This window comes from Arthrobacter sp. M4, assembly GCF_020251205.1.
Classification (GTDB): domain Bacteria; phylum Actinomycetota; class Actinomycetes; order Actinomycetales; family Micrococcaceae; genus Arthrobacter.
This window is the reverse complement of the sequence record NZ_JAIWYX010000002.1, coordinates 459290-516960: the sequence shown is the minus strand read 5'-3', so window position 1 is coordinate 516960 and position 57671 is coordinate 459290. Positions and strand designations below refer to the sequence as shown.

The following is a 57671-nucleotide window of genomic DNA, read 5'->3' as shown; positions in this document are numbered from 1 at the left end:
GCCAGCGCACAGGCAAGGTTGACGGTCACGGAAGACTTTCCGACGCCGCCCTTACCACTTGCCACGGCATAGACCTTGGTCAGGGAGCCCGGCTCATTGAAGGGAATGCCACGGGCGCCTCCGGGACCGCGGAGCTGCTCTTTGAGGGCGTCGCGCTGCTCCTGCGTCATGACCTTGAGTTGGACGTCGACGGCGGTGACGCCCTCCACGTCGGCGAGGGCCGCCGTCGCGTCCTGGGTTATGGTGCCGCGAAGCGGACACCCCGCGATCGTGAGGAGGACCGTGACGGTGACGGTTCCATCCGGCGCGGCTTCGACCGAATCGAGCATGCCGAGTTCGGTGATGGGGCGGCGAAGCTCAGGGTCGATAACGGTAGCCAGGGCAGAACGAAGGGCTTCGGGGCTCGGGGTGGTCATAACTTGGTGGATTCAGCTTTCGGGGGGTGTGGTGCTTTTGACCTTGGGGATCTGCTGCGTGCGGGGGCTGCGCTTGTCCCTGCGCTCCTTGAGCTTCTCCTTGACCCGCTCATGGGGCGTTTCCCCGGCCTCTGATCGGGAAGCTTCGCTGGCGCGGAGTTCTTCCTGTGCTTCAAGGAGGTCTTCCAGCAGCGTTCGGATTTCGGCGCGAACGTAGTCGCGGGTTGCCACTTCGCGGAGCGCGATCCGCAGGGCCGCCAGTTCGCGGGTCAGGTATTCCGTGTCGGACAGATTGCGTTCGGCGCGTTGCCGGTCCTGTTCCAGCGACACCCGGTCACGGTCGTCCTGCCGGTTCTGCGCCAGCAGCAGCAGAGGGGCCGCGTAGGAGGCTTGAAGCGAAAGCATCAGCGTAAGCAGCGTGAATCCCAGGTCTTGGGAGTCGAACTGCCATTCCTTAGGGGCGATCGAATTCCAGCCTAGCCAGAACAAGCAGAAGATGGTCATATAGACGAGGAACTGCGGCGTGCCCATAAAGCGCGCAAAGGCTTCCGTTGCATTCCCAAACGCGTCTGGGTTGGGAGTCAGCTTAGGGATCAGCCGTTTGCGGGCGATGAGGGGTGTGTCGAGGCCGCTGAAACTGCCGCGGGACGCTGAATGCCGCTTCTTCGACGGAGTGTCGTCAGCCAATCCTGCCTCCCAGCTTCTTTACAGGGGCATTGTCCTCGTGGACACGCCAGTCATCCGGCAACAGGTGATCCAGCACGTCATCAACAGTCACCGCCCCCACCAGGCGGCCCGCGTCGTCGACGACGGGAAGCGAGTTGAGGTTGTACGTGGCCAATGCCCTGGCTACGTCGCTGATATGGGCGTGGTCCGACATAGGCTCAAGGTTCTTGTCCACGAGGTTGCCCAGGGCCTCGGGCGGCGGGTAACGCAGCAGTTGCTGGAGATGCACCACGCCCAGGAATCGTCCAGTGGGGGTTTCCAGGGGTGGTCGGGCGATGAAGATCGACGAGGCCAGCGCAGGGGAAAGCTCCTCACGGCGCACATGGGCCAGGGCTTCGGCGACGGTGGCTTCCGGCGGGAGGATTACGGGAACCGGCGTCATGAGGCCGCCGGCCGTGTCCTCGTCGTATTCAAGCAGGCGCCGGACGTCCTCGGCCTCGTCGGGCTCCATCAGTTGGAGGAGTTCTTCAGCCTGTGCGGAGGGAAGCTCAGCGAGGAGGTCGGCGGCGTCGTCCGGGTCCATTTCTTCGAGGACGTCGGCAGCACGTTCGACGTCGAGGGCGGACAGAATCTCCACCTGGTCGTCCTCCGGAAGTTCCTGGAGGACGTCCGCCAGGCGCTCATCCTGCAGTTCGCTGGCGACTTCGAGACGGCGCTTGTCGCTCATCTCCTGGAGGGCTTCCGCGAAGTCCGCGGGCTTGAGGTCCTCATGCGTTGCCAGGAACTGCGTAGCTGCCTGCGGTTCCGTACGGGGTCCCTGCAGGGCCTCGGACCAGTCGATGATCATGGTCTCGTTGCGGCGAAGCCGGCTGAGCGGGGACATCGAATGACCGCGCCGGACGAAGAGCTTGCTGACAAACCAATCCTTGGAGCGGTGCTGGTCTATGGCGATGTCCTCGATGGTGGCATCGCCGCTGCCGTCGGCCAGGGTGACGCGGCGGTCGAACATCTCTGCCACCACCAGGGTTTCCGCTCCCCGCTGCTGGAATCGGCGGAGGTTCACGAGCCCGGTGCAGATGACCTGCGTCTGATCGATCGACGTAATGCGAGTCATGGGGACGAAGACGCGCTTCTTGCCGGGGACCTCAACCACAATGCCCACAACATGTGGAGCACGCACGCCGCGGGAGAGGACCACTACGTCACGCAGCCGACCCAGCCTGTCGCCCAAAGGGTCGAAGACATCCAGGCCCAGCAGGCGCGCAACGAAGACGCGGGTTGGATTGGTGCTCACCACTACAGGCTACCGAGTCTGCTCTCTTTTAGCTGAATTTCAGGCGGTTCACATGACCATGGGTGAGAATGAGAATATGTCGAACATTTTTGGTGCCCCCAAGGCTTTGGAAGAGTCACGGAGCGTCCCCACGGGCGACACCGTTGGCTCTTACACCTCGTACCTGGATGCCCAGAAGGCGGTGGACTACCTGGCGGACCAGCAGTTCCCTGTTCAGTTGGTATCCATTGTGGGCAACGACCTAAAGATGGTGGAAAGGGTCACGGGCCGCCTGAGCTACCCCCGCGTGGCTCTCTCCGGCGCGCTCAGCGGTATGTGGTTCGGCCTGTTCGTCGGTGTGATGCTCTCCTTCTTCTCGCCCACAGGAGGCTATTTTTCCATCGTCACCTCGGTGTTGATGGGCGCCGCGTTCTTTATGTTGTTCGGCATCGTGACCTACGCGACGCAGCGGGGCAAGCGCGACTTCACGTCCACCAGCCAGGTAGTGGCAACCAACTATGACGTCATCGTCGCCTTCGAAGCGGCGCAGGAGGCGCGGAGGTTGCTCCATCAGCTCCCCATGACGCCGGCAGACGCATCGTCCGGTCCGGGCGGCTACACCCAGCAGGATCATCGGCAGGGTCCCTTCCAGCAGCCGGGCCCGGGTCCTGAGAACGGTCCGGAGCGTCCGTCCGGCTGGAGCGATCCGTACGGGCAGCGCCAGCAGGCGGGTGGCCCGGGCTACCAGGCCGGCCAAGCGCCGTCGCGTCCAACCCCGTCCAGCCGCTACCCGGACCTCCCGGATGGGCGGCCGCAGTACGGCCTCCGGGTCGAGGACCAGGCCCAAGCGCCCGGCCAGGCTGAGCCGGGCCATCCTGCGCCGGGCCACCCTGCGCCAGGCAACGCTTTGCCGCACGCCCAGGCGACGTCCGGTGAAGGGGGTTCCGAGAATGCCCACAGCGACAACGCCCACGACGCGGTTAACGGCGATGGACATTCCGAGGAGGGACGCGGGCAGGGGCGCCAGTAACAGCGGCAACACAGCAGGCATTAAAACGAGTGCGGCGGGCCAGATGGCCCGCCGCACTTCGTATTAAGCACCGTTCGGGGGCAACGCAGCCTCGTCAGGCGTGCGGAATACGTTCCTCTTCCTGATAGATGCCCGCCATCCATGCCTCGACGTCGTCGGCCTTGCGCGGCAGGGCGGCGCTAAGGTTGACCGGCCCGCCCGCAGTCATCAGTATGTCGTCCTCGATTCGGACACCGATGCCCCTGTACTCCTCCGGAATGGCAAGGTCCTCTGCCTTGAAATACAGCCCGGGTTCGATGGTGAACACCATTCCCGGGGTCAGGATCCCGTCCAGGTAGAGCTCCCTCTTGGCTTGGGCACAGTCGTGCACATCGAGGCCAAGGTGGTGGCTGGTGCCGTGCGGCATCCATCGCCGGTGCTGCTGGCCTTCGGGGCTGATGGCTTCCTCCACGCTCACAGGCAGCAGGCCCCACTCTGCCAGCCGCTCCGCCAACACGGCCGTGGCCGCGGCGTGGACGTCCCGGAACTTTGCGCCGGGCTGCGCGGCGGCGAAGCCGGCGTCCGCGGCGTCAAGCACTGCTTCGTAAACCTTGCGCTGCACATCAGTGAACTTGCCGTTGGCCGGCATGGTGCGCGTGATGTCGGCCGTGTACAAGGAATCCGCCTCAACCCCGGCGTCTACGAGCAGCAGCTCACCGGCGTTGATGCGGCCGGTGTTCCGCGTCCAATGAAGAACTGTGGCGTTGTTGCCGGCGGCGGCGATGGTGTCGTAGCCAAGCTCGTTGCCTTCCTCCCGCGCGCGGGCGAAGAAGGCCCCTTCAACAACGCGTTCGCCACGGTGATGGGTCAATGCCCGGGGGAGTGCGCGGACCACGTCGCCAAAGCCTTCCACCGTTGCCGCGACGGCGAGTTTCAGCTGCTCAACCTCCCAATCGTCTTTGAGCAGACGCAGTTCTGACAGGGCCTCGCTGAGCTTCTCGTCGAGGGTGTCCAGTTCGCTGAGGTCGAGGTTCTCCGGGTCCCTGGCTGTGTTGTAGCGGGCGGTGTCTACCAACGCGTCGATGTTTTCGTCGACCTTGCGGACGAGACGGATGGAGATCCCGCCGATCTCCGGGGCACCTACGCCCTTGGTGACAGCCGTCTCCAATTCGTCGATGTGGGCGGTCTCAAGCCCTAGGCGCGCCTGGAACTCGGCGAGCGTAGGCCGCGCACCAATCCAGAACTCTCCGGAGCGGGCGTCGGCGTAGAACTGTTCCGTGTCCCGGCCCGCCAGCGGGCGGAAGTACAGGGTCGCCCGGTGGTTCCCGCCGTCGTCGCCCGTTCCTTCCTCGACCGGTTCCAAGATAAGCACGGCGTCGGGCTCGTGGTCCAAACCCAGGCCAGTGAGGTGCGCGAATCCGGAGTGCGGCCGGAACCTGTAGTCGCAGTCGTTGGAACGCACCTTGAGCGGCCCCGCCGGAATCACCAGCCGCTCGCCTGGAAATTGTCCTGAGATCGCCCGACGGCGGGTGGCGGCGTGGTCTGCCACGGCATCCCTGGCAGGGGTCACCTGCGGGGCGGGAGCCCAATGACTGGCCATAAATGCCTTGAATGCGTCCGAAGTGGGCCGCTGGGAACGGTTGTTGACGCGCTCGGCCAGTGGCTGGGCAGAGGAGTGGTTGCTGTTGTCTGCATGGTTCACCGTCCCATGCTCTCACCCGCACCCGTCGCAGGCCACAGTCAGGCGTCCGGGCTCCCATGGACCGGAGGGCTTGGGGACTAGGCTTGATACGTGAGGATTGACCTGCATACGCACTCCAACGTCTCCGATGGCACGGAGTCGCCCGCGGCGGTGATAGCGGCCGCAGCGAAAGCAGGCCTGGACGCCGTCGCCCTGACCGACCATGACTCCACCGATGGCTGGGCGGAAGCCGCCGACGCAGCGCGAAGCCTTGGCATCGCGTTCATTCCCGGCATCGAGATCTCATGCCGTACCCGTGAAGGCATCAGTGTCCATCTGCTCAGCTACCTCCACGACCCGGCCCATCCCGGCCTGCTCGAGGAAATCACCAAAGCCCGGGATGCCCGCAGGGTCCGCGCAGAGCGAATGGTCACGCTCCTGGCCGAGGACTATCCCCTGAGCTGGGACGATGTGATTCACCACGTGGCGCCCGGGGCTACCGTTGGCAGGCCGCACATCGCCGATGCGCTGGTGGCCGCCGGCGTTGTGTCGGACCGCTCGGAGGCGTTCTCTTCCATGCTTGCCTCGCGGTCCCGCTATTTTGTCCAGCATTACGCGCCGGATCCTGTGCACGCGGTAGCCCTGGTGCGGGCCGCGGGCGGCGTTCCCGTGTTCGCCCATCCTGTGGCCTCCTCACGGGGCCGGGTGGTGGGCGAGGAAACCTACCAGGACATGATCAACGCCGGCCTGCTGGGACTGGAAGTCGAACATCGGGACAATCCGGAGCCCGGCAGGGAATTTCTCCGCGGTCTCGCCGCCCGGAACGGACTGTTGGTGACAGGGTCCTCCGACTACCACGGCACAGGAAAGCCCAACGTGCTGGGCGAAAACACCACTGCCCCTGAGGTCTTTGCGAGGATCGAGGAGCTGGGCACCGGCTCCCCGGTGGTGCGCGCCTGAGCTTCGCCGTCGAACCTTTATGGGTTCGACGGCTCCGCCGCATTGACTTGTTTCTACGCAGGAGTAATCTGTCGTTTGCTGGGGGAGCGGCTCTTCAGCCGCGCCAGCCAACGGTCTCGTCGAATGCTGTACGAACTACTGTCGACGGAGAAGCCATGTTCAAGAAATCACTTGCCGCTGCCGGATTGGCTGCGGCTTTTATGTTCATCCCGGCGGCCGCGAACGCGCTTGACTGCGGGAACGTCAGCAGGGCACCGGAGCCCTGTGGAGCCGTCTGTCCCGGCGGTCCCATCATCAAGGGAAACTGGGTCTGGCTGCCCAGTGTGTTCCCGGGCGCGGCCGAACAATGGGCGTTCGTTCCGCCTGGAACGCTGCAGCAGTTTGATCCCACGTTCCCTATCGGCCAGAAGGGTAACTATCAGAACGGTGCGGGCTTTGCGCTCCTGTTCAACGCGATTTGCGATTCCAACGGGCAGGTCCTGGTGGCGCGGCAAACCGACCACGGAATCCAGCTGCGGGATGCCTGCGCCGTTCCTTTCTGACCGTCCTCACTGTTGAGCCGCGACGGCGGAGCCTTCCTCCGCCGTCGCCAGCCTCACAAAGGCGGCCTTTTCCCCGAGCCGCTTCTGCATGACGTCCACAGCTGGCTGGTTGCTGTCAACGCAGACGAAACGGCGGCCGAGCTTGCCCGCCACCGCCCCGAGCGTTCCTGAACCGGCAAAGAAGTCGAGGCACCAGTCGCCGGGCCGGCTTGATGCCGCGACGATTCTCCGTATCAGCCCCTCAGGCTTTTGTGTGGGGTAGCCCGTCTTTTCCTTGCCCGTGGGCGAGACGATGGTGTGCCACCACACGTCTGTGGGAAGCTTGCCAAGTTCCCGCTTGGCCGGCGTGACGAGCCCGGGCGCCATGTAGGGTTCCCTGTCCACCTCGGCGTTGTCGAAGTGGTACCGGGCCGGATTCTTCACGTACACCAGGATGTTGTCGTGCTTGGTGGGCCAGCGGTTGCGGGCACGGGCCCCATAGTCGTACGCCCAAATGATCTCGTTGAGGAAGCAGTCCCTGCCGAAGATCGCGTCCAGCATGACCTTGGCGTAGTGGACCTCACGGTAATCGAGGTGCAGGTAGAGCGTGCCGTCGTCGGCCAGGAGGCGCCACGCCTCCAGGAGACGCGGCTCCAGGAAGGACCAGTAGTCGCTGAAGGCATCGTCGTAGCTGTGCAGCGAACCCTTGATGGTGTCGTAGGACCTGCCCTTGAAGCCGACGCGGTCGCCTTCTCCGCCGGCGTTGAACACCATTCGGGTTTCCTGCCGACGCTGCACCCTGCCCGTGTTGAAGGGCGGATCAACGTAGATGAGCGTGAAGGCACCGTCCGGCAACAGGGGGAGGAACTGTGCGTTGTCCGCATGAACCACCAGGTTGTTGCCGTCCGGCGCCCAGACAGAATCAGCCATGGAGGCCGTTATGCCTCAGGGTTTCCCGTGGGCGCGGCCGACTGCGTCGAAACAACTTCGCCGTTGCGGCGGCGCGTACGGGTACGCGTGCGGCGTGAGCGGGCCGGTTGCTCCGAGGCTGTCTCCGCTGCCGCTGCTTCTGGTGCGGCGGCCTCGGGTGAGGATGCCTCCGACTCGGAAGTACGACGTCGGCGCGTGCGTGTGCGGCTTGATTCGCTCTTCGGGGCCTCGCCTGAGCGGGCTTCGGCGGATCCGCCGCGACCGCGGCCCGAGCGCTTTTTCTTGCCTGTCTCGCCGAGGTCTTCCATCACTTCAGCGTCCACGCCAGCCAGCGTGCGACGCGCCTTGGGAAGCCGCCCCTTGGTGCCCTCCGGAATGTCCAGGTCGGTGTAGAGGTGGGGCGAGGAGGAGTACGTCTCTACGGGTTCAGGAACGTTCAGCCCCAGGGCCTTGTTGATGAGTGACCAGCGGGGGACGTCCTCCCAGTCCACGAAGGTGACCGCGGTGCCCTTGTTGCCGGCGCGGCCGGTGCGGCCTACACGGTGCAGGTAGGCTTTCTCATCCTCAGTGCACTGGAAGTTGATGACGTGGGTGACGTCGTCGACGTCGATTCCGCGCGCCGCCACGTCGGTGGCCACCAAAACATCGATTTTGTTGTTCCGGAAAGCTCGGAGCGCCTGCTCGCGCGCCCCCTGGCCCAGATCTCCATGGATTGCTGCAGAAGCGAAGCCACGGCCCACCAGTTCATCACTCAGCTTGGCGGCGGTGCGCTTGGTCTTCGTAAAGATGATCGTCTTGCCGCGTCCGCGGGCCTGGAGGATCCGTGCAACCACTTCGTCCTTGTCCAGGCTGTGGGCTCGGTAGATGAGCTGCCTGATGTCCTTCTTGGTGATGGATGCGTCGTCTGGGTCCGCCGCCCGGATGTGCGTCGGCTGTGTCATGTAGCGGCGCGCCATGGCAATGACAGGACCGGGCATCGTGGCAGAGAACAGCAGGGTCTGGCGAACCGGCGGGGTGGCGGCCATCAGCGTCTCGACGTCAGGCAGGAAGCCGAGGTCCAACATTTCATCCGCCTCGTCAAGGACAACGATGCGGACGTTCTTCAGGCTGAGGTGGCGTTGCTTGTAGAGGTCGATGAGGCGCCCAGGCGTGCCCACCACTACTTCGACGCCCTTTTGGAGGGCCTCGATCTGCGGCTCGTAGGCCCTGCCGCCGTAGATCGTGGCGATGCGTGCGTTGCGCTTCCGGGACGCGGACTGAAGGTCGTTGGCCACCTGAACGGCAAGCTCACGCGTCGGAACGATCACAAGTGCCTGCGGTGCGCCCGGAGTTGCCAGCTTGGCATACTCGGGGTCGTCCTGGCCGATGACCCGCTGCAGCGCAGGGATGCCAAAGCCAAGCGTCTTACCGGTGCCGGTCTTCGCCTGGCCAATGATGTCGTGGCCGCCCAAGGCAACGGGCAGGGTCATGGCCTGGATGGGGAAGGGGTGGGTGATGCCGGCATCCGCCAGCGACTCCACGATGTCGGCCCGGACGTTGTAGTCCGCGAAGGTCTTTTCCTCGATCTCGTGGGGCCGCTCGTCCGAGGTAATGGTCTCTTCAGGCTCGATCGACTCAGTGCCTGTTTCGTCGCTGAGCACTTCATGGGTGTGAAATTCACTCACAGGGAGTTTCCTTATTCATTTGGGCATTGGCGCCGCGTCCTCGACGGAGAGGCCTGGACCCGTCCGGAGGACGAAGGGACGCACAAGCTGTCCAGTGGAAGCCGATCGCGGGCTATCTAGAACTGGCACTGGTGACCAGCGGGCATTTCTCAAGATCGCGTAGGTGCGGGCTTGTTGACTTCGAAAATGAATTAATCAACGACCGGGCATCCATAACTACAGGACCAGTCTAGCCGGAGCGTGCCAAAAACCTCGGATTGTGGCTTATCCAAGGAGTTCGAAGGCTACATCCCTCGTGGCAATGTCCGCGCGCAGCAGGCGTACGCGAACCTTGGTTCCGGGCTCCAATTCACCCTCGCAGCGCGCTGTTACGGCCGGATCGGCGATCTGGATGACCCCGTACGGCACTTTTCCGTTTCCGTTGCCGTTGGTGCCGCCGGAGCCGTTGGCTTTTGAGGCCGAGATGACCACGGCGTCAAACTCCTGTCCAATGTGGTTGACCAGGAGCGCCGCCTCCACCGTGTCCAACGCCAGACGCTCCATCCTGGCCGCGAGTTGGTCCGACGCCGCCATGATCTCCGGCAGCGAGTGCAGCCCCTCCCGGGCCCAGTCCGGGATAGGGGTGTCGTTGCTCAGCGCCTCGCAGATCACCAGGACAAAACGGTCCACCAAGCGGCGTAGAGGCGCCGTCGTGTGGGCGTAAGGAGCACCGATGGCGGATTGGTCGACGTCGGCGGGCAGCTCGCCGTCGAACGGCGTGTACGAGGCACCTCGGAAGAGCATGCCGGCAGCGTGGAGGATGGCCAGTTGACGCGGATTCGTGGCGTCCAGGGTCCGCAGGTAGCCACCGTAGCTGATCTGCCCGTCCCACGGCTTGCCCAAGGCATCCGTCTGCCTCTTGAAATGCAGCAGGGACCGCTCATCGGGTGCCGGCATGGTGCGAAGGATGCCTACCCTGCCAGCCAGCATCAGCCGCGCCGCCTCCATTCCGGTAAGCAGCGAAATCTGCGCGTTCCAGTCCTCCACCGGAAGCGGCGGCGCCGCGACGATCCGGTACCCGCCGCCGTCGGGAAGCTGCACGATTTCCTGGTCCGGCATGTTCAGGCTGGCGCCCCCGCGGCGACGCTCAAGTTCCACGCGCTTGAGGCCCACCTCCCTGAGGAGCTGAATCACCGGGGGCGCGATGCCGGCATCCAGTTGGGCCTGGACGGACCTGTAGTTAAGCTTTGCCCGGCTCCGGACGATGCCGCGGCTCACGGTTGCGGACAACGCCTCGGCATCCGGGCCAAGCTCGAATTCCCAAAGGAAGGCGGCACATTCCTGGTTTGCCAGGAGGCTCCCGGCCTGCTCGCTGATGACTTCGGGATGCAGCGGTATGCGTCCGTCCGGAGCGTAGTAGGTCTGGCCACGCCGCCGCGTCTCCGCATCCAATGGACCGCCAGGCATCACAAAGGAGGGGACATCTGAGATCGCGTAGTAGACCTTGTATCCGTGATTGAGGCGCTCGATGTGCAGTGCCTGGTCCAGATCCGTGGACGACGCGGGGTCAATCGTGACGAAGGGGATGTGGGTGAAATCCTTACCCGGGAGTTCGTGCCCGCGGACCGCCGCCTCCGCGTCCCGGACAGCCGCCTCCGGGTAGTCCCCGGGTAGCTCCAACTCCGTCCGCAGGGCGGCCAGCGCCTGCGTGAGCTGGTTGCTCTGTTCGCTGACGTTGGGAGCTATCCGATGATGTGGCACGAAGTCAGGTTAGTCCGATTTCCGTGGTTAGTCTTGGTCTATGGGCACAACGCCAAGTGGTACTGCACAGGACAACATGTTCGTCGGGGCCTTGCTCGGCGCGATGGCATACGGTGAATTGTCCGCATTCGAACGGCTATCCGCAGACGCCAGGTATTCGCCCACCCTGCACGACAGGGCCGTTCTGTCCGGCATCGCGGTGGCCAAGTTCCGCCACTATGAAATGGTCAGCGGGCGGCTGGCTGAACTGGGCATCGACGTGGAGGACGCCATGCAGCCGTTCCAGGCCTCGGTTGACCATTTCCATCAGCGCACGCGGCCGGGGGATTGGTACGAGTCATTGACCAAGGCTTACGTCGTGGACATGGTTGCCGCAGACTTCTACGCCGGGGTTTCGGCCATGCTCGACGGCGGCACCAGGGAATTGCTGTCGGCCATCCGCAAGTCCGACGAGGCGACCCCGGTTCTCCGCCAGCTCCTCAAAAAGGCCCTTTCCGACGACCCCCGACTTGCGTCCCGGCTGTCCCTGTGGAGCCGCCGCCTGCTCGGGGAGGCCCTGACACAGGCGCAGCGCGTCGGCTTCGACAAGGACGTTCCGGCGTCGCTGACTACAGCGCTCGCCGAGCAACACGCCAAGCGGATGTCCGAACTGGGGCTCACCGCCTGAACTGCTTCAGGTATGTCCGACGGCGGACGCGATGCAGCGTTAGGCCGACGCCGGCCCCAGCGCCGCCAGCAGCTTTTCCGCAGCCTCCGTGGGGTCGTCGGCTTCCGTGATTGCCCGCACCACAACGACCCGGCTGGCACCGGCCTCCACTACCTGCTCCACGTTGCTGAGATCGATGCCGCCGATGGCGAACCACGGCAGCAGGACGCCGCCCACCATCTCCTCATCCGCTTTTTTGACCGCCCGGGCGGCGTAACGCACCAGATCAAGCCCGACGGCGGCCCTGCCGGGCTTGGTGGGCGTGGCCCACAACGGGCCAACACAGAAGTAGTCGAGTCCGCTGCGCGTTGGCGATGCGGCTATGGCGGCGTCCACCTGTTCGGGGGAGTGCGTGGAAAGACCAATCACAGTCTGGTCATGCAGCAGATGGCGGGCATGCCGAAGAGGCAAGTCCTTCTGGCCGATGTGGAAGACCGGGGCTCCCGAGATCGCGGCAATGTCAGCCCGGTCGTTGACCGCCCAGAGACGGCCGTGGCGGCGGGCCACGGCGTGCAGCACCTCAAGCAGTTCCAATTCCTCGGCTGCTTCGAGGCTTTTGTCGCGCAGTTGGATGATGTCCACGCCGCCGGCAAAGGCCGCATCGACGAAGTCCTCGAAATCGCCTTGCTCCCTGCGCGCGTCGGTGCACAGGTAGAGGCGGGCCGTGGTGTGGATCTCGTGCGGGGTCATGGACCAAGACTATGTCCTCTAAACTGGGGAGGTACCGCGGGAGCCCGGCAGGCGTAACAAAGCCGGGCTGAGAGGGCGTCAGAGCCGACCGCTTGACCTGATCCGGTTAGTACCGGCGTAGGGAAGGAAACCCATGACAGAATCCCGCACCGTGGACGGCTCCATGCCGGCACCGGGGATTCCGCTCCACGCAGACGTCGCAGTGATTGGTGGCGGAATTATTGGCCTTGGAATCGCCTGGGAGCTTCGGCGTTCTGGACGTTCGGTCGCCCTGATTGACCCGGCCCCGGGCGAAGGTGCCACGTACGCGGCCGCCGGAATGCTGGCGCCCGTCAGCGAACTCCACTACCAGGAGGAAGACCTCCTGGAACTCATGCTGGAGTCCTCGTCCCTGTGGCCGGAATTTGCCAGACGTTTGGAAGAAGCCACGGCAGAGGGCACTGGTTACAAGGCAACGTCCACCCTGGCCGTTGGCGCGGATGCCGCAGACCGGCGGGCACTCGCGGACCTGCGGGACGTTCAGCTAGCTAACGGCCTCCGGGTGGATCCCGTGATGGTCCGCGACGCCAGGACGCGCGAACCTCTGCTCAGCCCGCAGATCTCCTGCGCTTTTGAAATCCCCGCAGATCACCAAGTGGATCCGCGCCGTTCCGCCCGTGCGCTGATGGTTGCCCTGGCCGACCACTCACCCTCAGGGCGATCCTGGGTGAAGGGCGCGGTGTCAGGCTATGCCGTGCGGGAGAACGCTGAAGGCCTGCTGTGGCAGGACGGTGCTGTTCAGGGCGTTCGGCTTGCCTCCGGCGGGACGGTCCTCGCAACGGAAACCGTCGTGGCCAGCGGCCTGGGTGCGGCCGGGCTATCCGGCCTGCCTGCCGGCCGGCAGCTTCCCCTGCGACCCGTTTATGGCGACATTCTCCGCCTGCGGGTGCCCGACCATCTCCAGCCCCTGGTCACATCCACCATCCGAGGGCTGGTTCGCGGCTTCCCCGTGTACATCGTGCCGCGCGACAACGGAACCGTGGTGATCGGTGCCACACAACGGGAAGATGAGTTGTCGGCGTCGGGTTCTGCGGTCTCAGCGGGCGGCGTCTACCAGCTTCTCCGCGACGCCCAGACGCTGGTGCCCGCGGTCGCTGAACTGGAACTTATGGAAGCGACCGCCAGGGCCCGGCCCGGTACGCCGGACAACGCCCCCCTCCTAGGCCGGATGGCTGATTCGTCCGGTCGCGACATACCCGGCCTTGTGGTGGCTACCGGATTCTTCCGCCACGGTGTACTGCTCACGCCGGCTGCAGCGTCCATCTGCAGGCAATTGCTCGACGGAACCGTCGATCCGCGCTGGGAGAAATTCCGTCCAGACCGCTTCACCACCGCCCAAGACAACGCCTCAACTTTCCTTTCCGCAGTCAAGGACTTGGCATGAACACCACACAAGGATTAGCCATCAACGTCACCGTCAACGGTGAACGGCACGCCTTCGACGACGGCGCCTCCGTCACCACGCTTGTCACCCGTGTCACCGGCCGGGAACTCGAGGCCAGCGGCCAGGCGTCCGATGGCCGCAAGCTAGGTGTCGCCGTCGCGCTTAATTCAGAAGTGGTGCCGCGGAGCCTGTGGGCGACCACAGCGCTCGCCGACGGCGACCAGCTCGAACTCGTTACCGCAGTCCAGGGAGGCTGAACCATGACAACCACACGATCAGAAGCAGCAGCGCCGGAAATTGCGGACACGCTTGAAATCGACGGCGTGCAGTTAAACTCCCGCCTCATCATGGGCACGGGCGGCGCGCCGAGCCTTGATGGACTGGGCGCCGCGCTGGTGGCATCGGGTACGGAGCTCACCACAGTGGCCATGCGGCGCTACTCCACCGAGGAGACCGGCTCGCTTTTCCAGCTGCTGGTTGACCACAACATTCGCGTCCTCCCTAACACTGCCGGCTGTTTCACGGCGAGGGACGCAGTGCTGACGGCCGAACTGGCCCGCGAGGCCTTGGAGACCAACTGGGTCAAACTGGAAGTCATTGCCGATGAGCACACGTTGCTGCCCGATCCGGTGGAACTTGTGGACGCGACGGAACAGCTGGTCAACCGCGGCTTCACTGTATTCGCTTATACCAACGACGATCCCGTCCTTGCCCTGCGCCTGGAAAACCTCGGTGCCGCCGCAGTGATGCCGCTGGGCGCGCCCATCGGAACGGGCCTCGGCATCCTGAACCCGCACAACATCCAGGTCATCGTCTCCCGCGCCTCGGTGCCGGTAGTTCTCGACGCCGGCATCGGCACCGCCTCCGACGCCGCCCTCGCGATGGAGCTGGGGTGCGATGCCGTGCTGCTCGCCACGGCAGTGACCAGGGCCCAGGACCCGGTGCGCATGGCACAGGCCTTCAAACACGCAGTGGCCGCCGGTAGGCTTGCTAAGCAGGCTGGCCGCATCCCGCGCCGCGAGCACGCCTTGGCGTCCTCCGCAATGGAAGGCCGGGCCGAGTTTCTCTGACGCTTGACCGCATGCTCAACCAGGGGAGGCCCTTGTGGACGGCACCGAAGACATCCTGTCCCGGCAGGAAATCGACCAGGCGCTCCTGAAACTGTCGGATTGGCACTACCAACTGGGCGGACTCGTCACGGTCTACAAAGCGCCCACGTCCGTCGCCGCGCTTGAGCTGATGGCAGCGGTTGGACGCATTGCTGAGGAACGAAACCACCACCCGGACCTTGATTGGCGCTACAACCGCGTTTTTGTCCGCTTCACTTCGCATGATGCCGGTACCGCGGTGACCGCACGTGACACCGACGCGGCTGCGGCCACGAGCGTCGTGGCCGCATCGGTGGGCGCGTCGGCGGAACCCGGCCTGTACCGCACAGTCCGACTTGTTATCGAATCAACGGCTCCGGGAGTGATCGAGGAGGCCTGGAAGGCTGCCTTGGGTTACAGGCGCAGCGGAGAAGCATCGCTCGTGGACGCCCACGGCCGGGGGCCCGCCATCGAGCTGGTTTCGGGCGCGCAGGACGTGCCCGGAAGCGTGACAGTCGAAGTCCACCGGGGAGCGGACGAATCTGCAAAGGCCTTGCAGAAGGCCCTGGCGGCAGGAGGGTCAGTGGTCGCTGCTGATGGGCCAGGACCGGAGCCGGGAACCGAAGGGGAGCCTGCGCCCCTGAACTCGCCGGGCATGGATATGCTTCTCGACGACGGCCAGGGGCATCGGATCCATCTCTGTTCGTGATGCTCCAGGGGGTGGGCGCCGACGGCGGTGCGTCTTTGCCGCACGAATGTTCCGCTACAGCTTCAGGGCAGCCGTCAGCTTGGCGACGTCCGACTTGTGGCGCCGCCGTCCGAGCAGCATAGCCGCGCCGAAGGCAGCTGCAGACCCCAGGACAATGGGCAGGATCCAGGGAATCCAGCTCAATCCTGGGCGGTAGCCCAAGCCAGCCAGGATAAGTATCGTCCAGCTGATGGCCGTCACAGCCGAGCCAAGGCACGCCGGAAGCGCCACACCGTATGTAGTGTGGCGCTTATCGTTGGCCCATACGAGCATTCCGAGGGCAATGGTCGCAAGGACGGCGACTACAAGCGAGAGCATCGAGTCTCCTGAAACGGACGCGGCCCGGACCGTTTACTGGGCGCCGAAGCCCACGCGGCGGACTTCCTCGACCCCGATTTCCACATAACCCAGGACGTTCGTCGGGATGATCACCTGGCGCCCTTTGTCGTCAGTGAGGCGCAACTCAGTGCCGTTGGAGAGCGCGTCGCTCACGGCCTTCGCAACGTCGTCGGCATTCTGACCTGATTCCAGCACCAGTTCGCGGCCAACATTTTGAATGCCGATCTTGATTTCCACTTCGAGGCCTCCCAGGCTGTCGGATGTCGTCGATTTCTACAGTCCTATTTCTAGCCTAGGTCTCTTTGGGGAAGCGACTAATTCCGCGCCAAGCTAAACGGTAGATCAGGTCGCTGGCCACATCGAGGTCAAGGTTGCCGTTTGTTTCCAGCCAGTACCGGGCGCTGATCTGTGCCATTCCCGTGAGCCCGCGTCCCAGCAGCTGTGCCTCCATGGGCGGGAGCTTGGTGTCTTCCGCGATGACGGAGGCTACGGCATCCGAGAACGTCCGATTGAACGTTTCCAGCCTGGAGCTGACATCAGGATCGTTGATCAGGTCCGACTCGAAGACCAGGCGATGGGCCTGGTCGTCCCCCGCGATGAAGTGGTAGTAGGCGCGCATAACGGCCTTGACGCGTTCCTTGTTGTCCGTGGTCGAGTTCAAAGCCCCAAGCATGAGGTCCGTGAGCGCCGCAAGATGGCTGTCTAGCAGGGCCAAGTAGAGTTCCCGCTTCGACGGGAAGTGCTGGTAGAGCACAGGCTTGCTGACGTGGGCGGTGTCGGCGATTTCGTCCATGGCAGCCCCGTGGTAGCCGTTGGCCACGAAGACCTCCTGGGCAGCGTTCAGCAGCTGTGCCCGGCGTTCGTCACGGGGAAGCCGGGCAGATCGCGCCGATCCAGTCCTGGGCTGACGTGCCGATGCTTCTTGTTGTGCCCGTGCCTGCTCAGCCACAGTCTGCCGCCTTTCCCTTGCAGTTAAGACCACTTTACCCATGGGTAATATGACCCGGCGGCATTCAGGGGCATAGATTGAGAGCATGGCCACCACTTTTGCCCCCCAAAAGCCTGCCGTGTTGTTGCCGCCACTGGTGGAACCAGCTGACAGCCTGACACCCGAAGAAGTTGAGCGCTACTCGCGGCACCTCATTATTCCGGAAATCGGAGCCTTGGGTCAGCGCCGGCTGAAGAATGCCCGCGTGCTGGTTATTGGCGCGGGAGGGCTGGGCTCCCCGGCGCTCCTGTACCTCGCCGCGGCGGGTGTGGGGACCATCGGAATCATCGATGACGATGACGTGGATCTCAGCAACCTGCAGCGCCAGGTGATCCACGGCGTCTCCGACGTCGGCCGCCCCAAGATCGTGTCGGCACGCAATTCCATCGCTGAACTCAACCCGCTGGTCACGGTTGAACTGCACCCTGTCCGACTCGACACGGACAACGCCTTGGAGATCTTTTCCCGCTACGACCTCATCCTCGATGGGGCAGACAACTTCGCCACGCGCTACCTTGTCAACGACGCGGCAGCCATCTTGGGCAAGCCATACGTGTGGGGCTCCATCTTCCGCTTCGATGGCCAAGTCAGCGTCTTTTGGGACGCCTTCGGACCGAGTTACCGCGACCTTTACCCGGAGGCCCCACCGGCCGGCTCCGTCCCCTCGTGCGGTGAAGGCGGGGTGTTCGGCATGCTGTGTGCCGCCGTCGGGTCCCTGATGGTGACGGAAGCGGTCAAGTTGATCACCGGCGTCGGGCGGTCACTGCTGGGGCGCGTAGCGCTCTTTGACGCCCTGGGCGGCAGCTGGCGCGAAATCAAGGTTGCCAAAGATCCAGCCGCGCCGCGCATCACCGAACTGACGGACTACGAGGCTTTCTGCGGCGTGAGTCCCGCGCCGTCCACGGATGCGGACCACACTGTCAGCGCAACTGAACTGTCCACCATGCTCGCAACGCGGGCCCAGGGGGGAGCGGACTTCGAGCTCGTCGATGTCAGGGAACCGGGCGAGCATGACATCGTGAGCATCGATGGTTCCGTCCTGATTCCGCAGGGTCGGATCCTGGCGGGGGAGGCATGGGCGGAACTGCCGCAGGACAAGGACATCGTCTTCCACTGCAAGGCCGGAACCCGCTCCGCGAACGTCCTTGAGGCGGCCAGGAAGGCCGGGTACACCCGAGTAAGGCACCTCGACGGCGGGATTCTCGCCTGGGTTCGCGACGTGGAGCCAACCAAGCCCGTGTACTGATTGGGTGGTGTTTCGGCCTAAAGGCTGGACCAAGACGAAAAACGCCGTCGGATTGCTGGATCCGTCGGCGTTTTTCGTTTAAGTTTTGAGGTCCGCTAGGCAGATTCTGAGCGGAGCTTTCCTTGCTGCAGCTGCTGGTGGTCCACGGGACACTCGGCGGCGCGGGCACTCGCATCCGGCTGTTCCACCTGGATGCCATAGAGCGCTTCCAAAGCGGCCACATAGTCGTCCTGCTGCCCATTGGCTGCAAGCTCACGGGCCCGGACGGTGGGGATGTGCAGGAGCTGCTTGACCATACGACGGAGTGCGAATTCCACTTCCTCCGCCGCAGCGGTGCAACCGTGCCGCGCCCGAACTTTTTCCATTTCCGAATCGAGCACGTTCATGGTGTGGCGGCGCAGCGCCACGATCGCAGAATCAACGGAGCGGGCCTGACGCTCGGTTTCAAACGCCGCTGCGGCAGCCGAGACGATTCCGCTGGCTTGGGCCAGTGATTCAGCCTGCTCCTGAGGAGCGGCGAGCCGCACCGATTCCAAGGTCAGCAGTTCGACGCCGTCCAGCTCGCCAACCTGCGGGTCAAAATCATGGGTGAGCGCCAGGTCGATGGCGATCAGGGGTTGTCTTGCACCCGAACGGATGCTGGCCAGTTCCTCGGCCTCCACGCGCGAGTCGGATCCGCTGCAGCCGATGATGATGTCCGCTGCCGCGATTGCTCCGGGCAGGCTCTCCGCATCAAGGGCCCGGCCGCCACGCGTAGCCACGAATGTTTCCGCCCGGCCGGACTGCGAGTACACGGCCACGTCGCGGCAGCCCCGCTCGCGTAGGAGGGACATAGTTGCACCGGCATAGGCTCCCGTGCCAAAAACAACAACGCGCTTGGTGGACCAGTCGCGGTCCTCGGAGAGATCCGTCGCAAGGTCGAGGGCAACCGACACGATCGACAGGCCCCGGGAGCCCAGTGCTGTCTGCGCGCCAACTTCCTTGGCTGTCTTGGATGCGGCCTGGAAGAGCCGCACGAGGCCCGGGCTGGCGGTCCCCTCGTGTTGGGCGTTGATGAGGGCGCGCCGCACCTGGCCGGCGATCTCGCGTTCACCAACGACAGCTGAGTCAAGCCCTGAGCTGACGGCAAACAGGTGCTGCGTTACATCGGGCCCGAGGTGTGTGCTGAATGAGCGCGAGACGGTTTGCTCGCCAAGTCCGCTGAGCTCGCTGATCTGGGTAACCAGTGCTGACCGGGCTGCCTCGACATCATCAGCGTGGGCAGCTTCGCCGTAAATCTCGTAGCGATTGCACGTGGCAACAACCACCGCGCCCGACACGGCCGGCGAGTCTGCCAAAGCAGCCTTGGCTACCACGGAAGAACCGTTGCTCAACTGGGCAACGGTTTCGAGATCTACGTCGGCGTGAGTAGCCACCAAAGAAAAAAGAACCACGGCAGAACAATCATAGCTTTTTCGGTGTCGCGTAGAACAACGTCTGCTCAGTGGCTCTTCGCACGGATCCTTGTGATTCATGCCACAGGCCGTTTATTCTCGGGCTTCCTGGTGTCCACATACGTTGGACGCCGTTACCCTTTGCCATCAATTTTGGGCAGAATCGAAGGCATGACTTCAAGCGCAGTACCCAGCCCGGGCACCAGTGGCAGCGTGGGCGGCACAACGGCGGCCACCCTCCCTGCTGGACACCCACTTCTGGACGGGCGGACGGCCGATTCACCGCTTATCACCGCATATCGGGGCGGAAAGCCCTCCCGCAGGCCGGTTTGGTTCATGCGCCAGGCCGGGCGCTCCTTGCCGGAGTACCTCAAGGTGCGTGAGGGCGTGGCAATGCTGGACTCCTGCCTCCGCCCGGAACTAGCCTCGGAAATTACGCTCCAGCCAGTACGGCGGCATGACGTCGACGCTGCCATTTTCTTCTCGGACATTGTGATCCCGCTGAAACTGGCAGGTGTTGGTGTGGACATCAAGCCGGGCGTAGGTCCGGTGCTTGACCATCCTGTGCGGACTGCGGCGGATGTTGCGGCCCTGCCGACGCTGACCTGGGAATCCCTGGAGCCCATCCGTGAAGCCGTTCGCCTCACCGTGGCTGAGCTTGGAACCACGCCCCTGATCGGTTTCGCCGGCGCCCCCTTCACCCTTGCCGCGTACATGGTGGAAGGTCGGCCATCAAGGGACCATTTGGGCCCGCGCACCATGATGCATGCCGACCCGGAAACCTGGACAGCCCTGGCTAACTGGGCAGCCGACGCATCGGGCATGTTCCTTCGGGCCCAGTTGGAGGCCGGAGCATCCGCGGCCCAGCTATTCGATTCATGGGCTGGATCGCTGGGTTTGGCCGACTACGCCCACCATGTTGCGCCAGCTTCTGCCCGAGCGTTGGACCATGTTCGCCACTACGGCGCTCCACTTGTTCATTTCGGCACCGGGACGTCCGAACTGCTCGTGGCCATGCGGGAAGTCGGCGTGGATGTGATGGGCGTTGACTACCGACTCCCCTTGGATGAGGCCAACCGTCGATTGGGCGGTACTGTCCCGCTGCAGGGCAATATAGACCCGGCACTCCTGTCCGCACCGTGGGAGATTCTGGAAGCCCATGTCCGTGACGTCATAGCAAGGGGATCCGCAGCTCCGGGGCACGTGGTGAACCTTGGGCACGGTGTCCCACCGGAGACGGACCCTACTGTCCTGACGCGGGTCGTTCAGCTCATCCATTCCATACCCACGCAATGATCCGCACACATAACAAGCCCACGCACAGCGAACGCCCCTTTGACGCAGTGGTTGTCGGCGGGGGAATCTCCGGGCTGGTCGCGGCCTGGGACCTTGCCAGGTCCGGGACGCGAGTAACCCTGCTTGAGGCGAGCGAACGATTCGGCGGTTGCGTTGGCAGCCACATTGTTGCCGGTCTGACTTTGGACAGTGGCGCCGAATCCTTTGCAACGCGTACCTCCGCCGTTGCGGTGCTGGCGGCAGAACTCGGCTTGTCCTCCCACATAGTTCCGCCACGACCCGGCGGGGCGTGGGTGCAACTTCCGGAGGGGCCCCGGGAGCTACCCAAAACCGGGGTCCTCGGCATCCCTGCCAATCCCTGGGATCCGGAGGTTCGCCGGACCCTGGGACTGCTGGGCTCAATGCGTGCATCCCTGGACCGTTACTTCCCTGCGTCGGTCGGGACCAGCGCGGAGGTCACCAGTGTCGCCTCGCTCGTCCGTGCGCGCATGGGTCGCAGGGTCCTGCAGCGACTCGTGGCTCCCGTGGTAGGTGGCGTCCACTCCGCGGACCCGGAAGGCCTCGACGTCGATATGGTCGTCCCTGGTTTGCGTGCGGAGCTACGACGGCAAGGGTCGCTCGCTGCGGCTGTCGCAGCGCAAAGGTCCGGGAAGGGGCAGCCCGCGCCGGCCGTCACGGACTCGGACCAGGACGGGCCAGGCGCGCCCGGCCCAAGCGGCCAACAGGCCGGACGCCAGCTCGCGAAGGCCGGTTCTGCTGTGGCTGGGCTCTCCGGGGGTATGCACACGCTCGTGACAGCGCTTGTTGCCGAATTGCGAAAATTGGGCGTTGAACTGCTGGCTGGCGTCCGTGCCGATGCAGTTCGCCGCGACGGTGCAGCCTGGGTTGTTGCCACGCGTGACCGGAACTTTCAGGCCGAGCGGCTGGTGGTGGCGTTGGATGGCCCCGCCGCCGTCAACCTGCTTTCCCCGGCCCTGCCCGACTTGGCTTCCCTGAAGCCGGCCGAAGGGCCACGGATTGCGCTTGTGACCTTAGTGGTGGACTTTCCGGAGCTGGATCGTCGTCCGCGCGGAACAGGCATCCTCGTGGCGCCGCAAAGTCCTGGCATCGCAGCGAAGGCGCTGACGCACGCCACGGCTAAGTGGGACTGGCTGGCCTCGGAAGCTGGTCCAGGCACGCACGTCCTCCGGTTGTCCTATGGACGGGCCGGCGATGGGTCCGCCGGTCACCAGACAGATATTGAGCTTCGGGATGTTGCACTGCAGGACGCTTCAGCACTCCTTGGCGTAGCTGTCACGGGGGAGGACGTCCTGGGGTGGGATGTGGTCCGCTGGAATGGCGCCCTCCCTTTCGCCGCAGTGGGACACAAGCGGAGGGTCATGGATGTACGGGACGTCATCGCCTCAGTCCCCGGCCTAGTGGTGGTGGGTGGCTGGCTCGCCGGAAATGGCCTGGCAGCGGTAGTTGAAGACACGCGATCGCAGATGCAACGGGTGATTGAGGCGGCAAGCGCCTAAGGGAAGGTCACCCCAACGGCACCCTCACCTTGGTGTTGCGGTGCCGATTTGCGTTGTGGCCGAATTCGTGGGCGGCGGGCAGACCGGCTAGGGTCGGGCACTATGGTCAATCAGAAACCACGTTTTTCCCAAACGCGGACTGGTGCCCATGGGGGTCTTCGGCGTGTTCCGGCTTCGGCCACGCTTGGAGCGGTACTGGTTATTTCCGCACTCATACCTGCGGCTCCCGCCTCCGCGGCGGTGACAGGCGACGCCTTGTCAGTGGCCATAGACGGCGATCCGGGCGACCTGATTGCCGGCATCCTGGGCGGGCCACCATCAAAGCCCAAGCCGTCAGGAACATCGACTCCCGCCCCATCCCCGACGCCGTTGTCCACCAGTGCACCCGGTGTCCCCGCAACCTCACAGCCCCCGGCTGCCACCGGGTCCCCGGTGACGGCGGCCGAACAAGCTCCAGCGCCGCCCAGTCAGCCATCCGGAGCAACAGGAGCGGCAGTAGCCAATGAGCAGCCCGCACCGGCTCAGTCGGCACCGCAGGTTCCTGCCAATCCGGGAGTGAAGGACCCGGCTGAAGGTCCACCGGCAGCCCCGGCGTCGGCGTCGCCCCGGGCGGCTGAACCGGCTAAACGCTCGACTGAGCCGTCGGCGGAGGCGCACCCCACGGGTCGTTCGGCTGAGTCCTTGGAGGGGCGTGTTCCTGAAGCGACGGATGCTGCGGTGCAGGCGCCGGTTCCCGCCGTGGTTTGGTGGGGAGTGGGCCTTGTGGGGTTTGGCGTCTCGGCAGCAGGCCTGTACTTCCGGCTCCGCCGCCTCTAGCTCAGTCCAGCGCCAGGTCCAACGTCCATATCGTGGGCATCTGGATCATGATGTGAGATGCATCACTTCTACACTCTGTAGAAGTTTGCAGTTTCGACTTAGGGGCACCGACGGGGCAGACTTGTAAGCATGAGCCACACTTTCGCCGAATCTGTCACTAAAACAGATGAATCCACAGAGCAGTTCTTCACCTTGTGGACTGTTTTCAAGCGCTCTTCAGACGTCGCTCGCAGCGCCGATGCTGTGCAAGACTTCGAAAAGCTCGCAGCCCGCCTGGCCGAAGGGGGCGTGGTCCTCCGCGGCACCTACGACGTATCTGCCATGCGCTCAGACGCTGACGTTATGGTGTGGCTGCATGGCCCGCGCCCGGAAGCACTCCAGCAGGCCGTTAGGGACATTCGCCGGAGTGCCCTGTTCACTGGAACCGACATTGTGTGGTCTGCCATGGGTGTACACCGTGAGGCCGAATTCGCCAAGAGCCACGTACCGGCCTTCGCCAGGGGTGTAGAGCCCAGCACATGGCTCTGTGTGTACCCCTTCGTCCGTTCCTACGAGTGGTACCTGCTGCCTTCCGAAGAGCGCGGCCGGATGCTGCGCGATCACGGCCTCTTGGGACGGGAGTTCCCGCAGGTCATCTCCAACACTGTGTCATCTTTCGCGTTGGGTGACTGGGAGTGGATTTTGGGACTTGAGGCCCCAGAACTCGTGGACCTCGTGGACCTGATGCGTCACTTGCGCGCAACGGATGCGCGCAACCACGTTCGTGAGGAAGTCCCGTTCTACACCGGACGGCGCGTTTCTGCAGCTGAAATCGCCGAGGTTCTCGCGTGAGCGGCCGACACGCGGCTGAAGGAACCGCCGTGTTGGCCGTCAACCCGGTGACTGAAACCGGCCGCCTGGCGCCCAAGGAATACGACGCCGTGCTCCTCGCCTCCTTCGGCGGCCCCGAGGGCCAGGAAGATGTCATTCCCTTCCTGAGGAATGTGACGCGCGGCCGCGGCATCCCCGATGAACGCCTCGAAGAAGTGAGCCACCACTACCGCGCCTTCGGTGGTATCAGCCCCATCAACCAGCAGAACCGCGACCTCAAAGCCGCGCTCGAAGCCGAACTCGCCAGTCGCGGGATCGACCTGCCGGTACTCTGGGGCAACCGCAACTGGGATCCCTACATCCCGCAGACGCTCCAGGACGCCTACGACGCCGGTCACCGCAAGCTGCTGATGGTAACCACCAGCGCCTACTCCTGTTATTCCAGTTGCCGCCAGTACCGCGAAGACATCGGCATGGCGCTGACAGAGACCGGCCTGGATGGCCGGCTCGAAGTGGATAAGGTGCGGCAGTATTTCGACCACCCCGGGTTCGTTGAACCCTTTATCGAAGGAACCTCGGCTGGCCTCCAGGACGTCCGTTCCCGCCTCGCTGAGGCCGGTGACGCTGACGCCCCGGTGCACATCCTATTCGGCACCCACTCCATCCCTACACGCGACGCAGACGCGGCAGGGCGGTCTGAGGGGGAGCCCCGCGCATTCGAGGGCGATTCCGCCTACATCGCCCAGCACCTGGCGACTGGTGCTGAAGTTATCCGCGAAGTGGAAGCCAAAACCGGGCTCAAAACACCGTGGTCCTTGGTGTACCAGTCCCGCTCCGGGGCTCCTCACGTGCCCTGGCTCGAGCCGGATATCAACGACGCCATCGAGGAGCTTGCCGGGCAGGGCGTCAAGGGTGTTGTCATCGTCCCGCTTGGCTTCGTAAGCGACCACATGGAAGTCGCGTGGGACTTGGACACCGAAGCACTGGAGACCTGCGCCAAGCTTGGCATGACTGCTGTTCGCGTTCCGACACCCGGGACGCACAAGAAGTTCGTTTCGGGTCTGGTCGACCTAATCTGTGAGCGGACGGTCGCCAACAACATTGCTGAAAGGCCCGCGGTCACCGGCCTTGGCCCGTGGTATGACGTATGCCGTCCGGGTTGCTGTGCCAACTTCCGCGGTGAGAAGCCCACAATCGCAGGTGCAGACACTACTGTTGGGACAGGACACGACCCCTACCCGACGGAGCAGGCAGCCAAGTGACAATCCGCATCGGCACCCGTGCGAGCAAACTCGCGCTGACACAGACGCAGCAGACGGCAGACCAATTGGCTGCCGTCGGGGGCTTTCCCGTGGAGCTGGTCCACGTCAAGACAGAGGGCGACGTCCGGACGACTTCCCTGTCCCAGATGGGTGGCACGGGTGTGTTCGTGGCCGCCCTGCGTGAGGCCCTTCTGGACAACACCTGCGATGTTGCCGTGCATTCCCTCAAAGACCTGCCCACGGGAGCGGCTCCAGGGCTGACGATCGCCGCAACGCCTCCCCGGGTTGATGTGCGGGACGTGCTTTGCGCCAAGGATGGCCTGACGCTGGACACATTGCCCCCCGGTGCCCGAGTCGGGACAGGTTCGCCACGTCGTGCGGCGCAACTCCTGGCCGCCAGGCCGGACATTGAGGTTGTGGACATTCGCGGAAACGTGGACACTCGGCTTGGCCGGGTTCCTGGGCTGCCAGGAAACACCGTCACTGAGGTGGTCCAGGGCAAGAGCTGTGACCTTGATGCCGTGGTGCTTGCGGCGGCGGGCCTGGAACGGATGGGGCGGCTGGACACCGTCACCCAGTTCTTCGAAACCGACATAATGCTCCCGGCTCCCGGTCAGGGTGCACTCGCCATTGAGTGCCGGTCTGACGACGCTCCGCGCCAAGCGGGGAGCACCACGGGATCGCAGGGTCCGCTGGCACAGGCGCTGGCCGCACTGAACGACGACGACACACGCCTCGCCATCACGGCCGAACGGGCCGTCCTGGCCCGGCTGGAGGCTGGGTGCGCCGCACCCGTGGGTGCCTACGCCTACCGCAAAGGCAGCATGCTTCACCTTGAAGCCGTTGTCTGCTCGGTGGACGGCAAGCACACAGTACGTCAGAAGAAAGCAAGCGATGGACTGACGGAGGTTGGGGCCACGCTGCTCGGCATCGAGGTTGCCGAGCAATTGCTGGCCGCCGGCGCTGCGGAGATCACTGACCTTGCCGCATCCTGAGCCGCTGCACGGCCGAAGGATCCTGGTGACCAGGAGTCCCGGACGTGCCGTTGCGCTCACCGAGGCACTCAGATCGGCTGGCGCGACAGTCCCGATCCTTCCTTTGATCGATTTCGAGCGCGCCCGGGACTGGCCGGCTTTTGAGGCGGCGTTGGACCGCCTCTCGGGTGGAGCCTATGACTGGCTCGTCGTGACTAGTGGCACTACCGTCCTGGCCCTCCAAGACGCGGTTGCCTCCCGCGGGACAGTCCTAAGTGCTGTGGTGCCGCAGTCAACCCGAGTTGCCGCCATCGGGCCCGCTACCCGTGCCGCGCTGGAAGGTGCCGGCATTCCCGTAACGTTTGTCCCGGCGTCGGACCGGTCCGCGGCCGGAGTCATTGCCGACTGGCCCGCAGGGGAGTGCGCTGTCCTGCTGCCCCAGGCCGATCTGGCGGACGGCAGCCTTGCCGCTGGAATCGCCGCTAAGGGCGCAAGGGTGGACACCGTCATTGCCTACCACACTGTCGACTATCCGGCCTCCCATCCCTTGTGGACCGCCGGCGGCCAGAACAACGGGGAGTCCGCCGTCGTGGAACCCGAACAGGCGCGAACGGATGTAGCCGCTGGACTGATTGACGCCGTCGTGGCTGCCTCGCCAAGCGCCGCCCGGCGCATCGCCGGAATCCTGCCGTCGCTGGGAACCTGCCAATTTGTGGCGATAGGTCCGACGACGGCGGAAGCGGCGGCCGCCGTCGGAATCCACGTGGCGGCCACTGCAGACCAACCCACACCGGCTGGCATCGTCGCCGCCCTAACAGCACTGTTCGCCACTGAAGGGAATTGAGATGAGTTTTCCGCAGCATCGACCGCGCCGCCTGCGCACCACGCCTGCCATGCGACGCCTGACAGCCGAGCACCGCCTGAATGCCGCCGAGCTGATTCTTCCGGCCTTCATTCGCGAGGGCCTGACGGAGCCAAACCCGATCGCGTCGATGCCCGGAGTAGTTCAACACACCTCGGATACCCTTCGACGCGCTGCCGCAGAGGCAGCCGAGCTTGGCCTCGGGGGAATCATGTTGTTCGGCATCCCGGAGACGCGCGACGCCCGGGGTACCGCATCACTCGACCCCGACGGCGTCCTCAACAAGGCTATCCGCGACGTTAGGGCCGAGGTGGGGGACACCCTGGTGATCATGAGTGACGTCTGCCTGGACGAATTCACCGACCACGGACACTGTGGGGTGTTGGATGACAACGGTTACGTGGACAACGATGCCACGCTGGAGATCTACGGGCAGATGGCGGTTGCCCAGGCAAACGCCGGCGCCCACGTCCTCGGGCCATCGGGAATGATGGACGGCCAGATCGGTGTTATCCGGCGGGCTCTCGAAGATGCGGGCCACAAGAACACCGCCGTGCTGGCATATGCCGCCAAATACGCCTCCGCATTCTACGGACCCTTCAGGGAGGCTGTGGATTCGCAACTCAAGGGTGATAGGCGGACCTATCAGATGGACGCGGCCAACCGCCGCGAAGCCATCGCCGAGGTCGAACTGGACCTTGAAGAAGGCGCAGACATGGTGATGGTCAAGCCGGCCATGAGTTATCTGGACATCGTGGCGGACGTTGCTGCCATGAGCCCGGTTCCAGTGGCCGCCTACCAAATCTCGGGCGAATACGCCATGATCGAAGCGGCCGCCGCCAACGGCTGGATCGACCGCAAGGCAGCAATCGTCGAGTCCGTTATGGGCATCAGGCGGGCCGGTGCGGACATGGTGCTTAGCTACTGGGCAACTGAGATAGCCAACTGGCTCAAGGAGTCTTGATGACAGACGCCACCGCGTCCGTGAACGGCCGGGAGGATGACGGGCAGGAGACCCGGCAGCCCGACGACGCCCCGCCCCTTGACGCCGCCGGCGCCGGCCCACTGGCCGCTCCGAACTCCGGACCCACCGAACCGGTCGGGCCGGACACAGTCCTGCTCGGGCTGAACACTTTCGGCGACGTTGATACCGACGGCGACGGCAACCCCACTCCGCATGCCCGGGTGTTGCGCCACCTGTTGGTGGAAGCACAACTGGCTGACGCCGTCGGACTTCACGCCTTTGGGGTGGGCGAACACCATCGGCGCGACTACGCCGTGTCCGCCCCGGAGGTATTCCTTGGCGCCGCTGCGGCTACCACCAGCCGGATCCGGCTCGGCTCGGCGGTGACGGTCCTAAGTTCGGACGATCCCATCCGTGTGTTCCAGCGCTTCTCCACTGTGGACGCCATTTCCAATGGCAGGGCCGAGGTGATGCTTGGCAGGGGTTCCTTTATCGAGTCCTTTCCGCTGTTCGGCTTTGACCTGGCTGACTACGAGGTCCTTTTCGAAGAAAAGTTGGAGCTATTCGACAGGGCCAGGTCCCAGAAGCCCATCCACTGGGAGGGCCGCACCAGGCCCGGAATCAACGGGCTCAGTGTCTTTCCACCGCTGCAGCACCACTTGCTGCCTACGTGGATCGGCGTTGGTGGCACCCCGGAATCAGTGGTCCGCTGCGCGTCTTACGGATATCCGATCATCTTTGCCATCATCGGCGGCCAGCCCAAGTCGTTCGCCCCCTTGGTTGGCCTGTACCGCGATGCAATGGGGAAGTACGGTAAGGCCATGCAGCAGGTGGCCACGCATTCGCCGGGCCATGTGGCTGAAACGGACCAGAAGGCGCGCGAGGAGTTCTTCCCGCACTGGCTCGCGCTGCGTAACCGGCTCGGTGCCGAACGCGGCTGGGGGCCAGCGGGACGGGGCGAATTTGATGCCCTTTGTGCCCCGGACGGCGCACTCTATGTCGGGTCGCCACAAACGGTGGCCGCCAAGATAGTGCAGACCAAGAAGGCCCTCGGCATTGACCGCTTTGACCTGAAGTACAGCAGCGGGACCCTGCCCCACGGCGCGATGATGCGGTCCATTGAACTATTCGGAACCGCCGTTGCGCCGCTGGTCCACGACATGCTGGCTGCCAGTTGATGAGTGCAACCGCCGGCTTTTGACTGTTTTTGACTGTCCCTGGAAAGAATAGGAACCATGACTTCACCCACGCCCGTTTCCGATCAGCTCTTTGACCGCGCCCGTGCGCTGATGCCCGGCGGCGTGAACTCGCCTGTGCGCGCATTCGGTTCAGTGGGCGGTACCCCGAAGTTTATGGTGTCCGCCCGCGGCCCGTACCTGACCGACGCAGACGGTCGCGAATACGTCGACCTGGTCTGTTCGTGGGGCCCCGCGCTGCTGGGGCACGCGCACCCGGCCGTGCTCGAAGCCGTGCATGCGGCGGTGGACCGCGGGCTGTCTTTCGGGGCATCGACCCCGGACGAGGCGAACTTGGCAGAAATAGTCAAGGAGCGGGTTTCCGCCGTCGAGCGGCTCAGGATGGTGTCCACAGGGACTGAGGCCACCATGACGGCCGTGCGTCTGGCTCGTGGTTTTACCGGCCGCACGCTCATCATCAAGTTCGCGGGCTGCTACCACGGCCACCTGGACGGTTTGCTGGCATCGGCCGGCTCCGGCGTCGCAACACTTGCTTTGCCGGGTTCTGCGGGAGTCACCGCCGCCACAGCGGCCGAGACGCTCGTCCTTCCGTACAACGACCTCAACGCTGTCGAAGAGGCCTTCGCGGCCCATGGATCGGACATCGCAGCAGTCATCACCGAGGCAGCGCCGGCCAACATGGGCGTTGTGACGCCACACGAGGGTTTCAACGCCGCGTTGTCACGCATCACATCCGAGCACGGCGCGCTCCTCATCCTCGACGAGGTCCTCACCGGCTTCCGCACCGGATACGCCGGATATTGGGGCCTCACGGGAGCGCACGAGGGCTGGTCGCCCGACCTCATGACCTTCGGCAAGGTCATCGGCGGGGGAATGCCGACGGCGGCCCTTGGTGGCCGCGCGGACGTGATGGATTACCTGGCTCCCGTGGGGCCCGTTTACCAGGCCGGCACGCTCTCCGGTAACCCCGTGGCCATGGCTGCCGGCGTCGCAACCCTTAGCAATGCCACACCAGAGGTCTACAGCTACGTGGATGCCCGCTCCCTTGAGCTGTCGGCGGCGGTGTCCGCTGCCCTGGAGGCGGAGGGCGTGGACCATTCCATCCAGCGTGCCGGAAACCTGTTCTCCGTGGCCTTTGGCACGTCCGTCAAGGGTGTTCACAACTACGCCGACGCCCAGGCCCAGGAGGCTTTCCGCTACGCACCGTTCTTCCACTCGATGCTGGAGTCGGGCGTCTACCTGCCGCCTTCCGTATTTGAAGCCTGGTTCCTGTCCGCTGCGCACGACGACCAAGCCATGTCCCGGGTAGTGGATGCACTGCCTGCCGCGGCTAAGGCGGCCGCAGCGGCAACTGCCTAGGGCCGCGTCGGCGGTTAAAAGCAACGGAGTCCTTCGGCCAATGGCTGGAGGACTCCGTAGCTTTAGCTGCAGTTTTCAGGCCACGCTAGAGAACGTCCGAGAGGAAGCCCTTGAGGCGGTCTGTTCGCGGGTCGGAGAACACCTGTTCCGGCGGCCCTGACTCCACCACAACCCCTGCATCCATGAACGTGACGTTGTCCGACACATTCCTGGAGAATCCCATCTCGTGCGTGACCACCACCATGGTCATGCCCCCCTTGGCGAGGTCAGCCATGAGCGCCAAAATGCCCTTGACCAGCTCCGGGTCCAAGGCTGAGGTGGCCTCGTCGAAGAACATGACCTCGGGCTTCATGGCCAAGGCCCGGGCGATGGCAACACGCTGCTGCTGACCGCCGGATAGAGTGGCAGGCCTAACATCGGCCTTGTGCCTCAGTCCCACCAGGTCCAGCTGCTCTAGGGCCTCAGCCCGTGCTTGTTCCTTGGGGAGCTTCCGGAGCTTGCGCAGCGCGAACGCGACGTTCTCTCCGACGCTCTTGTGGGGAAACAGGTTGAACTGCTGGAAGACCATGCCGATCCTCCTGCGGAGCTCGTCAGGGTTGTCCTTCAGGACGGACTTGCCATCCAGCAGGATGTCCCCGGCGTCGGGCTCGATGAGGCGGTTCATAACGCGCAAAAGCGTCGACTTGCCTGAACCGGAGGGCCCGATCACCGAAGCCGTGGTGCCGGCAGCGACTTTCAAGTCGATGCCACGGAGTACCTTGTTGCTCCCGAAAGCGAGGTGTACGTCCTTCGCCTCGAGAGAACCTGAAGCAAAGTGAGTCATACGTGGGCTCCCTTCCCGACGACGGCAGCGGCGTCGTCCGGTTCCTTCTTCTCAGCGCGGCTCTGGGCGCGGCCAGTGCGCAGTCGTGCGTCAATCCAGTTCACGAAGTGCGTCAGCGGGATGGTCATCGCCAGGTAGAAGATGCCCGCTGCGACGTATCCGGAGAGGTTGCCGCTGCGCGCAGCGGCATCCTGTCCAATCTGGAAGAGTTCACGCTCGGAAGCCAAGAGGCCCAGGGTGAAGACGAGCGAAGACTCCTTGATAAGTGCAATGAACTGGTTCACGAGCGCCGGAAGCACGCGGCGGACACCCTGCGGTACGACGATAAGCCGCATCGAGGGACCATAGCCGAAGCCGAGTGCGCGCGACGCCTCCAGCTGGCCCTTGTCCACGCTCTGGATGCCGGACCGGAAGATCTCCCCGATATAGGCCGACGAGATCAGTGACAGAGCTGCGATGCCCATGGGATACGGGCTGGTCACACCGGTCATTTCGCGAACTATCGGTCCGAAGCCCAGCCCGATCACCAAGATCGTGAGGATTGCGGGAAGCCCACGGAACACGTCCGTGTAGATCCGGGCGATCCACCGCGCCACTGGATTCCGCGCGATGCCCATGAGTGCCAGCACCATGCCGAGCGCGGTCCCAATGATTCCCGAGACCACGGCCAGAACCAGGGTGTTGGGCAGGCCGACTGCGAACATCGAAGGCAGCACTTCGCCGATGACCTTCCAATTGAAGAAGGTCTCGCCGAGCTTGTTCAGGTAATCCATGTGGCGCCTGTCAGTCGATTACTTGGTGGGAACCTGGACGGCCTTGCTGCCCGGCTTCCAACCCTCTGGAGTCTGTTCCTTGATGGTCGGGCGGTCCGCGTACCACTGAGCAGTGAGCTTGCCCCAAGTGCCGTCAGCGACAACAGCGTCGAGCGCAGCGTTCAGTGCGTCGTTGAGGGGCTGGTTCTCCTTGGCCACCGCGTAGGCCGTGAAGTTCTGGGTGTTGACCTTCTTCTGGGCGATGGTGGTGCCGTCGCCCTGCTTGACCTGGCCCTCAGCCTGCTGTGACGGTGCAACCCAAACATCCACCTGGCCGCTCTTCACGTTGGCGTAAACAGTGTTGTAGTCCGGGAAGCGGACGGGTTCAAGCTTGAGCGTGTTGGTCACGAAGTCATCCTGGACCGTGCCCTGGACCACGCCGATCCGCACGCCCTGCTTGAGGTCGTCGAAGGTCTTCACCTTCGCACCCTCCTTGGCAACGATGGCCATGTACCCGAAGTCGTAGCCGTTGGTGAACGCCACGGTGTCCCGGCGTGCGTCGGTGGTGGAGATCGAGGAGGATCCCACATCGAACTGCTTGGTCTTGACCTGGGCAAGCAGGCTCTGGAACTTCGTGGATACGAACTCCACCTTCAGGCCAAGCTTGGCCGCCATGGCCTTGAGGAGCTCGTTGTCGTAGCCGGTGAAGTTGCCGTCTTTGTCGATAAAGATGTTCGGCGGAGCGTCAGAAAGGGTGCCCACCTTGATGGTGCCGGGGGTGATCAGGCCCAGCTTGGTCTTGTCGATCTTGTCGAGGGGAGTGACGTCCTTGGTGGTGTACTTGTCCAGTGTCTGCTTGTCACTGCCTGCCAAGGCATCCGTCGGAGTGCCACTGGGCTGGGATGCGCCGCCGCAGGCCACTAGGGTGGTGGCCAGGGCGATTGCCACTGGGACAGTGGAAAGCCACTTCAAGGCTTTGATTTTCATCAAGCAATCACTTTCATTGGGGTTACAAGTTCTTTGAAGCTCAAAGATTCGGCGGGTGCGCCGGGCTTGCGGGCGATACGTGTGGCGCCATAGCAGGCCCCGCCCGCAAAACTTAATCATCTCACTAGGCTCTCGGAGCCCTGTGAGACGAAGAAAGGAGGCGATGGTTGCCTAAAATCCGAACAATCTTCGCTCCTGCGGCCATCACGGGAACTAATATGATCTCAATCAGTCTTCTTCAAGAACGACTGCTTGATTGATCCGAGGGCCTCGAAGGCCGCAGGGAATGTGAAATATGTCGCACTCTTGTCATATGTGTGCCATCGTCAAACCGCGAATGGGGTCATTTGTGAGCCTCATCACGGTTTGGGTTTTGTGACGACCGGCTGCACCGTGGCTGAATGAACCCTCAGAACTCGCCTCGAACTTCCTCGGGCGGAAGGACGGGCCAATCACCTTCAATGACCGCCGTTGGTTTGGAGCGCCGCAGATATGCCTGGAAGTCCGCGGCTTGTGCTGCCGCCCAGTCGACCTGTAGTTGGTGCAACTTGGACGCCGGCATGTGCAGGGTCGGGAAGCGGCCAGCCATGGCATCGAGGACACGCAACGTGGCCAGGGCGTCAGCAGCGGAGGTGTGGGCATTGTCCAGTGTGACCCCATACTCCTCGCATAGTGCCGTGAGCGTCCGCTTGCCTTTGCGATAGCGGTCCACCTGCTTGTTCATGATGTACGGGTCCAGGACCGGAAACCTTGTGAGCTGCGGGACACCGTAACGCGCAGATTCCGCCGCCAGGACCGTGAAGTCATAACTGGCGTTGAATGCAATAACCGGCACGCCGTCGTCGAACAGTCCCTGGAGCACCGTGGCGACTTCCCGCGTGACCTCCGCGGCCGGCCGCCCCTCACTGCGGGCCTTTTCAGTGGTGATCCCGTGGACCTCGCTTGCTTCAGCGGGAATCTCCACACCCGGATCGGCGAGCCATTCGTGCTCCGTGACAATCTCCCCGAAGTGGTCAACGACCGATATGGACGCTGTGACGATCCTCGCTGAGCGGGAGTTGCGTCCCGTCGTTTCCAGGTCGAAGGCGGCTCGGGGGAGGGAATTCCAGGTGCTCATGCTGTCACGCTACCGGCGGGGCCCGACACTTCCGGGATGCCGGCCCAGCGTGGCGCAAGACTAGGCTGGTCCACATGAGGATGGAGTACGTCACAGCGGTCCTAGGCGTCGTCGACCTCATACCGCCAGGCACAGCAGTGTCCTACGGCGACGTTGCTGAATTGCTCGGCGCCGGGGGACCGAGGCAGGTTGGTGCTGTCATGAGCCGCTACGGCAGTGGAGTGCCGTGGTGGCGGGTCCTGAAGGCCAGTGGCGAGGCCCCGCCGGGTCATGAGCCCGAGGCACTGCGTCATTACGTCACTGAGCACACGCCATTACGCGGCGACCATGAGCGGTTCCTGCGCACAGGCGAAGGCCGCTGGCGGGTGGACCTGGGCAAGGCCCGCTGGGCGCCCACCGAGGGTGATTTCGATGTCATCGATGTGATTTCCGACCAGTTGGAGCGTCACCTCCATAGATTGTCAGTGGCCGATGATGGAATGTCTGTGTGATTCCAGCCGAGACTGCCCAAGAAAAGACGGACACAGAAGCCAACCCTGCAGATGCCGCCCAGCGGACGCTTCGCCTCCTCCCTCCTGTGCAGTCCCAGCGTGGAATACCCGTCCTCACGGCGGACCAGAACGCAGTCGCACGTCTAGCCCGCGGTTCCGGGCCCATCATCGTCCCCGGGGCGCCAGGCACCGGTAAATCCACCCTGCTTGTTGAGGCCGCTGTTCGTCGTGTGGAACGCGATGGAGTCGATCCCGGACGGGTCCTTTTCCTGGCACCTGGGCGCCTTGCCGCTGCCGCCATGCGGGACGCTTTCACCGTGCGGCTAGGGCGGACATTAAGTACGACGCCGGCCCGCACCTGGGCCTCATATGCTTTCGACCTGATTCGGCGCGCCAAAGCTGAGGGGATACTTCCGCTCGCCCGCCAGCCCAAACTGCTGTCAGGTCCCGAGCAGGACCTGATTATTAAGGAACTGCTGGAGGGTCACGTCGCGCCAGGACGATCGCTGCCGTGGCCAGCGGACTTTTCTGCCGCGTTGGGCACCAGGGGATTTCGGCAGGAAGTGCGCGAACTCTTCGATCGCATCACCGAAAGCGGCCGGACGGCCCAAGACCTTCGGTGGCTCGCGTCCCAGTGCCAAAGGCCCGAGTGGCATCCTGCCGCGGCGTTGTTTGCGGAATATCGCGACGTTTTGGATCTCCGGATGCCGGAAGCCTTTGATCCGGCAGGCATCATCACTGCGGCGAGGCACATCTTCCAGGATGCTCCGGAATTCCTGGAGGCTGAGCGGGATCGCCTTGAACTGATTCTTGTGGATGACATCCAGGAGGCCAACCCCGCAGTTTTTGAGCTCTTGGCTGACGTTGCGTCCGGCAAGGATTGCATTGTCACCGCTTGCCCGGATTCGGTGGTTCAGGGGTTCAGGGGCGCACGGCCGGACCTTGTAGCCGATTTGCCGCGACTCCTCTCGAACCAACACCATCCAGGGGCACAGAACGAGGGAGCCCTCATTGCCGCAGCGCCGGGGGAACATACCCGTGCCGTGACAAGACCACGGGTCATGCCCCTTGCCCGTTCCCACAGACTCTCCGACGCCGTCGCACAGGCGTGGCTCGCCGTGGCAGGCCGGATTCCACAGAGGAACGGTTCAGTCATGTCACGGCGCTTGGATCAAGGCTCCGTGGGCTCCGAAGGGCAGCCTGCCGCGGCGGAGGGGTCAGTTGAGGGCCATGTTTTCCCGTCGCCCATGCACGAACTCCGCTACGTCGCACAACGCATCCTCGAAGCGCACCTCAAAGGCGGCCTCGGCCTATCCGATATCGCCGTGATCGTCCGAAACGGCGGGCAACTGGCCCAGCTCCAGAGGTACCTAGAAGGCCAGAGCATTCCCGTGCGCGTCCCAGTGGCGGACACCGCAGTCAGGGACGAGGTGGCAGTCCGCCCGCTCTTGGATTTGTTGGGCGTAGTCTTCGACCCATCGTCGCTGACCGCGGAGACCGCGGTGTCCTTACTCACTTCCCGCTTGGGCGGCGCAACTGCCATTGAGATGCGCAGGTTGCGCCAATCCCTGCGCCGGGAAGAACTCCTTGGCGGGGGCGGGCGCAGCAGTGACGTCCTCGTGGTTGAGGCACTCCTTGCGCCGGGCGCCTTGGCAACGCTTGGCATCGAGGGCAGCTCAGCCCGGCGCATTGCCCGGATGATCCAAGCCGGCCGGGCTGCTTTTGAACGTCCTGGTGCCAATGCGGAGTCCGTCCTCTGGGCTTTGTGGGATGCTTCCGGACTTGCTGGTCGTTGGAGAAACCTCGCCCTCGACGGCGGTTCGGCTGGAGCGCGCGCGGACCGGGACCTGGATGCGATGATGGCACTTTTCCACGCCGCGGAGCGCTTCGTGGACCAACTTCCCGGCTCTGGTGCCGAGCAGTTCCTCGACTACCTCCTGAACCAGGAGCTTCCCATGGACACACTCGCCGCACGGGCACAGCTGGAAGAGGCAGTTGAAATCATGACGCCGGCCAGCGCCGCCGGCCGCGAGTGGGAACTGGTGATTATTGCGGGGTTGCAGGAAGGCGTGTGGCCCAATACGCGGCTGCGTGGGGAACTGCTGGGCAGCACCATGTTCGCGGATGCCGTGGAGCACGGCGTCGAGTTCGCCAAACAGCGTGGGCCGCTTAGCCGTATTAGGGATATCAGACATGATGAGCTGCGCAGCTTCTCATCTTCGATTTCCCGGGCCAAGAACACCTTGATTTGCACCGCAGTATCCTCCGAGGACCAGCAACCGTCACCTTTCCTTGATTACGCGGCTCCTCCCGAACCTCATTCGGGCAGCCGGGAATACACCCACGCCGGAAGACCAATGACCCTGCGTTCCCTGGTGGCTGAGCTTCGCCAGCACGTTCAGGAACCGCATCTTCAGTCAGATGGCTCAGGTGAGTCCACGCCGGAATCCCGGGAAGCGGCCCGTGTACTTGCCACTTTGGCCAATAGCGTTCCTCCCGTTCCTGGTGCCCACCCGGAGTCTTGGTGGGGGCTCATGCCCTTGAGCAGCGAGGGGCCGGTGGTGCCTGCAGGCGGCACTGTTGCTGTGTCACCTTCCAAAGTGGAGACCGTGCACAAAAGCCCCCTCGACTGGTTCGTACAGGCAGCCGGAGGTGAGGCTGCCACCGACTTTGCCCGTAGCCTTGGCACCTTGGTACACAGTATTGCCCAGGACTTTCCGGAGGCCTCGGGGGCTGAATACGTGGCCGAACTCCTCAGACGGTGGCCTTCGCTCGGTATGAAGGACACCTGGGAGGGCAAACTCGATTTTCGTCGGGCGGAGGCCATGGTCAGGAAACTTGCCCAATACATTGTGCTTATGCGCAGCGAGGGGCGCAGCCTGATCGGCGTCGAACAGGACTTCGCCGTCCGACTTCCCGATGTTCCCCTTCCGGCCGTGCCGTCGCCGGGGGAAACGACCTCGAGTCCCGCACCACGCGAGCCTTTCCCGGACGAAGGCTCCATCGCGGACACTGCCGAGTCCAACGAGGCTGCCGCGCGCCAAGCCGTGCTCCGGGGCCAGGTCGACCGCCTGGAGATCGATGCCGAGGGCCGCCTGGTGATCGTGGACCTGAAGACAGGACGAAGGCAGCCCGGGAAAGCTGAACTTGCGCAGCACCCCCAGTTGGGTGCGTACCAGGCTGCCGTGCTCCTTGGGGCATTCGGTCAGGGCGCTTCACCGTCGACGCCGGGCGGTGCCGTCCTTGCCCAATTGGGCACCTCTGCAAAGGGACCGGGCGTGCAGCAGCAGGAAGCACTGTCCCCGGGGGACAACTGGGCCCTGGAACTGGTCACAGAGGCTTCTGTCCTAATGTCCGCTGCAAGTTTCGAGGCCCGGCACCAGCCGGGTCAGGGATCCCACGGCGGGCGAGGCTGCCGGCTGCCCGACATATGTCCGCTTTGTGCACGTGGAAAGCAGGTCACCGAATGACGTCCCAGACGCTGGCGCCGGCTGTTCTTGGTTCCGACGCAACTGGAGTTCCAGAGCCCCGGTTCACTCCGGAAGAACTGGCCGAGCTGTTGGGGGAGAGCCACAGCCCCACCGCGGAGCAGTCCGCCATCATCTCGTCACCGCTAACACCTCGGCTGGTGATCGCTGGAGCGGGCTCCGGAAAGACGGCCACCATGGCGGATCGCGTTGTGTGGCTGGTGGCAAACGGGTGGGTCCGGCCGGAGGAAGTCCTAGGGGTTACTTTCACCCGCAAGGCGGCCGGCGAACTGGCCAGCCGCATCCGGACGAAGCTCACGTCACTTCAGAAACTAGCTGCCGCACGTCCGGAGGATTTCCCGGATTGGGCGGAGGACGCGGACGATCTGGAGCCCAAAGTCTCCACTTACCACTCCTATGCCAGTGGCATCGTCTCCGATTATGGGCTCAGGATCGGCGTGGAGCGGGACGTTGTTCTGCTGGGGGGAGCCCAGTCGTGGCAGATAGCCAGCGAGGTGGTGGAGGCGTTCGACGGAGACTATGAACACTTCACTGCGGCGAAGTCCACGCTGGTCAACGCTGTCATCCAGTTGTCGGGCGAGTGCGCCGAGCATCTTCGTGAACCTGCGGAAGTTCGGCAGTGGCTGAACGAGCGTATCGCCGAGTTTGATGCACTGCCCTACGTGGCAGGCGCGGCCAAAAACGCCACGCAGTCTGCAAAGGACCTTCGGGGCATGCTGCGCACGCGGGCGAGTGTGGCAGAGATGGTTGCACGATATGCCGAGGCCAAGCGCACCAGGGGTGTACTTGATTTTGGTGACCTTGTGGCCCTTGCCGCCCGTATTGCCCGGGAAGTCCCGATTGCTGCCGAGACCGAGCGAATGCGCTACAAAGTGGTACTGCTGGACGAGTTCCAAGACACGTCCCATGCCCAGTTGGTGCTTTTTTCCAGGCTTTTTGGGGATGGACACGCTGTCACCGCCGTTGGGGATCCGAACCAATCGATCTACGGTTTCCGCGGTGCCTCGGCCGGCCAGTTGTTTCACTTCGTGCACGAATTTCCAGCCCTCGTGGAGGATCCCCGCTTCGCTGGCACGGTCTTCGCTGGCACGGTCTCCTCTGACACAGCGGATCCGGCCGGTCGGGCAGCGTACACGGTGGCACCGACTTCATACCTGACCACAGCATGGCGAAACGGGCGGAATATTCTTGCCGCGGCCAACACCATCGCCGGGCCACTCAATGAGTCTTCATGGCGCGAGGCTCCGGCCGGCCTCAAAGGCGACCACGGCCAACCGTCGGTGCCGCCACTCCAACCAAGCCCGGTAGCCGTCGACGGCACCGTCGTCGTCGGGCGTTTTGCATCTGACCAGGACGAGGCGGTCGCGATCGCCAGGGAAGCCAAGAACCATGAGGGACGCCATACAATGGCTGTCCTGTGCCGGAGACGTGCGCAGATGGAGCCTATCCGCCGGGAATTCGAGGCGCAGGGCATCGCCTATGAAATCGTGGGGCTCGGAGGACTTCTGGATACCCCGGAAATCGTGGACCTCGTCTCCACTCTCAAAGTCATCGCTGACCCGGGAAGATCCGATGCGCTGATGAGGTTACTTGCCGGTGCCAGGTGGCGAATTGGTCCCGCGGACCTTATGGCCCTGGGAGATTGGTCGCGGTTCCTCGCCGCGCAGCGAACCCGCAGATCCACGCCCACTGATACTGAAGCCCAGGCAGCGGACAGAGCGGGGGTGGCCGGGGGTGCCGGCGATGCCCCATCGGCCGCGGACGCGCAAGAGGCAATCGCCAGCGATATCACTGACAACGCCAGCCTGGTGGAGGCACTCGACTTTCTACCATCGATGGGTTGGACCTCTCCACAGGGAAGGACGCTTAGCACTACGGCCCTGGAACGACTCCGGCAATTGTCAGAGGAACTGCGGACCCTGCGCAGTTTTATCGGGGATGACCTGACCACACTGCTGGGCGAAGTTGAGCGCTCGATGCTGCTCGACATCGAGGTTGCCGCCAAGCCCGGTGTCAGCATCCATCAGGCCAGGCGGAACCTTGACGCGTTCCATGATGCCGCGGCTGGCTTTTTGCGCACCGCGCACAGGATCGACATCGCAGCTTTCCTGGCGTGGCTTGAGGCCGCAGCAGCCGAGGAAGGCGGCCTGGACATGGCCCCTGCGGAACCAAACCCGGAGGCGGTGCAACTGCTGACCGTGCATGCCTCCAAGGGACTCGAGTGGGACGTTGTTTTTGTCCCAGGGCTGAACGCTGGGTCCTTTCCAAGCAGCCGGGATTCGCGCTGGAGCAGCGGCTCCGCAGCCCTGCCATGGCCGCTGCGTGGCGATCAGGCTGACCTTCCACAGTGGGATTTGGACCAACCGGACCAGAAGGGTTGGCTCGACGCGGAAAAGGATTTCAAATCAGCTGTGCAGCAGCATGGCGAAGCCGAGGAACGCAGGCTTGCCTACGTGGCATATACGAGGGCAAGGCACGTGCTGTGGGCTTCCAGCTCAGCCTGGGTCGGTTCCCGCTCCGGCATCAGCGAAATGTCACCCTTCCTCGCGGAACTAACACCACTTACCGGAAATGAGGCAGTGGTTCATCCGGAATCCCTTGACGAGGGATCACTGCCGCAGGAAAGTCCATTGACGGCTGAAACGGAATCCGCCGTATTCCCGTACGATCCGCTCGAGGGACCGGTTGATCCAAGGACCGGGGCCAGGCTGCGCCTGGTTCCGGGGCGGCGGCGAGCCATGGACGCCGCGGCGGGCAGCGTCCTTGCCGCGATTCATTCGCTGACAAATGCAGATCCCACCCAGCAGTTAAGTGACGAACAAGTTCCGTTGGACTGCCTCCGCGGAGCAGCGGCAGGTTGGCGAGCGGAAGCGGAACTCCTCCTGCAGCGCCGGAGGCGCCGCTTGGACCAACGCGATATCCACCTTCCAGCGCACATCTCAGCCTCCCTGTTTGTTGAGCTGAGCGAGGACTCAACAAGGGTTCTCTCGCAACTGCGCAGGCCTGTCCCTAGGGAACCGGGCGTGAACGCGCGGAAAGGCACGGCATTCCACTCATGGGTGGAGGAGTATTACGGAACAACCGGCATGTTGGACCTCGATGAGGCGCCCGGATCCGATGCCCATGTTGATGAAGCCTACGGGCTGGACCAAATGGTGGCCGCATTCAAATCCAGCGAGTGGGCGCACCGTGCTCCGGCCTTTGTCGAAGTCCCGGTTGAGACGCTGATCGGTGGCGTTGTGGTGCGCGGACGCATAGACGCTGTGTTCCAGAACGCAGATGGCGGCTGGGAGCTCGTGGACTGGAAGACGGGCAGGAAGCCCGTAGGCAAGCAGCTCCAGGCCAAGGCCGTCCAATTGGCAGTGTACAGGCTGGCGTGGTCTAGGCTCATGGACGTCCCACTGGAAGACGTCAGCGCAGTATTCTACTACGTTGCCGACGATGCCGTGGTCAGGCCGCATGACCTTGGCACAGCTGAGGAACTCGAGGGAATCGTGTCGGCGGCCCTGGGCGCACCCTGAGCTGTCGCGGTCACATGCGGTTCCAGCGCTCCATCGAGGAAAGCTATTCCGCCCGGGAGTTCCGTTCCTCGGGTGTTTCCCGCTTCGGCGCCGGTACAACAGCGATAGTGTCCGTCGAGGCACTGTCCAGTGGATTGGTTGTGCTGTCCGCGTCTTTGGGCGTGTCCGCCTGGTCTTGGGCGTCCGGAGCCGGGACCGGGGCTACAGGCAGCGGTGTCACCGTTACCGCGGGCACTGTTACCGGCGCCATATCGGATGTCGGCGCAGTCCCGTCGGATCCCTCGGATGCAGTTTGAGGCGTACCTTCGGACTGGGGTGACGAACTGGGTACCGGTGGCACCGCACTAACTGAGGTGGCCGGGGCCGGAAGTGGTTCAACGCTGATGGCTTGTCCGCCATGGACCGCGATGTCCTCGGCGAGCGTGGCCAGCATTTGTTCTGCCTCCGCGATCATTTCTGTATGGCTTGCCGCCAACGCCTTGACCAGGTATTGCGCGAGGGCGAATTCAGCCAGGAGGGACGCGCGTCGAAGAACGTGAGGATCGGGCGTTTCCCGCCGGGCTTCTTTGTAGTGCCGGAGAACGGAGTCTACAAACCCCTGTTCGTTTGAAGCCACGAGCCAGGCCAAGTCGTCAGCCGGGTCTCCGATTCGAAGGTCGGTCCAGCCGGTCAGGGCAGTAACGGAATCCCCTTCCACGAGCAGGTTGTCTTCATGCAAGTCACCATGCACAACGCACGGGTTGAAACGCCATAGGGTGACGTCCTCCAAGGCGTGTTCCCACCGGCGCAGAAGGGCGGGCGGAATTTTTCCTGTGGTGGCCGCCTGGTCCAGTTCGTTGAGCTTCCGCTGCCGGAATTCGTTGGCGGTGTAGCTTGGCAGGTCTGCGTTATTTACCAAGGACAGTGGCAGGTCGTGAACCGCTGCGAGGGCAGTCCCAATCTCGCGCGCCAAGGTGTCGTTGCCGGTCGACAATTCTTCGATGCTGCGCGTTGTGCCCGCCAAGTTGGAGTAAACGAACGTGCTCAAGGCGCCTTGCCGGACCTGTCCGGCAACGTGTGGAACCTGGAATGGCAATTCGGCGCGAATGGCCGGGGCGAATGCCCGGAGAATCATGAACTCGGTTTCCAGCCGCGTGCTGGCTTCCGGGTGTTTCGGCGCGCGAACCCTCCACCGCTTGCCCTCCTCGTCAAGCAGGAGGGCCGAATCGAAGTCAGCCGGGTCGTCTGGAGCTGAGGCGACGGCGGTCGGCGTCAGGCCCGGCACCGCCGCGGTTGCGACTGCGGCAAGTTCGATTGGTGTTCTTCTCACGGGTTCAACGGTAGATTGGACGAGGCCCAAGACCGCGATGCGCCCCGGCGAGTCTCCAGATCAGGATCCAAACCTGCGTGAGGCTCTGTATCCAATTCACATAGGGCGGTTTCCAAATGTTGTTTGTCTGTGTGAGTAAGTACGGTAGGAACATGAGTCATGCGCAGTCTGCGGCCCCTGCTTTTCCCCTGATGGACACCGTTCTTCCGGTACGCCCGGCCCGCATCGACCGCGGATCGGTGGAGCGGTTGAAGCCCGGAATGGTTGAGACCCTCATCGACTCTGGTGAAGCAGATGCCATCCTCCTGTCCCAGCGCCGGGCGCTCATTGCCGACAGCGGGCTTTGGCGTACGGGAGCCTTGGAACTGCGCAACGCCCTCACAGCGGCCGGGATCACAGCTTCGGCCACTATCTTCCTCGGACGGCCGCTCGATTCCGAGGGCCGGGAGGGAACCCCCCACGTGCTGTTCGTGTTGGACGAGCCCCTTGCCCCCGGCAGCATGGGCATTCCGGACAGCGCTGACTGGATAGGGTTCCGGGAAATAGCCACGCAGTTGGATGAACTCGATACAGCGCTGTTTGTGGAATCGAGCGCCATCTCGAATTGGCATGCCACCCACACACATTGTCCCCAGTGCGGCCATCCCACCAATATCGAGGCCGGAGGCTGGGTCCGACGCTGTCCGCGGGACAACTCTGAGCACTACCCCCGCACGGATCCTGCCATCATCGTCACTGTGATCGGCCCGGATGGCCGAATCCTGCTTGGCGGTGGTGGACCCGCGGACGCCAAGAACTTCTCCACGCTCGCCGGGTTCGTCGAGCCCGGGGAGTCATTGGAGCAGGCGGTCGTCCGGGAGATTTTCGAAGAGGTTGGCATCAGGGTTACCGCTTGCCAGTACCTCGGATCGCAGTCGTGGCCGTTCCCGGCCTCGCTGATGCTCGGCTTCACCGCAACAACCGACGACGTCGAAGCTCGCCCTGACGGCGTTGAGGTCACCCGCGCCCGCTGGTTCACCCGGGAGGAACTGCAGTCGGCAGTTCTCGACGGCGAAATCACCATCTCGACGCGGCTTTCCATCGCCCGCTCCCTCATTGAGCACTGGTACGGAGGAATCATCGAGGACCTGAGCAAATGAGCGTTCCCGTGCAGGCTGCCCCTGCCATGCAGGGAATCACTATCCAAAGCGGCCTCGATTCTTCCGGTTCGCTGGCTGGCGCTTCCCTGGAAGAGCGGATACTCGGCGGGCTGGACGCCGAACAAAGGGAAGTGGCCAGCACATTGACTGGTCCTCTGTGCGTACTTGCCGGTGCCGGAACCGGCAAAACCCGCGCCATCACGCACCGAATCGCCTACGGAGTCCACACCGGCGTGTACAGTCCGCAGCGGCTCCTTGCCGTTACGTTCACTGCCCGTGCAGCCGCTGAGATGCGCAGCCGCCTCCGGGACCTTGGTGCAGGAAACGTCCAGGCCCGCACCTTCCACGCGGCGGCATTGCGACAACTGCAGTTCTTCTGGCCACAGGCCGTGGGCGGAGCACTGCCGCAATTGCTGGACCACAAAGCCACCATGATTGCCGAAGCCGCCCGGCGCCTGCGGCTCTCCACGGACCGCGCTTCCATTCGTGACCTTGCCGCCGAAATCGAGTGGGCTAAGGTTTCAATGCTGACACCCGCCAATTACTTGGAAAACGCACAGGGACGCGGGACCCCTGGAGGCTTCGACCTGACCGCGGTTGCGAGGGTGTTCCAGGCATACGAGGACGTCAAGACGGACCGCAACGTCATCGACTTCGAAGACGTCTTGTTGATTACTGTGGGCATCCTCCAGGAGGACGCCAAAGTAGCCGCCACGGTCCGGGAACAGTACCGGCACTTTGTGGTGGACGAGTACCAGGACGTGTCACCGCTTCAGCAGCGGCTCCTGGAACTGTGGCTCGGTGGCCGCGAGGAACTTTGCGTCGTGGGTGATGCCAGCCAGACGATCTATTCCTTTACCGGTGCCACACCGGAGTATCTGTTGCGTTTCAGGGGGCGCTACCCTTCCGCCAACGTGGTGAAGCTTGTCCGGGACTACCGTTCCACTCCTGAGGTGGTGAAGCTTGCCAATGGGCTGCTTGCCTCCCGGCGCAGCGGCGGCCCCGCCGCGGATGCCGCTTGGGCGGCGCCGCTCAAACTGGTTGCCCAGCGAGCCTCCGGCCCCGAACCTCGCTTCATGGAATGCCCGGACGACGAGGCTGAGGCCGCCGCGGTGGCCGGACGCATCCGGGAATTGCTCGACGCCGGCACCCGGGCCAGCGAGATCGCCGTCTTGTTCCGTACCAACGGACAGTCTGAAGCCTTCGAACAGGCGCTCGCCGCCGCGGGCATTGGCTATCAGCTCCGGGGCGGCGAACGGTTCTTCGCGCGCAAGGAGGTCCGCGACGCCATCCTGCAATTGCGTGCGGCAACCCGGGCAGTCGAGGGGCCGGATGCGGGTCCTTTGGGCCAGCTGGTGCGGGACATCGTGCGTTCCCTCGGCTACAGCGATGAAGCTCCGCATAGCGGCGGCGCCCTTCGCGAACGCTGGGAGTCCCTGGCTGCATTGGTTGCGCTTGCGGATGAACTCGTGGCAGTACGTGGGGAGGCCTTTACACTGGCCGAGTTCGTCAACGAACTCCAGGAACGCTCGGTTGCCCAGCACGCTCCAACCGTGGAAGGCGTCACCCTGGCCTCGTTGCACGCCGCAAAAGGCCTTGAATGGGATGCGGTTTTCCTGGTCGGCCTGAGCGAGGGGCTGATGCCAATCTCCTTCGCGGACACCCCTGAGTCCGTCGACGAGGAGCGGCGGCTGTTGTACGTGGGCATCACGCGTGCGCGCGAGCAACTAAACCTATCCTGGTCTACAGCGCGGACCCCGGGTGGGCGCGCCAACCGCAGGCCTTCGCGATTCCTGGACTCCCTGAGGCCTGATGCCCCTGCTGCGGCAGGTCCCAGGAAGAGCGTAGGAGTCAAGCGGAAAGCTGCAGCGCCGGCGTCGTGCCGTGTGTGTGGGAGCATGCTGAGCACCGGAGCCGAGCGCAAGGTGGGGCGGTGCAGCCAGTGCCCGCCCAGCTACCAGGAACAGACCTTTGAGGCACTCCGACAGTGGCGTCGGGACGAAGCCCAATCCGCCGACGTTCCCGCTTACGTCGTATTCACGGATGCAACCCTCACAGCCATTGCCGAGGCGCGGCCCGGGAACCTGGAAGAACTGTCGCGACTGGCCGGAGTCGGCCCGTCCAAACTGGAGCGCTATGGCGAGGCAGTACTTTCCGTCCTGGCTGAAAATGGTGGCAGCTAATGGCAGGTCAGCGCCAAGGGAATGACGTGCCTTATGCCCGCGCGACGGCGGGGCCAGCCGTCGTCGTACGCCGCTCCGCGAGGCGACGGCGGACCGTGGCTGCTTTTTGGGAGGACGGCAAGGCTGTTGTGGCGATCCCGGCACATTTCACCAAGGCCCAGGAATCCGAATGGGTGCGCCGGATGGTGGAAAAGCTCCAACGCCAAGGCGAACGCCGCTCCGGCGGCAAAGGACGGCGTCCTGCCACCGGTGATGTCGAACTCGCCGCCCACGCGGCCACTCTGTCCCACCGTTACTTCGGCGGCCGGGCCGTTCCGCGGTCCGTGCGTTGGGTTAGCAACCAGCACTCCCGCTGGGGCTCCGCAACGCCGGCTGATGGGACCATCCGCTTGTCGGACAAGCTTCGGCCAATGCCGCAGTGGGTGATTGACTACGTCCTGCTCCACGAGTTGGCACACCTTTTGGTAGCCGGACATGGGCCTGCATTTTGGCGGCTGCTGGAGGCCTATCCTGAAACGGAACGTGCCAAGGCATTCCTCGAGGGTGTGTCCTTTGCAGCGGCACGCGGTTTAGCTTCGGGCTCGGCTCCCACCGCGCCGGAGGGGGATGGTTTCGCGGACGACTTCCACAAAACAATCGCCGAGGACACCGAAGAGCCCTAGAACGGAGCCTTAAAACAGTCAGCCGCGCCGTAAAAAGCCTCGCTGGCGCGGCTGATAGTCAATCGCCCTAGGCCTTGGGCTCCTGTCCCGAATCCCCTGAGGAATCGTCGGGCTCGTCGTCACCGTGCTGTTGCTCCGTGGCCTCGATCGGTTCAGGTGAATCCTTTTTGTCGGCCTCGACAGCCTTCTTGTCCGCCGATGGCTGGTCGAATTCTCCATCCAGCAGTCGCTGCAGGGCGTCGTCGACTTCGCTGTCACTGGCTTCGGCTAGTTGGCGACGGCCGCTAAAGCCCTTCGGGTCGTCCAGGTCCTCGGCCGTGGGCAGGAGGTCAGGGTGTTGCCAAATGGCGTCCCGGCCCGCGATGCCACGTTCGGCCTTAAGCGTTGCCCACAGGGTGGCAGCTTCCCGGAGCCTGCGTGGACGGAGCTCGAGGCCAACGAGTGCGGCAAATGCGTGCTCGGCGGGTCCACCGGTGGCACGCCGACGTCGCACCGTCTCGCGCAGCGCCGCTGCCGACGGCAAGACATTATCCGTGGCGGCGGCGGTCAACTCGTCCACCCAACCTTCAACCAAGGCGAGGGCAGTCTCAAGCTTCTCCAGCGCCTGTGACTGGGCAGGTGTGCGTTGCGGCATAAAGACACCCTGTGAGAGGGCAGCCTGGATGCCTTCAGGGTTGCTGGGGTCGAGGTCTCGTGCCACTTCCTCGATGCGCTGGACATCGATGTGGATTCCACGCGCGTAGGCCTCGATCGCTCCAAGCAGATGGCCGCGCAACCACGGAACATGGACGAAGAGCCGTGCGTGGGCCGCCTCCCGGACCGCGAGGTACAGTCGAACGTCTGACTCCGGAACGCTCAAGCCCTCGCCGAACTTGGCAACGTTTGTTGGCAGCAGCGCCATCTCCAGGTCTGCCAGCGGAATGCCGATGTCCGTAGAGCTGACAACATCCGCTGACAGTGCGCCGATTGCCTGTCCAAGCTGCATACCAAAGATGGCGCCACCCATGTTCTGCAACATGGATGAGGCGCCGCCCACCATGGACTTCATCTCTTCCGGCATCTGTTCGGTCATGGCTTCCGACAGCGCCTTCGCGATGCTGTTGGCGACGGGTTCCGTGAGGCGCTTCCAAGTACCCAGCGTGGCCTCTACCCACTCTGCCCTTGACCATGCATGCCCGATCAGGCCCGCAGACGGTAGGTCGGTCACATTGTCCAGCCAGAGTTCGGCCAGGCGCAGGGCCTCATCAACATCTCGGGCCTGGTGGGCAGTAATGGACGGATCGGACTCCGAGGCCGCCACGCGGCGGGCATTGTCATGCGCCAACTGCCAATTGACGGGGCCTTCGGACGGCGCATTCATCATGGCCTGGACCTGAGCGAACATCTGCTGCAAAAGCTTCGGGTCGTTGGGCAGTCCGGCAGCCTTGGCCAGTTCTGCGGGGTCGATGTCACCCATGCCCTGCCCGCCCATGAGGTTCTGCAGCATTTCCGCCAGGGGATCCTTCGGCGTGTCGTCGCCGTCAGAGTGGGGGTTGGGGTTGGAGGTCATGATGCCGCCGATCGTCGCTGTACCTTGGTGATCACTTTCACGGTACCCCGCCCGGATCGGGCTGTCTGCCTCGGGGTGGAGTCGTTCGCTCTAGGCAAAGAAGCGCAGGATGCAGTGCGACAGCGTAGTGTTGTTCTCTGATAGAACGACCGTGCCGGCCCTTCGAACGGCCCCCTGCAACGCTCCTTCGAGGAAGCGTGGAGGGCCTCTGGGGACGGCACAATGGGGGCGGCACGCTGCGGCGTATGGCGGCTGCGGCAAAGCGAGCACCGTGGGGGTCCCCTTAGCGGAAAGGTGCCACACGTGACAAATTTGCCCAGCGCGGGGGAGCGCGGGTCAATCTCAGAGGACTCGACGACGGGCCAGGTCACCCCTGAAGATCAGCAGCCTGAGGAGAAGCCCGCCCGGCATAGCAGTCGTGGCACGGTGGTTCTCATCTCTGGTTTGCTGGCCGCTGCGCTCGGCGGCGCTGCCCTGGCGCTTCCCGTTCCCTACGTCGTTGAGTCACCCGGGCCGACGTTCAATACTCTCGGCCAGGACGGATCGAACGACGTCATCCGCATCACGGGACACGAGACCTACCGCGCCAAGGGAAACCTTGACCTCACCACTGTTTATGTGGAGGGCGGCCCCAACAGCACTGTGAACCTCTTCGGCGCGTTCCAAGCCTGGCTCGACGGCAGCAAGGCCGTCTACCCGGAGGAACTCCTGTATCCGAAGGGAACCACGCCGGAGCGCTCGCAGCAGGAGAGTGCCCAGGCCATGGCTACTTCACAAGAGAATGCCACGGCCGCGGCCCTGCAGGAATTGAAGATTCCGTTTGGCCAGAAACTGCAGATTAATTCGCTGGCCGATGGCTCACCCGCGGAAGGCAAGCTCCAGGCTGGTGACGTTTTCGTGTCGGTGAATGGCAAACCCGTGACGGCACTGAGCATTGTGCAGCGTGAACTGGCCGCCGGGGCAGGCGAGCCGGCGACCGTCGTCGTCGAACGAGCGGGCAGTCCCGTGACGGTGAAGGTCACGCCAACCAAGAACCAAGCCGGACGGTATGTGCTGGGTGTGCTGCTGCAGTACCAGTTCAACTTCCCGTTCGACGTCAAGATCTCCTTGGAGAAGGTCGGTGGACCCAGTGCCGGGATGATGTTCGCCCTAGGCATCGTGGATTCCCTGACGCCTGGAGACCTGACCGGCGGGAAGCATATCGCGGGAACGGGCACCATCACTCCGGAGGGGGCGGTCGGATCAATTGGCGGAGTGGCCCAGAAGATGGTTGGCGCCCGCAGGAGCGGAGCAACCATGTTCCTGGCTCCCGCAGCGAACTGCGACGAGGTGGTAGGTCACGTGCCTGACGGCCTCCAGGTGGTGAAAGTGGAGACACTGGCGGATGCGAAGGCTGCCGTGGAGAAGATTTCATCGGGCCAGGACACGTCCAGTCTGCCTACATGTACTGCCGCCCAGACTGGTCATTGAGTCCCACTACACTGGGCCGTGGAACTAGGGTACGGAACTCCCGGAACTTAGCTTCAACGCCACTCGTGGCATAGATGACGGGTATCGTCGCCTGTAACGGAGGCGGTTGCCGTCAAGCACACACGCACACTTACTAGTTACTGACGACCAGCTATGAGGTAGAGAGTTTGTCCCGTCCTGCCAGCTCCAAACCGCCCGGAAGACCACCGCTGAGGCGAGGTGCACTAACGCCCACGTTGATAGTCGTGGCGGTCGTCGTCGTTGGCTTCATCTTTTTCGCCAATGTGTGGACGGATGTCCTGTGGTTCCAGCAGTTGGGCTTCTTTGAGGTCTACCTGCGGGAGAATCTCGCCAGGATACTCATTTTCCTGGCCGGGTTCGTGGTGATGTTCGCCGCGATTTACTACGCAGTTCATCTGGCTTACCGTGCCCGGCCCGTCTATGCCCCGGACTCTGAAGTGCGGGACAACCTGAACCGCTACCAGGCCCAGCTTGAGCCTGTCCGGCGCGTAGTCATGATCGGCCTCCCCGTGGTCTTTGGCCTGTTTGCGGGCAGCGCCGCGGCGAGCCAGTGGCAGAAGGTCCTGCTGGTCTTCAACCAGGAGCAATTCGGGCAGACCGATCCGCAGTTCAACCTGGACATTAGCTTCTACGTGATGACCCTGCCCTTCCTGGGCTTCGTGACCGGCTTCCTCATCAGCGTTGTGGTGGTCGCAGGCCTCGCAGGGATACTCACGCACTACTTGTACGGCAGCATCCGGCTCATGGAGCGCGGAATTTTCACCAGCAGGGCAGCGCAGATCCATCTTGCCGTTACGGGTGCCACGTTCCTCTTGCTGCTCGGCGCCAACTTCTGGCTGGACCGTTATTCAACGGTTCAAAACGCTGGAAGCCGCTGGGCCGGCGCTCTCTACACGGACGTCAACGCCGTCATTCCCACCAAGTCGATCCTGGCCGTAGCCGCGGGCATCGTGGCTGTGCTGTTCATCATTGCCGCGGTCATTGGTCGCTGGCGCCTTCCGGTGGTCGGCACCGCAATGCTGATTATCACGTCTATCCTCGCCGGTGGCGTGTATCCGTGGGTTATTCAGCAGTTCCAAGTGCGGCCGTCGGAGCAGACGCTTGAAAGGCAGTACATCGACCGCAACATCAAGATGACACGGACTGCCTACGGCTTGGACCAGATCCAGGTATCCCCTTACAACGCAACCACCAACGCCACCAGCGGTGCCTTGGCCAAGGATGCCCAGACCGCAGCCAACATTCGATTGCTGGATCCGAACCTCATTTCCTCAGCCTTCGCGCAGCTGGAACAGTACCGCCCCTACTACCAGTTCCCCAGGACACTGAACGTCGACCGATACACGCTCGACGGCAAGGTACAGGACACGGTTATCGCAGTTCGCGAGCTCAATCCGGACGGCCTGAGCCCCAACCAGCAATCCTGGTACAACCGGCACATCGTCTACACGCACGGATATGGTGTGGTCGCTGCGAAGGGCAACAAATTCACCGTAGACGGCAAGCCTGAATTCCTGCAGTCCGGCATCCCGTCCACGGGCGTCTTGGGCAACGACACGAGCTATGAGCCGCGGATCTATTTTGGGGAGAACTCGCCCGAGTATTCCGTCGTGGGAGGCCCCGACGGTGCGCCGCACCGCGAGCAGGACCGTCCGGCCGGTAAGGAAGGCTCAGCTGAGACTCAGTACACCTTCACGGGCAACGGCGGACCTAATGTCGGTAACTTCCTGAACCGTGTGTTGTATTCGATCAAGTTCCAGTCGTCGGACCTGCTGCTGTCTGACGGTGTCAACGACAAGTCCCAGATCCTTTACGACCGGAACCCGCGTGATCGCGTCGAAAAGGTGGCGCCCTATCTGACAGTGGATGGGAACGCCTACCCAGCTGTGGTCGACGGACGTGTGAAGTGGATCGTGGATGGCTACACCACCACGCAGTACTACCCCTACTCACAGCAGCAACAGCTGCAGAACGCGACGGCGGACTCGCAGACGGCTGCCCAGCGCACCGCGACCCTTCCGAACAGCACCGTGAACTACATCCGGAACTCGGTGAAGGCCACCGTGGATGCCTACGACGGCTCTGTAACGCTTTATGCCTGGGATGACAAGGACCCCATTCTGAAGGCCTGGCAGAAGATCTTCCCCACATCGCTGAAGCCGTTCTCGGAGATGTCGGGCCAGCTCATGAGCCACGTGAGGTACCCCGAGGACATGTTCAAGGTCCAGCGGGAACTCCTGGGCAGGTATCACGTGACCAACCCGGACAGCTTCTACAACAACAACGACGCCTGGAGCGTGCCGAACGATCCCACGGTATCGGAAGCGGTTCGCCAGCCTCCGTTCTACATGTCCCTGCAGATGCCGGACCAGGACAAGCCGGCGTTCCAGCTGACCTCCTCCTTCATTCCGCAGGTGGTCAACAACAACGCCCGCAACATCCTCTACGGATTCTTGGCGGCCGATTCGGACGCGGGTTCTGAGAAGGGTGTGAAGGCAGAAAGCTACGGGCAGCTCAGGCTTCTGGAACTTCCTAGGGAAACGCAGGTGCCGGGCCCAGGTCAGGCCCAAAACAAGTTCAACTCCGACCCCGAAGTGTCCCAGGCCCTGAACCTGCTCAGACAGGGTGCATCGGATGTTTTGAACGGCAACCTGCTGACCCTGCCAGTGGGCGGCGGCTTGCTGTACGTCCAGCCGGTGTACCTCAAGTCCACGGGTGAGACGTCGTACCCGACGCTCCAGCGCGTCCTGGTTGCTTTCGGCGACAAGATCGGCTTCGCGCCAACCTTGGATGCGGCGCTTGACAAGCTCTTTGGCGGTGAATCCGGCGCGAAGGCCGGGGATGCCGCGAACAACGGTCAGACGCCACAGACGCCGGGGGGCACCACCGCCCCAACCGGACCAACCGACGCGAAGGCGGAACTGAAAGCCGCACTCGACGATGCCAACAAGGCCATACAGGATGGTCAGGCGGCCCTGGCCAAGGGCGACTTTGCAGGCTACGGCGACCAGCAGAAAAAGCTCTCCGATGCGCTTAAGAGGGCGCTCGATGCGGAGACTAAGCTTGGCGTCACGCCGGCACCCGTCCCCGGTGCCACGTCCGCTCCAACGGCCACGCCCACCCCGTCGCCGTCCCGCTGACCGGCACTCCGGCTAGCCTCCTGAATCAGCCTGGTGTCCGGCCCGAAGGGTCGGACACCAGGCTGATTCTTTTTTCCGGCCAACGGCCGGCAGACCGGAATTGGCGAGACGCAGATCACGTCACCTCGATTTGGTCTGTCATTCACTGCCCGGTAAAGTAGTTTGTGCGACGCGGGGTGGAGCAGTTCGGTAGCTCGCTGGGCTCATAACCCAGAGGTCACAGGTTCAAATCCTGTCCCCGCAACTGGACGGAAATCCGGATTGGCAGCAAGCCGATCCGGATTTCTTTTTTTGTTTCCGCACCGATCCAAACGCTGTGTTGACAGTCACGGTGGCAGTGGTCGGTTGTGGTCCGGCAGTAGGGTAGAGTTGATCAGGCGACGCGGGGTGGAGCAGTTCGGTAGCTCGCTGGGCTCATAACCCAGAGGTCACAGGTTCAAATCCTGTCCCCGCAACTGGAAGGGCCCGGACCAGCAGATGCTGGTCCGGGCCCTTGGCTTTGCCGCCGGAACGGGAAGGCTCGGTCAGAGCTTGTCGAAGTCGGCCTCATCGACTGTGGTGCCGGTCGACGACGCCGCGCCGCCCGCGCCGATGGCGGGCTTGGCGCCGCCAGACTTCAGGGCCGCGAGGCGGGCTTCGATCTCCGTCTGCTCCCCAAGGTCTTCAAGCTGGTTGAACTGGGCGTCCAGGCTCGAGGCAGCGAGTTCCTGCTGTCCCCGGACCTTGGCTTCTTCCCGGCGGATCTTTTCCTCGAATCGTCCCACTTCGCTGGTGGGGTCCAGGATGTCGATGCTCTTAAGGGCGTCGTGCACCTGGGACTGGGCGGCCGCAGTTTTGGAGCGTGCCACGAGCTCGTTGCGCTTGGCAGTGAGCTGGTTGAGCTTGTTCTTCATCTGGTCAAGCCCAGACTTCAGCCGCTCGACAACCTCGCTTTGCGAGGCGATGTTTGGCTCGGCGGCGCGGGCCTCGCTCTCGGAAGACATCTGGCGCTGGATTGCCACCTTTGCCAGGTTGTCGAACTTCGCCGCATCGGTGGTGTTGCCGGCCGCACGGAACTCGTCAGCCTTGCGTGAAGCTGCCAGGGCTTTGTTGCCCCAGTCCTGTGCGTTGCGAATGTCTTCGTTGTAGTCGTCCTGGAGCATACGCAGGTTGCCAATGGTTTGTGCAACAGCGGACTCGGCCTCGGCGATGTTGTTCGTGTAGTCGCGGACCATCTGGTCCAGCATCTTCTGCGGGTCCTCCGCTTGGTCCAGCAAGGCGTTGACGTTTGCCTTCGCGAGCTGTGCGATGCGCCCGAAGATGGACTGCTTAACCATGGTGTTGCCTTTCATCCTGCTCGTCGTTGCCCGCCGGTCCGGCGGGCAGGTGTGGTACCGCTGTTCAGTTCGCCTGCTCGGCTCGAACTTCCTAGAGCCTAGAAGCTGCCAGAGTCGCCTCCGCCGAAGTCACCGCCGCCGAAGTCACCACCTCCGCCGAAGTCGCCTCCGCCAAAGTCGCCACCTCCGCCGAAGAAACCGCCGCCGTCGTTGCCGTGGTGGTCACCGCCCCAGCCGCCGCCTCCGCTGTTGAGGATCGAGTTGATCAGGATGCCTCCCAGGATGGCGCCGCCCAGGCCGCCGCCTCCGCCTCCGAACATGCCGCCGCCGTAGCCCTGCCGGGCATAGCCGTCAAAGTGGTCGACGTCGGACTGGGCCAGTTGCGCCGCCTGTGCTGCGAGGGCGTGGGCTTGCTGGGCGTACGTCAGGGCTGTAACCGGGTCGTTGCGGGAGATCGAGAGTGCATAGTCGAGGTTCCGCTGCGCCTCTGCGAGACGGGTACGGGCCTCTGTGCCGACGCCGCCACGCCGTGCCGTAATGTAGTCGGATGTCGCACTGATCTGGGCCTGCGCGGACATGATGGCCTGCTGCAGCGAAGCCTGGGCCCGGCGGGCTTGCTCCTGCTGGTCGCGGATGCCAACCAGTGCTTGGTCAAGGGCCTGGTGGGATACTTCCAACCTCTGGAGGGATGCGAGCGGATCGATTCTGCCGGACTGGAGTTCGGCCTTCACATGGGCAAGGGCTGACTCGACACCGGCTACGGGACCGGCAAGTTCCGGATGGGTGCCTGCCTGGACCATGGCCTTTGCCTGGGCCAGGTCCTGGCTGGTTTCGACCACAGCGGACTCGAGCCGGTTCTGTGCTTCTGCCAGGTTTCCCGACACCTTGGAAATTGCGTCTATCAGCAGCTTGGTCTGGTGAAGGCTCTCTTCGGCGGCACGAACTGCCACCGCGGCGAGGCTGTTCTCACCAACGGACAGCTTTTCCTGTGCAGTTGCCGAGGCGTTCTGGACGAACTGGAGCCGCTCCCTAGCCTGCGTGATGTTGTCTGCCACCTGGGCTACAGCACTGTCCGCGTACTTCTGCCGTAGATCGCTCAGGGATCCTTCGGCCGAGGCTATCCGTGATTCAGCTTCCTGGGCGCCCTTGCCGACGGCCGCCAGTGCCTGCGGAGCATTCTTCTCCAACTCCCGGAGCGAGTCGAAATCGGCCTTCTGCTCCTGCAGGGAAGCCATGGCTGCCTCGGAACGTCGAATGATTTCGCCGAGCCAGGTGCGCTGCTGCTCCTCCGTATCCGGAATGTGGTCATCCAACTGCTGCTGCAGTTTGAAGGACTCGCGCATGTGGGCCTTGGCCTCGTCCAGCGCCTTGGAGAAGTTTCCGACGGCGGCGTCCCCGTACTGTGCCTCGGCGAAACCGAGTTCCTGCTCGCTGGACTTGATGGCGTCGTCGGCCTCGATGAGCAGGGAGCCGCCCTTGCGGCGGAGGTCCGCAATGGACATAGAGGCCAGCGGGTCCTTCTGCTGGCCTCCGGGTCCAGAGACAGCCCGGGAGCCTTCAGCGGCCTTCCTGCGGCGGTTACGGAAGTAAAGGTACGCGCCGGCGCCGCCGGCTGCTGCTATTCCAACACCAACTAGAACTGCAGCACCCGCGTTCCCATTGGGAACAGAACCGCTCCCACCGTCTGCGGCGTCGCCCATGGCGTTAGCCGTGTCGATGGCTGCTTGGGCGTAGTCCTTCTTGCCGCCGCTTAGATTCGCCACGATGGCGTTTTGCGTGATGTTGCTGGTCTTGGACGCGATGGGGCTAGTCGAGTTGGGGGCAAAATAGTAGTTGCCGGCCGTGGAAATGGCCAAAATAGCGTCGAACTTCCCCAAGCCGCGCTTTGTGGCAACGGCCTGACCCCAGGCTTTGGGGTCCGAGGGGTTCGTGAAGGAAGAAACCGTTACGACGTAAAGGTTGTACTTCTTGTCGCTTGCCAGTTTCTTGATTGCGCTTTCGACGTCGCCCTTTCGGGAGCCAAGGACATTGGCATTGTCCACAATGTTCTGCCCCGAGGGAATCGTGACGGGGTCCTCAGCCCAGGCCGCTCCGGCTGGAAGGGCCAGCAGGCCAGCCAGCCCAACAACAGCGAATACACGTTTCAACATTGACCGCATGTGCAACCCTTCAGCGCCCCGCGACTGGCCCAGGCGGAACCAGCCGTCAAAGAAATGCATCAGCGCCCCCACGCCGGATGAGAGGTAGCCGCAGGTCGCTGAGGCAATCTTCTTGATTCTATGGTGCACCTGCTGGAGCGTCCACGGCGGCGAATATGCCACCAGCGAAAAGGGGAGAGATCCGCGTGATTGCAGCGTTTAAGGGCTTTCGAGGGACATCTCTGCCGCTTAGAGCCCAGCTCCCTAATCGCCGATTGGCGCAGCGCCATCGGCCGCGCCGGAAGCACCGCTAAGTGCATTCAGCAAGCTCCCAGCGAACGCCCCACATTGTTCCAGCCCTGGCCTCCATAGTTAAGGGGACGAGGATGAAAGGAAGTCCCATGACGGAGAACCCAGCACCGGACACCACACCTGAAGGCCGTGGACCGGAGCGGAAGGGCACGGAGCAGGCCGGACATACCACGCCGCAGCAGGCAGGGGCGGAAAACACCAGCCACCAGCCGACGGCCCCGTTGCCGGCTTTCCGGCCAGCTGCTGACGGCGCTGCCCAGGGCAGCAATGAACACACGGGCAACACCGGTGCGGACACAAGCAATGCCACGCAGCCGCTGCGGCCTGCCACCTGGGAGGGCCAACAGGGCCACAACAGCTCACCGGACGAGCAGTCAAGCGCTGCGCACCCCGGCCACCAAAGCCAGCAAGGGCCGTCCTACCCGCACCACCAACCGTTCTACGGCGTCCAGAGCCAGTCTCCTCAACATGGCGGTCCCCAGCCCACTAACCCGTACAACGGGCCGACTCCGTATGGCGGTGCCGCACACTACACCGGCCCGGCGCAGTATTCCCAGCAGGGCTCGACGCCGGGACCTCACCCCGCGTCGGCCCCCCACCAGGGGCTCGACACAACTCCGCGCCGGAAGCCCGCTTTTGGCGTCGGAACCCTCGTGGCCAGCATCCTTGCCGCCGG

At 63.8% G+C, this 57671-nt stretch carries 48 protein-coding genes, 2 tRNA genes and 1 riboswitch (2 of these 51 running past the window's edge); of the genes, 30 read left to right on the top strand and 20 right to left on the bottom strand.

Translation table 11 applies throughout. From position 1 onward, the window contains the following. The 3 genes in view from LD110_RS05970 to LD110_RS05960 are tightly spaced (at most 12 nt apart) and all read right to left on the bottom strand, a layout consistent with a single transcriptional unit that may run on beyond the window. On the bottom strand, nt 1-416 hold the 5' portion of the coding sequence (locus tag LD110_RS05970) for an Mrp/NBP35 family ATP-binding protein (RefSeq protein ID WP_225497102.1). 712 nt of this gene lie to the left of the window's left edge; 416 of the gene's 1128 nt are visible here — the first part of the coding sequence; the start codon lies at nt 414-416; the stop codon falls past the left edge of the window. 12 nt (nt 417-428) lie between these two features. Further along, nucleotides 429-1103 carry a DUF1003 domain-containing protein gene (locus tag LD110_RS05965; protein ID WP_225497100.1) on the bottom strand — a complete coding sequence of 225 codons (675 nt, stop codon included), beginning with the start codon at nt 1101-1103 and terminating at the stop codon, nt 429-431. After that, nucleotides 1096-2376: a magnesium transporter MgtE N-terminal domain-containing protein gene (locus LD110_RS05960; protein ID WP_225497099.1), complete on the bottom strand. Its 1281-nt coding sequence runs from the start codon at nt 2374-2376 to the stop codon at nt 1096-1098. The genes LD110_RS05965 and LD110_RS05960 overlap by 8 nt, the downstream gene beginning before the upstream one ends. A 76-nt stretch (nt 2377-2452) precedes the next feature. Here LD110_RS05960 and LD110_RS05955 point away from each other — a divergent pair, with 76 nt between their 5' ends. Next, a complete protein-coding gene (locus LD110_RS05955) occupies nt 2453-3385 on the top strand; it encodes a general stress protein (protein ID WP_225497097.1) in 933 nt (310 codons plus the stop codon). A 94-nt stretch (nt 3386-3479) separates the two neighbouring features. Here the strand turns inward: LD110_RS05955 and LD110_RS05950 are convergent, their stop codons facing one another. Continuing rightward, nucleotides 3480-5066 (bottom strand): aminopeptidase P family protein, encoded by a 1587-nt coding sequence (locus LD110_RS05950; protein WP_225497095.1) that lies wholly within the window; start codon nt 5064-5066, stop codon nt 3480-3482. A 90-nt stretch (nt 5067-5156) separates the two neighbouring features. Between LD110_RS05950 and LD110_RS05945 the strand changes: the two genes are divergently transcribed. Both LD110_RS05945 and LD110_RS05940 read left to right on the top strand, forming a co-directional pair. Further along, nucleotides 5157-6005, top strand: a complete 849-nt coding sequence (locus LD110_RS05945) for a PHP domain-containing protein (protein ID WP_225497093.1) — start codon at nt 5157-5159, stop codon at nt 6003-6005. Nucleotides 6006-6160: 155 nt separating this feature from the next. Beyond that, entirely contained in the window at nt 6161-6547 is a 387-nt protein-coding gene (locus tag LD110_RS05940; RefSeq protein WP_225497091.1) for a hypothetical protein, read from the top strand. A 6-nt stretch (nt 6548-6553) separates the two neighbouring features. On the opposite strand, the gene LD110_RS05935 is transcribed toward LD110_RS05940, so the two are convergent. The 3 genes from LD110_RS05935 to LD110_RS05925 all read right to left on the bottom strand — a co-directional run bounded on the left by LD110_RS05935 (nt 6554) and on the right by LD110_RS05925 (nt 10860). Continuing rightward, nucleotides 6554-7456 carry a site-specific DNA-methyltransferase gene (locus LD110_RS05935; RefSeq protein WP_225497090.1) on the bottom strand — a complete coding sequence of 301 codons (903 nt, stop codon included), beginning with the start codon at nt 7454-7456 and terminating at the stop codon, nt 6554-6556. 8 nt (nt 7457-7464) lie between these two features. Next, entirely contained in the window at nt 7465-9120 is a 1656-nt protein-coding gene (locus LD110_RS05930; protein WP_225497088.1) for a DEAD/DEAH box helicase, read from the bottom strand. Nucleotides 9121-9384: 264 nt separating this feature from the next. Next, nucleotides 9385-10860, bottom strand: a complete 1476-nt coding sequence (locus LD110_RS05925; RefSeq protein ID WP_225497086.1) for an RNB domain-containing ribonuclease — start codon at nt 10858-10860, stop codon at nt 9385-9387. Between the two features lie 40 nt (nt 10861-10900). Here LD110_RS05925 and LD110_RS05920 point away from each other — a divergent pair, with 40 nt between their 5' ends. Beyond that, nucleotides 10901-11527: a ferritin-like fold-containing protein gene (locus tag LD110_RS05920; RefSeq protein WP_225497084.1), complete on the top strand. Its 627-nt coding sequence runs from the start codon at nt 10901-10903 to the stop codon at nt 11525-11527. A gap of 39 nt (nt 11528-11566) precedes the next feature. On the opposite strand, the gene thiE is transcribed toward LD110_RS05920, so the two are convergent. Beyond that, on the bottom strand, nt 11567-12256 hold the full coding sequence (gene thiE, locus LD110_RS05915) for a thiamine phosphate synthase (RefSeq protein ID WP_225497082.1): 690 nt from the start codon (nt 12254-12256) through the stop codon (nt 11567-11569). Nucleotides 12257-12282: 26 nt separating this feature from the next. After that, nucleotides 12283-12398: riboswitch (TPP riboswitch) on the top strand. Here thiE and thiO point away from each other — a divergent pair. The 4 genes from thiO (at nt 12390) to LD110_RS05895 (ending at nt 15476) form a co-directional block, all read left to right on the top strand. Next, complete coding sequence (gene thiO / locus LD110_RS05910) at nt 12390-13679, top strand: glycine oxidase ThiO (RefSeq protein ID WP_225497080.1); 1290 nt, start codon at nt 12390-12392, stop codon at nt 13677-13679. It overlaps the preceding riboswitch by 9 nt. A 20-nt stretch (nt 13680-13699) precedes the next feature. Continuing rightward, nucleotides 13700-13936 (top strand): sulfur carrier protein ThiS, encoded by a 237-nt coding sequence (gene thiS / locus LD110_RS05905; RefSeq protein ID WP_225497349.1) that lies wholly within the window; start codon nt 13700-13702, stop codon nt 13934-13936. A 3-nt stretch (nt 13937-13939) separates the two neighbouring features. Continuing rightward, on the top strand, nt 13940-14749 hold the full coding sequence (locus LD110_RS05900) for a thiazole synthase (protein WP_225497078.1): 810 nt from the start codon (nt 13940-13942) through the stop codon (nt 14747-14749). 34 nt (nt 14750-14783) lie between these two features. After that, entirely contained in the window at nt 14784-15476 is a 693-nt protein-coding gene (locus tag LD110_RS05895; protein ID WP_225497076.1) for a 4a-hydroxytetrahydrobiopterin dehydratase, read from the top strand. 54 nt (nt 15477-15530) lie between these two features. On the opposite strand, the gene LD110_RS05890 is transcribed toward LD110_RS05895, so the two are convergent. From LD110_RS05890 to LD110_RS05880, 3 genes are read right to left on the bottom strand one after another with little or no spacing between them, the layout of a single operon-like run. Beyond that, complete coding sequence (locus LD110_RS05890) at nt 15531-15833, bottom strand: hypothetical protein (protein WP_225497074.1); 303 nt, start codon at nt 15831-15833, stop codon at nt 15531-15533. Nucleotides 15834-15866: 33 nt separating this feature from the next. Continuing rightward, a complete protein-coding gene (locus LD110_RS05885; protein WP_225497072.1) occupies nt 15867-16091 on the bottom strand; it encodes a DUF3107 domain-containing protein in 225 nt (74 codons plus the stop codon). A 55-nt stretch (nt 16092-16146) separates the two neighbouring features. Beyond that, nucleotides 16147-16803, bottom strand: a complete 657-nt coding sequence (locus LD110_RS05880) for a TetR/AcrR family transcriptional regulator (RefSeq protein ID WP_225497070.1) — start codon at nt 16801-16803, stop codon at nt 16147-16149. Between the two features lie 85 nt (nt 16804-16888). On the opposite strand from LD110_RS05880, the gene moeB reads away from it, so the two are divergent. Further along, complete coding sequence (gene moeB, locus LD110_RS05875) at nt 16889-18088, top strand: molybdopterin-synthase adenylyltransferase MoeB (RefSeq protein ID WP_225497068.1); 1200 nt, start codon at nt 16889-16891, stop codon at nt 18086-18088. A 95-nt stretch (nt 18089-18183) separates the two neighbouring features. On the opposite strand, the gene LD110_RS05870 is transcribed toward moeB, so the two are convergent. Further along, complete coding sequence (locus LD110_RS05870; protein WP_225497066.1) at nt 18184-19521, bottom strand: glutamyl-tRNA reductase; 1338 nt, start codon at nt 19519-19521, stop codon at nt 18184-18186. A gap of 171 nt (nt 19522-19692) precedes the next feature. Here LD110_RS05870 and hemE point away from each other — a divergent pair, with 171 nt between their 5' ends. The 10 genes from hemE to hemL all read left to right on the top strand — a co-directional run bounded on the left by hemE (nt 19693) and on the right by hemL (nt 30577). Beyond that, on the top strand, nt 19693-20817 hold the full coding sequence (gene hemE / locus LD110_RS05865) for a uroporphyrinogen decarboxylase (protein ID WP_225497063.1): 1125 nt from the start codon (nt 19693-19695) through the stop codon (nt 20815-20817). After that, complete coding sequence (gene hemG, locus LD110_RS05860; RefSeq protein ID WP_225497062.1) at nt 20814-22334, top strand: protoporphyrinogen oxidase; 1521 nt, start codon at nt 20814-20816, stop codon at nt 22332-22334. Before hemE ends, hemG begins: the two co-directional genes overlap by 4 nt. 102 nt (nt 22335-22436) lie before the next feature. Next, the gene (locus LD110_RS05855) at nt 22437-23150 is read left to right on the top strand and encodes a hypothetical protein (RefSeq protein WP_225497061.1); all 714 of its coding nucleotides are present in this window, start codon (nt 22437-22439) and stop codon (nt 23148-23150) included. Between the two features lie 129 nt (nt 23151-23279). Next, nucleotides 23280-23981, top strand: coding sequence for a hydrogen peroxide-dependent heme synthase (gene hemQ, locus LD110_RS05850; protein WP_225497060.1), 702 nt, complete (start codon nt 23280-23282; stop codon nt 23979-23981). After that, a complete protein-coding gene (locus tag LD110_RS05845) occupies nt 23978-25222 on the top strand; it encodes a ferrochelatase (RefSeq protein WP_225497058.1) in 1245 nt (414 codons plus the stop codon). The genes hemQ and LD110_RS05845 overlap by 4 nt, the downstream gene beginning before the upstream one ends. Beyond that, a complete protein-coding gene (gene hemC, locus LD110_RS05840) occupies nt 25219-26217 on the top strand; it encodes a hydroxymethylbilane synthase (RefSeq protein WP_225497056.1) in 999 nt (332 codons plus the stop codon). The genes LD110_RS05845 and hemC overlap by 4 nt, the downstream gene beginning before the upstream one ends. Nucleotides 26218-26242: 25 nt before the next feature. Further along, nucleotides 26243-27040: a uroporphyrinogen-III synthase gene (locus LD110_RS05835; RefSeq protein WP_225497054.1), complete on the top strand. Its 798-nt coding sequence runs from the start codon at nt 26243-26245 to the stop codon at nt 27038-27040. A gap of 1 nt (nt 27041) precedes the next feature. Further along, nucleotides 27042-28022 carry a porphobilinogen synthase gene (hemB, locus tag LD110_RS05830; RefSeq protein ID WP_225497052.1) on the top strand — a complete coding sequence of 327 codons (981 nt, stop codon included), beginning with the start codon at nt 27042-27044 and terminating at the stop codon, nt 28020-28022. Continuing rightward, entirely contained in the window at nt 28022-29200 is a 1179-nt protein-coding gene (locus LD110_RS05825; RefSeq protein WP_374200305.1) for an LLM class flavin-dependent oxidoreductase, read from the top strand. The genes hemB and LD110_RS05825 overlap by 1 nt, the downstream gene beginning before the upstream one ends. A gap of 57 nt (nt 29201-29257) precedes the next feature. Further along, the gene (gene hemL / locus LD110_RS05820) at nt 29258-30577 is read left to right on the top strand and encodes a glutamate-1-semialdehyde 2,1-aminomutase (protein ID WP_225497050.1); all 1320 of its coding nucleotides are present in this window, start codon (nt 29258-29260) and stop codon (nt 30575-30577) included. An 85-nt stretch (nt 30578-30662) separates the two neighbouring features. On the opposite strand, the gene LD110_RS05815 is transcribed toward hemL, so the two are convergent. The 4 genes from LD110_RS05815 to LD110_RS05800 all read right to left on the bottom strand — a co-directional run bounded on the left by LD110_RS05815 (nt 30663) and on the right by LD110_RS05800 (nt 34256). Next, a complete protein-coding gene (locus tag LD110_RS05815) occupies nt 30663-31400 on the bottom strand; it encodes an amino acid ABC transporter ATP-binding protein (RefSeq protein WP_225497048.1) in 738 nt (245 codons plus the stop codon). Continuing rightward, a complete protein-coding gene (locus LD110_RS05810) occupies nt 31397-32173 on the bottom strand; it encodes an amino acid ABC transporter permease (protein WP_225497046.1) in 777 nt (258 codons plus the stop codon). The genes LD110_RS05815 and LD110_RS05810 overlap by 4 nt, the downstream gene beginning before the upstream one ends. A gap of 18 nt (nt 32174-32191) precedes the next feature. Further along, nucleotides 32192-33139 (bottom strand): ABC transporter substrate-binding protein, encoded by a 948-nt coding sequence (locus LD110_RS05805; RefSeq protein WP_225497044.1) that lies wholly within the window; start codon nt 33137-33139, stop codon nt 32192-32194. A gap of 409 nt (nt 33140-33548) precedes the next feature. After that, a complete protein-coding gene (locus LD110_RS05800; protein WP_225497042.1) occupies nt 33549-34256 on the bottom strand; it encodes a 3'-5' exonuclease in 708 nt (235 codons plus the stop codon). A 74-nt stretch (nt 34257-34330) separates the two neighbouring features. Between LD110_RS05800 and LD110_RS05795 the strand changes: the two genes are divergently transcribed. The 3 genes from LD110_RS05795 to LD110_RS05785 are packed head-to-tail and all read left to right on the top strand — an operon-like array spanning nt 34331 to nt 41756. Next, nucleotides 34331-34747 (top strand): MGMT family protein, encoded by a 417-nt coding sequence (locus LD110_RS05795; RefSeq protein ID WP_225497040.1) that lies wholly within the window; start codon nt 34331-34333, stop codon nt 34745-34747. Then, entirely contained in the window at nt 34744-38217 is a 3474-nt protein-coding gene (locus LD110_RS05790; protein ID WP_374200304.1) for an ATP-dependent helicase, read from the top strand. Before LD110_RS05795 ends, LD110_RS05790 begins: the two co-directional genes overlap by 4 nt. Next, nucleotides 38214-41756: an ATP-dependent DNA helicase gene (locus tag LD110_RS05785; RefSeq protein ID WP_225497038.1), complete on the top strand. Its 3543-nt coding sequence runs from the start codon at nt 38214-38216 to the stop codon at nt 41754-41756. The genes LD110_RS05790 and LD110_RS05785 overlap by 4 nt, the downstream gene beginning before the upstream one ends. Nucleotides 41757-41799: 43 nt before the next feature. On the opposite strand, the gene LD110_RS05780 is transcribed toward LD110_RS05785, so the two are convergent. After that, on the bottom strand, nt 41800-43065 hold the full coding sequence (locus LD110_RS05780) for a macrolide 2'-phosphotransferase (RefSeq protein WP_225497037.1): 1266 nt from the start codon (nt 43063-43065) through the stop codon (nt 41800-41802). 152 nt (nt 43066-43217) lie between these two features. On the opposite strand from LD110_RS05780, the gene nudC reads away from it, so the two are divergent. Genes nudC through LD110_RS05765 form a run of 3 tightly spaced genes read left to right on the top strand, consistent with a single transcriptional unit; the run spans nt 43218 to nt 47049 of the window. Further along, nucleotides 43218-44204, top strand: coding sequence for an NAD(+) diphosphatase (nudC, locus tag LD110_RS05775; protein WP_225497035.1), 987 nt, complete (start codon nt 43218-43220; stop codon nt 44202-44204). A gap of 26 nt (nt 44205-44230) precedes the next feature. Continuing rightward, complete coding sequence (locus LD110_RS05770; protein WP_225497344.1) at nt 44231-46387, top strand: ATP-dependent DNA helicase UvrD2; 2157 nt, start codon at nt 44231-44233, stop codon at nt 46385-46387. Then, nucleotides 46387-47049: a M48 family metallopeptidase gene (locus LD110_RS05765; RefSeq protein WP_225497033.1), complete on the top strand. Its 663-nt coding sequence runs from the start codon at nt 46387-46389 to the stop codon at nt 47047-47049. The genes LD110_RS05770 and LD110_RS05765 overlap by 1 nt, the downstream gene beginning before the upstream one ends. Before the next feature lie 67 nt (nt 47050-47116). Here the strand turns inward: LD110_RS05765 and LD110_RS05760 are convergent, their stop codons facing one another. Further along, nucleotides 47117-48598, bottom strand: coding sequence for a zinc-dependent metalloprotease (locus LD110_RS05760; protein WP_225497031.1), 1482 nt, complete (start codon nt 48596-48598; stop codon nt 47117-47119). 303 nt (nt 48599-48901) lie between these two features. Here LD110_RS05760 and LD110_RS05755 point away from each other — a divergent pair, with 303 nt between their 5' ends. From LD110_RS05755 to LD110_RS05740, 4 genes are all read left to right on the top strand, one after another. Beyond that, complete coding sequence (locus LD110_RS05755) at nt 48902-50068, top strand: PDZ domain-containing protein (protein WP_374200303.1); 1167 nt, start codon at nt 48902-48904, stop codon at nt 50066-50068. Nucleotides 50069-50235: 167 nt separating this feature from the next. Then, nucleotides 50236-53229, top strand: a complete 2994-nt coding sequence (locus tag LD110_RS05750) for a UPF0182 family protein (protein ID WP_225497029.1) — start codon at nt 50236-50238, stop codon at nt 53227-53229. Between the two features lie 170 nt (nt 53230-53399). Further along, a tRNA-Met gene (locus LD110_RS05745) sits at nt 53400-53473 on the top strand. Nucleotides 53474-53610: 137 nt separating this feature from the next. Further along, a tRNA-Met gene (locus LD110_RS05740) sits at nt 53611-53684 on the top strand. Between the two features lie 69 nt (nt 53685-53753). Here LD110_RS05740 and LD110_RS05735 read toward each other — a convergent pair. Together LD110_RS05735 and LD110_RS05730 are read right to left on the bottom strand one after the other, a co-directional pair. Further along, complete coding sequence (locus LD110_RS05735) at nt 53754-54545, bottom strand: PspA/IM30 family protein (protein ID WP_225497027.1); 792 nt, start codon at nt 54543-54545, stop codon at nt 53754-53756. A 98-nt stretch (nt 54546-54643) separates the two neighbouring features. Then, nucleotides 54644-56704, bottom strand: coding sequence for a TPM domain-containing protein (locus tag LD110_RS05730; RefSeq protein WP_225497340.1), 2061 nt, complete (start codon nt 56702-56704; stop codon nt 54644-54646). Nucleotides 56705-57084: 380 nt separating this feature from the next. On the opposite strand from LD110_RS05730, the gene LD110_RS05725 reads away from it, so the two are divergent. Continuing rightward, on the top strand, nt 57085-57671 hold the start of the coding sequence (locus LD110_RS05725) for a S1C family serine protease (protein ID WP_225497025.1). 1144 nt of this gene lie beyond the right edge of the window; the window shows 587 of its 1731 coding nt (coding positions 1-587); its start codon is at nt 57085-57087; its stop codon lies beyond the right edge, outside the window.

Coding starts and splice junctions, on each gene's coding strand:
- LD110_RS05760 (WP_225497031.1), bottom strand. CDS start 48,598: ATGACCTCCAACCCCAACCCCCACTCTGACGGCGACGACACGCCGAAG.
- thiE (WP_225497082.1), bottom strand. CDS start 12,256: ATGACCCCGCACGAGATCCACACCACGGCCCGCCTCTACCTGTGCACC.
- LD110_RS05735 (WP_225497027.1), bottom strand. CDS start 54,545: ATGGTTAAGCAGTCCATCTTCGGGCGCATCGCACAGCTCGCGAAGGCA.
- hemL (WP_225497050.1), top strand. CDS start 29,258: ATGACTTCACCCACGCCCGTTTCCGATCAGCTCTTTGACCGCGCCCGT.
- LD110_RS05805 (WP_225497044.1), bottom strand. CDS start 33,139: ATGAAAATCAAAGCCTTGAAGTGGCTTTCCACTGTCCCAGTGGCAATC.
- hemQ (WP_225497060.1), top strand. CDS start 23,280: ATGAGCCACACTTTCGCCGAATCTGTCACTAAAACAGATGAATCCACA.
- hemG (WP_225497062.1), top strand. CDS start 20,814: ATGATCCGCACACATAACAAGCCCACGCACAGCGAACGCCCCTTTGAC.
- LD110_RS05955 (WP_225497097.1), top strand. CDS start 2,453: ATGTCGAACATTTTTGGTGCCCCCAAGGCTTTGGAAGAGTCACGGAGC.
- LD110_RS05810 (WP_225497046.1), bottom strand. CDS start 32,173: ATGGATTACCTGAACAAGCTCGGCGAGACCTTCTTCAATTGGAAGGTC.
- LD110_RS05900 (WP_225497078.1), top strand. CDS start 13,940: ATGACAACCACACGATCAGAAGCAGCAGCGCCGGAAATTGCGGACACG.
- LD110_RS05795 (WP_225497040.1), top strand. CDS start 34,331: ATGAGGATGGAGTACGTCACAGCGGTCCTAGGCGTCGTCGACCTCATA.
- moeB (WP_225497068.1), top strand. CDS start 16,889: ATGGCCACCACTTTTGCCCCCCAAAAGCCTGCCGTGTTGTTGCCGCCA.
- LD110_RS05935 (WP_225497090.1), bottom strand. CDS start 7,456: ATGGCTGATTCTGTCTGGGCGCCGGACGGCAACAACCTGGTGGTTCAT.
- LD110_RS05800 (WP_225497042.1), bottom strand. CDS start 34,256: ATGAGCACCTGGAATTCCCTCCCCCGAGCCGCCTTCGACCTGGAAACG.
- LD110_RS05825 (WP_374200305.1), top strand. CDS start 28,022: ATGACAGACGCCACCGCGTCCGTGAACGGCCGGGAGGATGACGGGCAG.
- LD110_RS05765 (WP_225497033.1), top strand. CDS start 46,387: ATGGCAGGTCAGCGCCAAGGGAATGACGTGCCTTATGCCCGCGCGACG.
- LD110_RS05940 (WP_225497091.1), top strand. CDS start 6,161: ATGTTCAAGAAATCACTTGCCGCTGCCGGATTGGCTGCGGCTTTTATG.
- LD110_RS05770 (WP_225497344.1), top strand. CDS start 44,231: ATGCAGGGAATCACTATCCAAAGCGGCCTCGATTCTTCCGGTTCGCTG.
- hemE (WP_225497063.1), top strand. CDS start 19,693: ATGACTTCAAGCGCAGTACCCAGCCCGGGCACCAGTGGCAGCGTGGGC.
- thiO (WP_225497080.1), top strand. CDS start 12,390: ATGACAGAATCCCGCACCGTGGACGGCTCCATGCCGGCACCGGGGATT.
- LD110_RS05890 (WP_225497074.1), bottom strand. CDS start 15,833: ATGCTCTCGCTTGTAGTCGCCGTCCTTGCGACCATTGCCCTCGGAATG.
- LD110_RS05855 (WP_225497061.1), top strand. CDS start 22,437: ATGGTCAATCAGAAACCACGTTTTTCCCAAACGCGGACTGGTGCCCAT.
- LD110_RS05785 (WP_225497038.1), top strand. CDS start 38,214: ATGACGTCCCAGACGCTGGCGCCGGCTGTTCTTGGTTCCGACGCAACT.
- LD110_RS05815 (WP_225497048.1), bottom strand. CDS start 31,400: ATGACTCACTTTGCTTCAGGTTCTCTCGAGGCGAAGGACGTACACCTC.
- LD110_RS05730 (WP_225497340.1), bottom strand. CDS start 56,704: ATGCGGTCAATGTTGAAACGTGTATTCGCTGTTGTTGGGCTGGCTGGC.
- hemB (WP_225497052.1), top strand. CDS start 27,042: ATGAGTTTTCCGCAGCATCGACCGCGCCGCCTGCGCACCACGCCTGCC.
- nudC (WP_225497035.1), top strand. CDS start 43,218: ATGAGTCATGCGCAGTCTGCGGCCCCTGCTTTTCCCCTGATGGACACC.
- LD110_RS05920 (WP_225497084.1), top strand. CDS start 10,901: ATGGGCACAACGCCAAGTGGTACTGCACAGGACAACATGTTCGTCGGG.